This window comes from Streptomyces megasporus (genome assembly GCF_000718985.1).
Lineage (GTDB): Bacteria > Actinomycetota > Actinomycetes > Streptomycetales > Streptomycetaceae > Streptomyces > Streptomyces megasporus.
In genome coordinates this window covers 1-56,635 of the sequence record NZ_JODL01000004.1, presented here as the reverse complement: position 1 = coordinate 56,635, position 56,635 = coordinate 1, and the positions used below count along the sequence as shown (strand labels likewise).

General features: G+C 73.3%; 52 protein-coding genes and 2 pseudogenes (1 of these 54 cut by a window edge). 27 read left to right on the top strand and 27 right to left on the bottom strand.

The genetic code is table 11. From position 1 onward, the window contains the following. From IF47_RS0105020 to IF47_RS0105005, 4 genes are all read left to right on the top strand, one after another. Positions 1-1,369, top strand: the 3' portion of a protein-coding gene (locus IF47_RS0105020) for a catalase (protein ID WP_031506947.1). It extends 287 nt beyond the left edge of the window; only the last 1,369 of its 1,656 coding nucleotides appear in the window; its start codon lies beyond the left edge, outside the window; the stop codon is at positions 1,367-1,369. 130 nt (positions 1,370-1,499) lie between these two features. Continuing rightward, positions 1,500-1,769: a DUF4235 domain-containing protein gene (locus tag IF47_RS0105015; RefSeq protein ID WP_031506945.1), complete on the top strand. Its 270-nt coding sequence runs from the start codon at positions 1,500-1,502 to the stop codon at positions 1,767-1,769. A 194-nt stretch (positions 1,770-1,963) separates the two neighbouring features. Further along, positions 1,964-3,055 carry a MalY/PatB family protein gene (locus IF47_RS0105010; RefSeq protein WP_078591598.1) on the top strand — a complete coding sequence of 364 codons (1,092 nt, stop codon included), beginning with the start codon at positions 1,964-1,966 and terminating at the stop codon, positions 3,053-3,055. Between the two features lie 240 nt (positions 3,056-3,295). Continuing rightward, positions 3,296-6,496: a glycosyl hydrolase 115 family protein gene (locus IF47_RS0105005; RefSeq protein ID WP_031506943.1), complete on the top strand. Its 3,201-nt coding sequence runs from the start codon at positions 3,296-3,298 to the stop codon at positions 6,494-6,496. A gap of 90 nt (positions 6,497-6,586) precedes the next feature. Here IF47_RS0105005 and IF47_RS30085 read toward each other — a convergent pair whose 3' ends face one another. Next, positions 6,587-7,531, bottom strand: a complete 945-nt coding sequence (locus IF47_RS30085; protein WP_051717021.1) for a DUF2637 domain-containing protein — start codon at positions 7,529-7,531, stop codon at positions 6,587-6,589. 504 nt (positions 7,532-8,035) lie between these two features. Between IF47_RS30085 and IF47_RS0104995 the strand changes: the two genes are divergently transcribed. The 5 genes from IF47_RS0104995 to IF47_RS0104975 all read left to right on the top strand — a co-directional run bounded on the left by IF47_RS0104995 (position 8,036) and on the right by IF47_RS0104975 (position 11,139). Continuing rightward, entirely contained in the window at positions 8,036-8,893 is an 858-nt protein-coding gene (locus tag IF47_RS0104995; protein WP_425423552.1) for a glycoside hydrolase family 19 protein, read from the top strand. A gap of 162 nt (positions 8,894-9,055) precedes the next feature. Beyond that, a complete protein-coding gene (locus IF47_RS0104990; RefSeq protein ID WP_031506939.1) occupies positions 9,056-9,484 on the top strand; it encodes a site-specific integrase in 429 nt (142 codons plus the stop codon). A 156-nt stretch (positions 9,485-9,640) separates the two neighbouring features. Further along, entirely contained in the window at positions 9,641-9,946 is a 306-nt protein-coding gene (locus tag IF47_RS31025) for a hypothetical protein (protein ID WP_037731980.1), read from the top strand. Between the two features lie 145 nt (positions 9,947-10,091). After that, positions 10,092-10,622: a DUF1360 domain-containing protein gene (locus IF47_RS0104980; protein ID WP_245641002.1), complete on the top strand. Its 531-nt coding sequence runs from the start codon at positions 10,092-10,094 to the stop codon at positions 10,620-10,622. Between the two features lie 10 nt (positions 10,623-10,632). Beyond that, complete coding sequence (locus IF47_RS0104975) at positions 10,633-11,139, top strand: ATP-binding protein (protein ID WP_051717019.1); 507 nt, start codon at positions 10,633-10,635, stop codon at positions 11,137-11,139. A 34-nt stretch (positions 11,140-11,173) separates the two neighbouring features. Here IF47_RS0104975 and IF47_RS0104970 read toward each other — a convergent pair whose 3' ends face one another. Further along, positions 11,174-12,430: a cytochrome P450 gene (locus tag IF47_RS0104970; RefSeq protein WP_031506933.1), complete on the bottom strand. Its 1,257-nt coding sequence runs from the start codon at positions 12,428-12,430 to the stop codon at positions 11,174-11,176. Positions 12,431-12,559: 129 nt separating this feature from the next. Further along, positions 12,560-12,952, bottom strand: a complete 393-nt coding sequence (locus IF47_RS27485; protein ID WP_037731978.1) for a hypothetical protein — start codon at positions 12,950-12,952, stop codon at positions 12,560-12,562. A gap of 146 nt (positions 12,953-13,098) precedes the next feature. On the opposite strand from IF47_RS27485, the gene IF47_RS0104960 reads away from it, so the two are divergent. Together IF47_RS0104960 and IF47_RS0104955 are read left to right on the top strand one after the other, a co-directional pair. Further along, positions 13,099-13,878, top strand: coding sequence for an alpha/beta hydrolase (locus IF47_RS0104960; RefSeq protein ID WP_106982486.1), 780 nt, complete (start codon positions 13,099-13,101; stop codon positions 13,876-13,878). A gap of 93 nt (positions 13,879-13,971) precedes the next feature. Further along, positions 13,972-14,454, top strand: a complete 483-nt coding sequence (locus tag IF47_RS0104955; protein ID WP_031506927.1) for a phosphatase domain-containing protein — start codon at positions 13,972-13,974, stop codon at positions 14,452-14,454. A 103-nt stretch (positions 14,455-14,557) separates the two neighbouring features. Here IF47_RS0104955 and IF47_RS0104950 read toward each other — a convergent pair whose 3' ends face one another. Then, positions 14,558-15,241: a DedA family protein gene (locus tag IF47_RS0104950; RefSeq protein ID WP_078591596.1), complete on the bottom strand. Its 684-nt coding sequence runs from the start codon at positions 15,239-15,241 to the stop codon at positions 14,558-14,560. 391 nt (positions 15,242-15,632) lie between these two features. On the opposite strand from IF47_RS0104950, the pseudogene IF47_RS27480 reads away from it, so the two are divergent. Together IF47_RS27480 and IF47_RS0104940 are read left to right on the top strand one after the other, a co-directional pair. Then, positions 15,633-16,011 (top strand): annotated as a pseudogene (locus IF47_RS27480) (LuxR C-terminal-related transcriptional regulator); the annotation flags it as partial. Positions 16,012-16,195: 184 nt separating this feature from the next. Beyond that, complete coding sequence (locus IF47_RS0104940; RefSeq protein WP_031506925.1) at positions 16,196-17,857, top strand: glycoside hydrolase family 13 protein; 1,662 nt, start codon at positions 16,196-16,198, stop codon at positions 17,855-17,857. Positions 17,858-17,902: 45 nt separating this feature from the next. On the opposite strand, the gene IF47_RS0104935 is transcribed toward IF47_RS0104940, so the two are convergent. Then, positions 17,903-18,667 (bottom strand): TetR/AcrR family transcriptional regulator, encoded by a 765-nt coding sequence (locus IF47_RS0104935; protein ID WP_031506924.1) that lies wholly within the window; start codon positions 18,665-18,667, stop codon positions 17,903-17,905. A gap of 130 nt (positions 18,668-18,797) precedes the next feature. Between IF47_RS0104935 and IF47_RS0104930 the strand changes: the two genes are divergently transcribed. Together IF47_RS0104930 and IF47_RS0104925 are read left to right on the top strand one after the other, a co-directional pair. Further along, complete coding sequence (locus IF47_RS0104930) at positions 18,798-19,817, top strand: ATP-binding cassette domain-containing protein (RefSeq protein ID WP_078591594.1); 1,020 nt, start codon at positions 18,798-18,800, stop codon at positions 19,815-19,817. Between the two features lie 46 nt (positions 19,818-19,863). Beyond that, positions 19,864-20,607: an ABC transporter permease gene (locus IF47_RS0104925; RefSeq protein WP_031506921.1), complete on the top strand. Its 744-nt coding sequence runs from the start codon at positions 19,864-19,866 to the stop codon at positions 20,605-20,607. Between the two features lie 321 nt (positions 20,608-20,928). Here IF47_RS0104925 and IF47_RS0104920 read toward each other — a convergent pair whose 3' ends face one another. Beyond that, positions 20,929-22,290 (bottom strand): hypothetical protein, encoded by a 1,362-nt coding sequence (locus IF47_RS0104920; RefSeq protein WP_051717015.1) that lies wholly within the window; start codon positions 22,288-22,290, stop codon positions 20,929-20,931. A 504-nt stretch (positions 22,291-22,794) separates the two neighbouring features. On the opposite strand from IF47_RS0104920, the gene IF47_RS0104915 reads away from it, so the two are divergent. Beyond that, on the top strand, positions 22,795-23,154 hold the full coding sequence (locus IF47_RS0104915) for a hypothetical protein (RefSeq protein WP_031506919.1): 360 nt from the start codon (positions 22,795-22,797) through the stop codon (positions 23,152-23,154). A gap of 33 nt (positions 23,155-23,187) precedes the next feature. On the opposite strand, the gene IF47_RS31020 is transcribed toward IF47_RS0104915, so the two are convergent. Next, the gene (locus IF47_RS31020) at positions 23,188-23,358 is read right to left on the bottom strand and encodes a hypothetical protein (protein ID WP_169745198.1); all 171 of its coding nucleotides are present in this window, start codon (positions 23,356-23,358) and stop codon (positions 23,188-23,190) included. Between the two features lie 335 nt (positions 23,359-23,693). On the opposite strand from IF47_RS31020, the gene IF47_RS0104905 reads away from it, so the two are divergent. Then, the gene (locus IF47_RS0104905) at positions 23,694-24,293 is read left to right on the top strand and encodes a TIGR03086 family metal-binding protein (protein ID WP_031506918.1); all 600 of its coding nucleotides are present in this window, start codon (positions 23,694-23,696) and stop codon (positions 24,291-24,293) included. 59 nt (positions 24,294-24,352) lie between these two features. On the opposite strand, the gene IF47_RS0104900 is transcribed toward IF47_RS0104905, so the two are convergent. The 10 genes from IF47_RS0104900 to IF47_RS0104855 form a co-directional block, all read right to left on the bottom strand. Continuing rightward, complete coding sequence (locus tag IF47_RS0104900) at positions 24,353-24,844, bottom strand: YflT domain-containing protein (RefSeq protein WP_031506916.1); 492 nt, start codon at positions 24,842-24,844, stop codon at positions 24,353-24,355. A 127-nt stretch (positions 24,845-24,971) separates the two neighbouring features. Beyond that, positions 24,972-26,048, bottom strand: coding sequence for a YeiH family protein (locus tag IF47_RS0104895; protein ID WP_031506914.1), 1,077 nt, complete (start codon positions 26,046-26,048; stop codon positions 24,972-24,974). Then, complete coding sequence (locus tag IF47_RS0104890; protein ID WP_037731976.1) at positions 26,048-26,623, bottom strand: cysteine dioxygenase family protein; 576 nt, start codon at positions 26,621-26,623, stop codon at positions 26,048-26,050. Before IF47_RS0104890 ends, IF47_RS0104895 begins: the two co-directional genes overlap by 1 nt. Positions 26,624-26,733: 110 nt before the next feature. After that, on the bottom strand, positions 26,734-27,639 hold the full coding sequence (locus IF47_RS0104885; protein WP_031506911.1) for a LysR family transcriptional regulator: 906 nt from the start codon (positions 27,637-27,639) through the stop codon (positions 26,734-26,736). Positions 27,640-27,717: 78 nt separating this feature from the next. Beyond that, entirely contained in the window at positions 27,718-28,845 is a 1,128-nt protein-coding gene (locus IF47_RS0104880) for an FAD-dependent oxidoreductase (RefSeq protein WP_031506909.1), read from the bottom strand. Positions 28,846-28,988: 143 nt separating this feature from the next. Next, complete coding sequence (locus tag IF47_RS0104875) at positions 28,989-29,585, bottom strand: GTP-binding protein (protein ID WP_031506908.1); 597 nt, start codon at positions 29,583-29,585, stop codon at positions 28,989-28,991. Further along, positions 29,566-29,934 carry a DUF742 domain-containing protein gene (locus IF47_RS0104870; RefSeq protein WP_037732017.1) on the bottom strand — a complete coding sequence of 123 codons (369 nt, stop codon included), beginning with the start codon at positions 29,932-29,934 and terminating at the stop codon, positions 29,566-29,568. Before IF47_RS0104870 ends, IF47_RS0104875 begins: the two co-directional genes overlap by 20 nt. A gap of 17 nt (positions 29,935-29,951) precedes the next feature. Then, positions 29,952-30,386 carry a roadblock/LC7 domain-containing protein gene (locus tag IF47_RS0104865; RefSeq protein WP_031506906.1) on the bottom strand — a complete coding sequence of 145 codons (435 nt, stop codon included), beginning with the start codon at positions 30,384-30,386 and terminating at the stop codon, positions 29,952-29,954. Continuing rightward, positions 30,383-32,890 carry a sensor histidine kinase gene (locus IF47_RS27475; protein WP_051717009.1) on the bottom strand — a complete coding sequence of 836 codons (2,508 nt, stop codon included), beginning with the start codon at positions 32,888-32,890 and terminating at the stop codon, positions 30,383-30,385. The genes IF47_RS0104865 and IF47_RS27475 overlap by 4 nt, the downstream gene beginning before the upstream one ends. A 514-nt stretch (positions 32,891-33,404) precedes the next feature. Continuing rightward, the gene (locus tag IF47_RS0104855) at positions 33,405-33,779 is read right to left on the bottom strand and encodes an RNA-binding S4 domain-containing protein (RefSeq protein ID WP_031506903.1); all 375 of its coding nucleotides are present in this window, start codon (positions 33,777-33,779) and stop codon (positions 33,405-33,407) included. Positions 33,780-34,406: 627 nt separating this feature from the next. Between IF47_RS0104855 and IF47_RS0104850 the strand changes: the two genes are divergently transcribed. Beyond that, on the top strand, positions 34,407-34,817 hold the full coding sequence (locus IF47_RS0104850; RefSeq protein ID WP_031506902.1) for a DUF2267 domain-containing protein: 411 nt from the start codon (positions 34,407-34,409) through the stop codon (positions 34,815-34,817). 245 nt (positions 34,818-35,062) lie between these two features. Here IF47_RS0104850 and IF47_RS0104840 read toward each other — a convergent pair whose 3' ends face one another. After that, complete coding sequence (locus IF47_RS0104840; protein ID WP_031506900.1) at positions 35,063-35,605, bottom strand: hypothetical protein; 543 nt, start codon at positions 35,603-35,605, stop codon at positions 35,063-35,065. Positions 35,606-35,705: 100 nt separating this feature from the next. Between IF47_RS0104840 and IF47_RS0104835 the strand changes: the two genes are divergently transcribed. Further along, positions 35,706-36,680, top strand: coding sequence for an RluA family pseudouridine synthase (locus IF47_RS0104835; RefSeq protein ID WP_031506899.1), 975 nt, complete (start codon positions 35,706-35,708; stop codon positions 36,678-36,680). 251 nt (positions 36,681-36,931) lie between these two features. Beyond that, the gene (locus IF47_RS0104825) at positions 36,932-37,618 is read left to right on the top strand and encodes an HAD family hydrolase (protein ID WP_031506897.1); all 687 of its coding nucleotides are present in this window, start codon (positions 36,932-36,934) and stop codon (positions 37,616-37,618) included. Between the two features lie 65 nt (positions 37,619-37,683). On the opposite strand, the gene IF47_RS0104820 is transcribed toward IF47_RS0104825, so the two are convergent. Beyond that, positions 37,684-38,073 (bottom strand): cupin domain-containing protein, encoded by a 390-nt coding sequence (locus IF47_RS0104820; RefSeq protein WP_031506896.1) that lies wholly within the window; start codon positions 38,071-38,073, stop codon positions 37,684-37,686. Positions 38,074-38,165: 92 nt separating this feature from the next. Next, positions 38,166-39,353 (bottom strand): Gfo/Idh/MocA family protein, encoded by a 1,188-nt coding sequence (locus tag IF47_RS0104815; RefSeq protein WP_031506895.1) that lies wholly within the window; start codon positions 39,351-39,353, stop codon positions 38,166-38,168. A gap of 138 nt (positions 39,354-39,491) precedes the next feature. On the opposite strand from IF47_RS0104815, the gene IF47_RS0104810 reads away from it, so the two are divergent. The 5 genes from IF47_RS0104810 (at position 39,492) to IF47_RS0104790 (ending at position 45,743) form a co-directional block, all read left to right on the top strand. Next, positions 39,492-40,523: a LacI family DNA-binding transcriptional regulator gene (locus IF47_RS0104810; protein WP_051717008.1), complete on the top strand. Its 1,032-nt coding sequence runs from the start codon at positions 39,492-39,494 to the stop codon at positions 40,521-40,523. 318 nt (positions 40,524-40,841) lie between these two features. Next, positions 40,842-42,071 (top strand): polyprenyl synthetase family protein, encoded by a 1,230-nt coding sequence (locus tag IF47_RS0104805; RefSeq protein ID WP_245641000.1) that lies wholly within the window; start codon positions 40,842-40,844, stop codon positions 42,069-42,071. Beyond that, a complete protein-coding gene (locus IF47_RS0104800) occupies positions 42,068-43,618 on the top strand; it encodes a phytoene desaturase (RefSeq protein ID WP_051717007.1) in 1,551 nt (516 codons plus the stop codon). Before IF47_RS0104805 ends, IF47_RS0104800 begins: the two co-directional genes overlap by 4 nt. Further along, positions 43,615-44,634 carry a phytoene/squalene synthase family protein gene (locus IF47_RS0104795; RefSeq protein WP_031506889.1) on the top strand — a complete coding sequence of 340 codons (1,020 nt, stop codon included), beginning with the start codon at positions 43,615-43,617 and terminating at the stop codon, positions 44,632-44,634. The genes IF47_RS0104800 and IF47_RS0104795 overlap by 4 nt, the downstream gene beginning before the upstream one ends. Positions 44,635-44,777: 143 nt before the next feature. Further along, positions 44,778-45,743 (top strand): Rieske (2Fe-2S) protein, encoded by a 966-nt coding sequence (locus IF47_RS0104790; protein ID WP_245640999.1) that lies wholly within the window; start codon positions 44,778-44,780, stop codon positions 45,741-45,743. 22 nt (positions 45,744-45,765) lie between these two features. Here IF47_RS0104790 and IF47_RS0104785 read toward each other — a convergent pair whose 3' ends face one another. From IF47_RS0104785 to IF47_RS0104760, 6 genes are all read right to left on the bottom strand, one after another. Then, positions 45,766-47,361, bottom strand: coding sequence for an FAD-dependent oxidoreductase (locus tag IF47_RS0104785; protein ID WP_031506887.1), 1,596 nt, complete (start codon positions 47,359-47,361; stop codon positions 45,766-45,768). 107 nt (positions 47,362-47,468) lie between these two features. Next, entirely contained in the window at positions 47,469-48,680 is a 1,212-nt protein-coding gene (locus IF47_RS0104780; protein ID WP_031506886.1) for a lycopene cyclase family protein, read from the bottom strand. Between the two features lie 112 nt (positions 48,681-48,792). Further along, positions 48,793-49,410: an acetoacetate decarboxylase family protein gene (locus IF47_RS28550; RefSeq protein ID WP_051717005.1), complete on the bottom strand. Its 618-nt coding sequence runs from the start codon at positions 49,408-49,410 to the stop codon at positions 48,793-48,795. 249 nt (positions 49,411-49,659) lie between these two features. Then, entirely contained in the window at positions 49,660-49,878 is a 219-nt protein-coding gene (locus IF47_RS27465; RefSeq protein WP_157839916.1) for a hypothetical protein, read from the bottom strand. A gap of 465 nt (positions 49,879-50,343) precedes the next feature. Further along, positions 50,344-51,237, bottom strand: a complete 894-nt coding sequence (locus IF47_RS0104765) for a cytochrome c oxidase assembly protein (protein ID WP_078591572.1) — start codon at positions 51,235-51,237, stop codon at positions 50,344-50,346. Further along, positions 51,234-51,740 carry a DUF2243 domain-containing protein gene (locus IF47_RS0104760; protein WP_031506881.1) on the bottom strand — a complete coding sequence of 169 codons (507 nt, stop codon included), beginning with the start codon at positions 51,738-51,740 and terminating at the stop codon, positions 51,234-51,236. Before IF47_RS0104760 ends, IF47_RS0104765 begins: the two co-directional genes overlap by 4 nt. A gap of 487 nt (positions 51,741-52,227) precedes the next feature. On the opposite strand from IF47_RS0104760, the gene IF47_RS0104755 reads away from it, so the two are divergent. Together IF47_RS0104755 and IF47_RS27460 are read left to right on the top strand one after the other, a co-directional pair. Continuing rightward, positions 52,228-53,670 (top strand): glycoside hydrolase family 10 protein, encoded by a 1,443-nt coding sequence (locus tag IF47_RS0104755; protein WP_031506880.1) that lies wholly within the window; start codon positions 52,228-52,230, stop codon positions 53,668-53,670. 435 nt (positions 53,671-54,105) lie between these two features. Continuing rightward, complete coding sequence (locus IF47_RS27460; protein WP_051717003.1) at positions 54,106-55,194, top strand: PP2C family protein-serine/threonine phosphatase; 1,089 nt, start codon at positions 54,106-54,108, stop codon at positions 55,192-55,194. A gap of 79 nt (positions 55,195-55,273) precedes the next feature. Here the strand turns inward: IF47_RS27460 and IF47_RS27455 are convergent. Further along, positions 55,274-56,502: pseudogene (locus IF47_RS27455) on the bottom strand (PP2C family protein-serine/threonine phosphatase). Positions 56,503-56,635: the final 133 nt, after the last annotated feature.

Sequence of the window (56,635 nt, the reverse complement as noted above, 5' to 3'; positions counted from 1 at the left end):
CCAGGAGCGGGGCAAGCGCACCGACGTGGCCGTCCGGTTCTCCACGGTCATCGGCGGACGGGACTCCTCCGAGGCCGCCCGCGACCCCCGCGGCTTCGCGGTGAAGTTCTACACCGAGGAGGGCAACTGGGACCTCGTCGGCAACAACCTGGGCATCTTCTTCATCCGTGACGCGATCAAGTTCCCCGACGTCATCCACGCCCTCAAGCCCGACCCGGTGACGTTCGAGCAGCGACCCGAGCGGATCTTCGACTTCATGAGTCAGAGCCCCGAGTCGATGCACATGATCGTCAACCTCTTCAGCCCGCGCGGCATCCCCGCCGACTACCGGCACATGCAGGGCTTCGGCGTCAACACCTACAAGTGGGAGAACTCCGACGGCCACACCATGCTGGTCAAGTACCACTGGATGCCCAAGCAGGGCGTGCGGTCCATGACCGAGGAGGACGCCGCCAACGTCCAGGCGGAGAACCTCGGCCACGCCACCAAGGACCTGTACGAGGCGATCGAGCGGGGCGACTACCCCGAGTGGGAGCTCCTGGTTCAGATGATGGACGACCACGAGCACCCGGAGCTGGACTTCGACCCGCTGGACGACACCAAGACCTGGCCGGAGCAGGAGTTCCCGCCCAAGCCGGTGGGCCGCATGGTCCTCAACCGGATGCCGGACGACTTCTTCACCCAGAGCGAGCAGATCGCCTTCGGCACCGGCGTGCTCGTCGACGGCCTCGACTTCTCCGACGACAAGATGCTGGTCGGTCGCACCTTCTCCTACAGCGACACCCAGCGCTACCGCGTCGGCCCCAACTACCTCCAGCTCCCGGTGAACCAGGCCAAGGCGCCGGTGCACACCAACCAGCGCGGCGGCCCGATGTCGTACCAGGTCGATCCCGGTGGCGAGAACCCGCACGTCAACTACGAGCCCTCGTCCCTGGGCGGGCTCCAGGAGGCCGAGGGGCCGGGCTACGGCGAACAGGGCCCGGAGATCCGCGGCCGGCTGACCCGCAGCCGCATCCCCAGGACCAACGACTACATGCAGGCGGGGCAGCGCTACCTGCTGATGGAGGACTGGGAGCGCGACGACCTGGTCAAGAACTTCATCAACCAGCTCGAACAGTGCCCCCGTCACATCCAGGAGCGGATGGTGTGGCACTTCCTCCTCGTCGAGAACGACCTCGGGCTGCGCGTCGGCGAAGGGCTCGGCATCTCCCCGCAGGACGTGGCGCACCTGGAGCCGCTGCCCAACCAACGGTTGACCGACGAGGACCGTGAGCGGCTGGCGAACCTGGGCAAGAACCCGCCGCGGGACGTGTCCGGCCTGACCATGACGCACTGCGTCCCCGACGAGCGGCACGTGGTGACCCGCTGACCCGTCACCGCGTCACCGGCCCGCCGCCCGGCGAACACGCCGTGTGGCGGGCCGCGTGCGGGGAATCCGTGGACCGGGAGACGGCCCCGAGCGGCCGTTCCGGGAGAACCCGGCAGGAAGAGGTCCGGTCATGAAGAGGAAGAAGAAACTGCTGTACCGGCCGGTGGGCATCGCGCTCGGCGCCCTCAGCGGCGCCGTCGCGAGCGCGGCCTTCAAGCAGGCGTGGAAGCTCGTCAGCGACGAGGACGACGCCCCCGACCCCGGTGACGAGAACCGGAAGCTGGGCGAGATCCTGTTGGCCGCCGCCATCCAGGGAGTGATCTTCTCCGTGGTCAGGGCGGCGGTGGACCGCGGCGGCGCCGTGGCGATCCGCAAGATGACGGGTAGCTGGCCGGCCTGATCCGGCAGGCAGGAAAGACAAGGAAACGGGTGGCGCGGGGCCGTACGGTGGGCCCGCACGGTCCCGTCCACCCGACCGGAGGCATTCCGTTGACCCTTCAGAGCCACGACACCCCCGCCCGGACCGACATCCGGACCGATACGGTCAACCCCCTGCGCCGCCTGACCCTCGACGATCTCAGGCGGCGCACCAGCATGAAGTGGCGGGCCCACCCCGACGACGTCCTGCCGCTGTGGGTGGCCGAGATGGACGCCCCGCTCGCCGAACCCGTCGCGCGGGCGCTGACCCGGGCCGTCGCGGAGGGGGACACCGGCTACCCGGTGGACGGCGCGGAGTACGCCGACGCGCTGGCCGCCTTCGCCGAGCGGCGCTGGAACTGGCGCGTCGAGACGGAGCACACCGCGCTCGTGCCCGATGTGATGCTGGGAGTCGTGGAGATGCTGGGGCTCGTCACCGACCCCGGTGACGCGGTGATCGTCAACCCGCCCGTCTACCCGCCCTTCTACGCCTTCGTCGAGCACGCGGGCCGTCGGATCGTGGAGGCGCCCCTGGGAGCGGAGCACCGTCTGGACTTCTCCGCGCTGGAGGACGCCTACGCCCGGGCCGTCGCGGAGGGGCGGCCGGCCGTCCACCTGCTGTGCAACCCCCACAATCCGACGGGCACCGTCCACACCCGCGCCGAGCTGGAACGGGTGGCCGAACTGGCGCGGGAGCACGGGATACGCGTCGTCTCCGACGAGATCCACGCGCCCCTGGTGCTGCCCGGCGCGGTGCACGTCCCCTATCTGAGCGTGCGGGGGAGCGACGACGCCTTCGCCCTGCTGTCGGCCTCCAAGGCGTGGAACCTGGCCGGGTGCAAGGCCGCGCTCGCGGTGGCGGGGCCCGAGTCCGCCGCGGACCTGGCCCGGATGCCCGAGGAGGTCGGGCACGGGGCGAGCCACCTGGGCGTCATCGCCCACGTCGCGGCCCTGCGGTACGGCGACGACTGGCTCGACGCCCTGCTGGCCGGGGTGGACGAGAACCGGCGGCTGCTGGTGGAGCTGCTGGACCGGCACCTGCCGGACGTGCACCACCGCACGCCCCAGGGCACTTATCTCGCCTGGCTCGACTGCCGGGCCCTCGGTCTGGGCGACGACCCGGCCGCGGTGTTCCTGGAGCGCGGCCGGGTCGCCCTCAACTCCGGCCTCGATTTCGGCACGGGCGGCGCCGGGTACGTCCGGTTGAACCTCGCCACCTCGCCCGAGATCCTCACCGAGGCCGTGCGGAGGATGGCCACCGTCCTCTGACACGCACGTCCGCTGTTTCCGGACGTTCCACACCATCGGCGAAAACTTTCAGCTCGCGGTTCGCAGAGCAGTTGGGCCGTCTCTCGCGGAGAGGCGGCCCAACTGCTTTGGCGTGCCCGCAAGTTACCCGATCCAGACCCTTGACCTGAGCATGCCTCGATGATTTGGTTTCCGGAACCATTCCGGAAATGATCGGCGCGCGTTCCCCCCTCTCCCGTCCCTTCCTCGCGGAGATTGAGCATGAGAAGGCACCACACCGGCTCGCAGGTCCCCGAGAACACCAGCCGGCGGACGTTCCTGGGTCTGATCCCGCTGACCGCCGCCGCCACCGCCGTGCCCGCCATCGCGTCCCCCGCCGCTCAGGCGGCGGACAGGGGACGCGGCAGGAACACCGGCTCCGACACCTACGTCGTGTACTCCCGCAGGCCCGGCGCCTTCCCGCTGGTGGCGGGCGGCAGGGCGGCGCCGATCGTGGTCGACGCCGACGACCACCCCGGTGTGATCCGGGCGGTGGGCGACCTCGGAGGCGACATCAAGCGGGTCACCGGCGTCGAACCCGCCGTCGAACGCGGCGAGGTGCCGTCGAACCGCTCCGAGGTCGTGATCGTCGGGACGATGGGGAGGAGCCGGCTCGTCGACCGGCTGATCACCAGCGGCAAGCTGGACGTGTCCGGGATCGCGGGGAAGTGGGAGACCACCCTCGAACAGGTGGTGGAGAACCCGCTGCCGGGTGTCCGCCGCGCCTTCGTGATCGCCGGCAGCGACCAGCGCGGCACCATCTTCGGCATCTACGAGACCACCCGGCAGATGGGCGTGTCCCCCTGGCACTTCTGGGACGACGTGCCGCCGCGCCGCCACGACGAGCTGTACGTGCTGCCCGGACGCCACACCCAGGGCACCCCCGCGGTCAAGTACCGGGGCTTCTTCATCAACGACGAGAACCCGGCGCTGGGCACCTGGGCCCCCGAGTACTTCGGCCCCGGCCACGCCCCCGGCTTCCCCAACGGGTTCAACAAGGAGTTCCACGCCAAGGTCTTCGAGACCATGCTCCGGCTCAAGGCCAACTACCTGTGGCCGGCGGTGTGGGGACGGGCCTTCGCCGAGGACGACCCGGAGAACCACGCCACCGCCAAGGAGTACGGCATCGTCATGGGCACCTCGCACGAGGCGCCCATGATGCGCGGCATCGAGGAGTGGAACCGCCACGCCGTCCCCGCCAAACGCGACGCCGAGGGCAACATCGTCGAACCGGGCAGCGACCCGTACGGCGGCACCGGCGAGTGGAGCTTCCGCCGCAACCGGAAGGCCATCGAGGCGTACTGGGCCGACGGCATCCGCCGCATGGTCGAGGAGGACTTCGAGGGCGTCGTCACCCTGGGCATGCGCGGCAACGGCGACGTCAGCCTGCCCGACGGCGACGGCATCGACCTGATGGAGTCCATCCTCGACAGCCAGCGCCGCATCCTGGCCGAGGTCACCGGGAAGTCCGACATCACCGACATCCCGCAGGTCCAGACCCTCTACAAGGAGGTCCAGCGGTACTGGGACAAGGGACTGCGACCGCCCGAGGACGTCACCGTCGTCTTCTGCGACGACAACTGGGGCAACATGCGCAAGCTGCCCGACCAGTCGCTCCCGAAGCGGGCCGGCGGCTACGGCATGTACTACCACTTCGACTACGTGGGCGTCGGCCGCAACTACAAGTGGGTCGACACCGTCAACCTCGTCAGCACCTGGGAACAGCTCCACCTCACCCACACCTACGGCGTGGACCGCCTGTGGGTGGTCAACGTGGGCGACCTCAAGGCCGAGGAGATGCCCACGCAGTTCTTCCTCGACTACGCCTGGGATCCCGAGCGCTGGCCGCTGGAACGCCTCCACGAGTGGGAGCGACGGTACGCCGAACAGAACTTCGGCCCCGAGCACGCCGACGAGATCGCCGAGGTCCTGCACACCTACGGAGTGCTCCAGGCCCGCCGCAAGCCCGAACTCCTCAACCGCCGCATCACCCTCGACCCCGACAAGGACCTCTCCCGGGACGACGCGGCGGTCGTCTACGACGACCAGGCCAGTCCGTTCCACCTCAACCACTACGGGGAGACGGCGCGGGTCACCGAGGAGTGGCGGAAGCTGGCGAAGAGGGCCGAGGCCATCGGACGCAAGCTGCCGCGCGCCGACCAGGACGCCTACTACCAACTCGTCCTCTACCAGGTGAAGGCGACCGCCAACCTCTACGAGCTGCGCGAGGCGCAGTTCACCAACATCCTCTACGCGGAGCAGGGCCGGGCCGCCACCAACGACCACGCCGACATCACCGACGCGCGCTTCGCCGACGACCAGGCGATGTCGGACTACTACAACAACACCCTCGCCGGCGGTAAGTGGAAGGGCTTCCAGACCCAACCGAAGATCGGCTACGGCGACGTGGAGCGCTACGGCCCGGACGCCCCCTGGCAGCAGCCCCAGACCCCGGACCACGTCGCCCTGCCCGACGAGGTCTTCCCGGCGGTGAGGCGGATCGAACTCCCCGACCGGGCCGAGATGGGCGTGGCCGTCGACGGCTCCGACCTGTGGTGGCCGAAGGCGGACGGCAAGGCCGTGCTCCCCGCGTTCAGCCCCTACCAGACCCGCCCCGACCAGTACATCGACGTCTTCAACCGCGGCAGCCGCCCGTTCGACTACCGCATCACCGCGGCCGAACCCTGGGTGCGGATCGACCGTGCCCGGGGCCGGGTGAAGAAGGAGGTGCGCGTCACGGTGCGCATCGACTGGAACCGGGCGCCCAAGGGCGTCACCCGGGTGCCCATCACGGTCCACGGGCCGGACGGCACGACCGTGGAGGTGACGGCCGTCGTGGAGAACCCGAGGCTCCCGCGCCGCAGGCTGCGGGGGTTCGTCGAGGCGAGCGGCTACGTCTCCATGGAGGCCGCGCACCACACCCGGGCCGTCGGCGGCGCCGGAATCCGGTGGAAGCGGCTGCCCGACATCGGGCGGGCGGAGGACGGGATGGAGCCCTACCCGGTCACCGCGCCCAGCCGCACGCCGGGCGGTCACGGCCCGCGCCTGGAGTACGAGATGACCCTCACCACGGCGGGGGAGGTCGAGGTCTGGGTGTATCTGTCGCCCCGCAACAACGTCCTGCCGACGGAGGGCCTGCGGTACGCCGTCTCGATCGACGACGCGCCGCCGACGACGGTCAACGTCACCACCGCCACGGGCGCGGACGACACCTACATGAACGTCCGGTGGGCGAGGAACACCTCCGACAACGTCAACCGGACCTCCACCCGGCACACGATCGACAGGCCGGGCACCCACACCCTGAAACTGTGGATGGTCGACCCGACCGTCATCGTGCAGAGGATCGTCGTGGACACCGGAGGACTGGAGCCGAGCTACCTGGGACCGCCGGAGAGCCTGCGGATCGATCGGGGCCGCTGACGGACGGCCCCCGAATGCGACGGGCCCGGCCCGGGCGACCCACGTGGGTCGCCCGGGCCGGGCCCGCCGCGTCGAGCGCGGTGCGCCGCGTCAGCCGCGTCCGCCTCCGACTCCGTTCCCGTGACGCGTGGTGCGCCGGCGGGGCAGGACACCGCCCTGCCGCGCCGGCGGGACGGACTGTCCGGGCCGACGGGGGAGGGCGTGCCGGGGCTGGGTGAGGGTGATCTGCCCCACGAGCTGGTGGAAGCAGGCCAGGGCGGTGATCGGGGGGAGCCCGGCGACCGCCAGACCGGGCAGGGTCCGGGGCGCATGGGCGACGCACAGGACCACCGCGACGGTCGAGAAGAGGACCACCACGGCCCAGGAGTGCCGCACGCGCCGCCGCAGGACGGTGGCGCGCAGGATCGACAGCGAGGCGGCCAGCCAGGGCCCGTAGACCAACAGGGGCCACCACCGCGCGAGGTCGGCGGGCACGCTCAGACCGGCCAGGTGGCGCAGGGGGTCGTAGGAGACCATTCCCCCGAGCACGCTGACCATCGCCACGAGGCAGGCCGTCAGCGCCGCCACGGAGAAGCTGAACACGTGCAGCCACGACACCTCGGGGCGGGGGCTCCGACGGCGGCGACGCCGCCGACGGTCGGCCTGCGCGCGCGAGGCGGAGCGTGTCGGCGCCGATTCGAGGTCCTCGTCCGACGGCACCGGTTCCCCGTTCCCGTCGAGGCGGCGCAGCACCCGGGTGGCCTCGTCGACGGCGCCGTCCGGGGCGGCGGGCGCCGCGGACCGGGACGCCTGGTGCTGCGCCTGGGGCTGGGAGTGGGGCTGGGACTGGAACTGGTCGGACTCCCGGAGCAGTTGCGCCAGTTCGGCCTCGAAGTCCCAGGAGGGGTCGAGGAGATCGACCTCCGGCGAGGCCGGGGCCCGCTGATCAGGGGCGGGCCCCTGGTCGAACTCGGGATGGGCGGCGCTCCGGTACCCGCCGGGGTCCGTGCCGACCGGCATGCCGTACGGGTCGAAGTACTGGCCTTGGTCATTCACGGCAGCCCCACCGGGAGCGACGGGGCGCGGATGTGGAGAGCGGATCTGGTGAAGTCACGTCCACAACAACGAAGGCGGGACCCGACCGGACTACCGGCATTCGGGTGAAGTCGTAATCCATACGATATCGGTGAATGACGTTCACCTCATCCCGTCATTCGCTCTTCCCGGCCCTTGTTCCTGGTGCGGGGGAGTCGTCAGGGACGCCAGTGACCTGCGTATCGGAGGACGTCAACGGAAGTGGGGGAGAGGGGCGCCGCGAGAGAGCCTTGACGGCGAGAATCCTCGTATTGTCCTCCCTTCGGTCCTTTCAGGGAGAAAGGGAGCGCGTGTCACGTCGCTTGTCCGTGCCCCCGCGAGTGGCCGCTCGTCGAATGAGGCTTTCGGGCCGGAACTTGACTGGTTCATACCAAGGCGCTTGAGTGGTCTCGACCAACCCCCCACATCTGAAGGGATGTTCAGGTGCGAAGACTACGCGTCACAGCGGGTGTCGCCGCGGCCACGATCGCGGGCGCCCTGGCCGTCGTCATACCCGCGAACACCGCTTCCGCGGCCGAGTGCGCGACCCCCTGGAACTCCTCGGCGGTCTACTGGGGCGGCGACACCGTCTCCCACAACGGCCGCAACTGGACCGCCCAGTGGTGGACCCAGAACGAGACCCCTCCCGGGAACTCCGGCGTCTGGAAGGACCAGGGCGCCTGTGGCGGCGGCACGAACCCGCCGCCCACGAACCCGGACCCCTCGGGCTTCGTGGTCAGCGAGGCGCAGTTCAACCGGATGTTCCCGAACCGGAACTCCTTCTACACCTACCAGGGTCTGAAGGCCGCGCTGAGCGCCTACCCCGCCTTCGCCAACACCGGCAACGACACCGTGAAGAAGCGGGAGGCCGCCGCCTTCCTCGCCAACGTCAGCCACGAGACCGGCGGCCTGGTCCACATCGTGGAGCAGAACACCGCCAACTACCCCCACTACTGCGACGGCAGCCAGCCGTACGGTTGCCCCGCGGGCCAGGCCGCCTACTACGGCCGCGGCCCGATCCAGTTGAGCTGGAACTTCAACTACAAGGCGGCGGGCGACGCCCTGGGCATCGACCTGCTGCGCGACCCGTACCTGGTGGAGCGGGACGCCTCGGTCGCCTGGAAGACGGCCCTGTGGTACTGGAACACCCAGAGCGGTCCGGGCACCATGACCCCGCACAACGCGATGGTGAACGGGCACGGCTTCGGCGAGACCATCCGCAGCATCAACGGCTCCCTCGAGTGCGGCGGGCGGAACCCCGCCCAGGTGCAGAGCCGGGTCAACACCTACCAGCGGTTCGTCCAGGTCCTGGGCACCACGCCGGGTGACAACCTGAGCTGCTGACACGGCAGTTGACGTCTCGGGCCCCGCGCCGCCGTCCCCTGCCCCCGACGGGGTGGACGGCGGCACGGGGTTTTCCGTGTACGAAGGAACACACAAAGGAACATACGAAGGAACGTTCCTACCCCTACCCTCCGCCGCGTTCGAACGGAATACTGCCGGGCCATGACGCTCACGGACGAACGCATCACCGCCGAACGACTCGAAGAACTCCTCGCCGACGACTCCGTCGACATGGCACACCGGGTGCTGTGGCTGCTGCTGTGGGAGGGCGAGATGCGGGTTCTGGACCTCCTCTCGCTGGAGATCGGGGATGTCGACCTGGCGGCGGGACGAGTGACCGGCGTCTGCGGCAAGGCGGTCCCGGAGGGCGAGGGCGTCCTCGGCGAGCGGGCGGTGGAGATGCTGACCCGGTTGGTGGGGGACCGGGAGACCGGACCGTTGTTCGCCAGGGGGAGCCGGGCGCTGACCTGGGAGCAGGTGATGCAGACCGCCGGCGAGAAGGGCCTCGCCATCCACGAGTTCCGCGCGAGCGGCAAGCTCCACCGGCGGGAGGAACCGGGGCGGGACGCCGAGACGGACGGCGGCCGATGACTCGGTGACCGACGCCCCTCGCACCGGGGGCGGCATCCCCCACCCGGGAGGGGCGCATCCGGGGGGGCGCGGGCGTGCCGAACGACCGCCCGTCCCGACCCGTGAAACGGGGCGGGACGGGGTGTGGACGCCGGCACAGCGGGAACCTCATCATCCGTGCCAGTACAGAAGCGCTACTCGGTGGCGGCGTCCGGCCAGTGGACCGACGAGGAGGACAACGTCCGGCTGCCCGCGGGCGAGGTGCACGCGTGGGAGCAGGGCATGAACCAGACCGTGTGCGGGCTGTCCCTCAGCCGCTCCCGGCTCGGCCGCTTCCCCCACGTGACGTGGCCCGACATCCTGCCGGAGTCGGGTGGCGCGGCCGACCGCGTCCAACGTGTCTGTCCGCGGTGCGCCTCGGTGGCCGAACGGCGCGGGCCCGATGCGCGGCCCCGGTGGCGGCGCACGAATCCCAGGCCCTGACGCCGAGCCCTCGACGTCGGGGCCCCGACATCGAGGGCCCCGAGCCCGCGGTCGGCCCCCGTGCCGTCCGACCACCGAGGCCACCGGCGCCCGATGTACCGGCTCCACAGTGCCCATGACGACCCCCACGACGAGGAGAACACCGATGAGCGGTGCGATGGACCAGGCCGCCGAGACCGTCGGCCGGGCCACCGGCGCGAACGAGTACTCCGAGGGCGAGGAGATCCCGCTGCGCGGCCTGGTCACGCTGGCCGGCGTCTACACGGGCGGCGTCGGACTGTTCGCCTGGTGGATGAAGGCGTCGGGACGGCGCCTGCCCGAGCGCATCCCCCCGCTGGACCTGCTCCTGATGGGAGTGGCCACCTACCGCGGCTCACGACTGATCACCAAGGACAAGGTCACCGGCTTCCTGCGCGCCCCCTTCACCCGGCGCGCCGGGTCCATCGGCGGCGCCGAGGTCATGGACGAACCCCGTGGCCACGGACTGCACAGGTCGGTGGGCGAGCTGCTGGCCTGCCCCTTCTGCATCGCGATGTGGATCGCGAGCGGACTCACCGCGGGCTACGCCACGGCCCCGCGCGCCACCCGCCTGGTCACCTCGTGTCTGGGAGCGGTGGCCCTCTCCGACTGGCTGCAGTATGCCTGGAGCCTGACGCAGCAGAAGGCCGAGGGCTGAGGGGCCCACGATGAGGCCGCCGACCGACGCCGGGCCACCGCCGACGGACGCGCGACCGGAACTCGCCGTGCTGGTGGGCCTCCAGGCGTCGGGGAAGTCCACCTTCCGCTCCCGCCGGTTCGCCGGCACGCACACCGTGGTCGGCAAGGACCTCTTCCCCCGCTCCGCCCGGAACAAGCAGCGCCGGCAGATGCGTCTGATCGAGGAGGCGCTGGAGCGGGGGCGGTCGGTGGTCGTGGACAACACCAACCCCTCGCCGCTGGAGTGGGCGCCGCTGATCGCGGTGGGACGCGCGCACGGGGCGCGGGTGGTGGCGTACTGGTTCCCGCCGGACGTGCCCAACGCCTTGGCGCGCAACGCCGCCCGACAAGGCCGGGAACGGGTCCCGGACGTCGGTTTCTTCGACACGCTGCGGCGACTGCGCAGGCCCCGCCGCGCGGACGGCTTCGACGAGGTTCGGCAGGTACGCCTCGACGGCCGCGGCGGCTTCGACGTCCGACCGGACGACGACCCCTGAGAACCCCTTTGGAGACGGACGCCGAGCGGGGCGCTCAGTCCGCGGACGGGTGCCGCACCCCGGTGACGACGACACCGCTGCGGGGCCGGGCCGGGACGCGGCGCAGCGGGATCGACAGGTCCTGCTCGGGCACCTCGTACTCCAGCCGTGCCAGGCGCGTGGAGAGGGACTTCAACAGCGACACGGTGACGTCCTCGCCCGGACACCGGTGGTTGAGGGCGCGATCGCCGCCGCCCTGCGGCACCAGTTCGTCCCGGCCCACCGTCCGGCCGAGGAAGCGCTCGGGAGCGAAGGAGTACGGCTCCTTCCACAGTTCGGCGTCGTGGTTCTGCCCGTACAGGTCGAGGAGGACGAGCGCGCCGGAGGGGATCGGCTCGCCCTGCCGGACCAGGTCGGTGACCGCCCGTCCTCCGATGAACGGCGCGAACGGGTAGAAGCGGCGGACCTCGTGGACGAACGCCTCCGCGTACGCGCCGTCCCCGTCCTCCCGCAGCCGCGTCCGGTGCGCGGGCCACCGGTGGAGCGCGTGCGCGGCGAAGGCGACGAACCAGCAGACGGCGGTGGTGGGGCGGAGGATGTTGAGGAGCTCGACCGCGGCCGTGCGCGGGTCCAACACCTCGCCGTCGACGTCCCGGTGGGACGCCACCACCGCCACCGCCGAGCCGGCCGGCACGTCCACCGAACCGTCGCGCACTCCCTCCACCAGGCGGGCCAGCCACGCCTCCCGGCGCCGGCGCGCCGCCCGGGCGCGCCAGTGGCGCGGCCCCAGGACGGCGAAACCGTCGACCATGGCCACCAGGTCACGGGCCACCGGCCCCACCTCGACGTCCTCGAGCGGCACCCCGGCCCACCGGCAGACGCCTCGGGCGAGCACCCGGCCGGCCTCGTCGAACAGCACCACGCGTGGTTGCCCCGTCCACCGCTCCACCGCCTCGTCCCACGCCTCGACGGTGCGATCGGTCAACTCGGCGACACGGTCGGGATCGGTGAGCAGGGACAGGAACATCGCCTTGCGCACCCGGTGCGCCTGTCCGTCGAGGGTGTGCACCGCGCCGTGCCCGAACAGGGTGCTCTTCACCGGCTCGGGGAGAGCACCGTGCCGGCGCACGTGGCGCTCGTCGTAGACGAACCGCACCGCGTCCGGGCCGCGCAGGGCCAGCGCGTGCCGGCCCAGCAGCCGGGCGCGGACGAAGGGGCGCGCGGCACGCCGCATGCGGTCGGGCAGCCAGGCGTACCCCTGCGCGAGCAGGGAGGGGGTGTGGTCGATCACGGGGCGGCGAGGGGAGTCCATGCCGCGCTCGTGCCCGGGCAATCCTGGGCGAAACGCGCGGAACGTCACCGCTCCCGGCGCGGCACGCCGGCTTGTGGGGGCGGCCGTCCGGCCGGGCCGCCGTCCCGTCCGGGGTCCGCCCCTTCCCGGCTAACGGTCGGTGTCCCGGCCCCGCCGCTCGGAGGAAGCGCCCTTCTCGCCCGGCGCGCTCCCCGTGTCGTTCCGGTCGTCCTCGTCGACGGTGCCCGCCGGGTCCTCGCCCACGACCGACCTGCCCGGCCGGGTGCGGGCCGGTCCCGCGGGCTGCCCGCCGCCGGTGGTGCCGTAGCTGCCCGAGAGGCCGGGCGGCATGTCGGCGTCCGCCTCCGCACGGCTGATGTGGCGCCTGGCCCGTACGTTGGCGCGGCGTTCCGCGTAGGGGTAGTCGAACGGGCGGGCCTGCTCGCGCCGCCGTTCGGCCTCGCGGAACTCCCGGGCCTTCTCGTTCTCGGGCTCGTGCTCGGGGTTTCCTTCGGATGTTTTGTCCCTGTTCGTCTCGGCCATGCGGGGTGCGTACCCCCGAGTGGCGGGGGCATGCGCGGCCCCGACCCGGGTACTCCGCCGCCGGACGGCGGCGGAGTACCCGGCGCCCGTGCCCACGGTGCGGAAGGAGCCGAGAAGGAGCCGAAGAGCCCGGAAGGAGGAGAGCGATGACCGGGACGGAAGGGAATCCGGCGCCCGAGACCGCCCACCCCCACCCGGTGGTCGAGGAGAACGAGCGGCACGGCCGGCTCTCCGCCCGCCCGTCCTCCGCCGTCACCGCGGCGGGAGAGGCGGGCACCTACCGGCTGGACGGGCAGGCGCTGCTGCGTGCGCCGCCGGGCGCGGAGGAGGCCGGGACCGGTGGTCCGTACTGGCTGATGGTGGCGCTGCACGGCGCCGGGGGGTCGGCGGAGGGGGCGCTGGAGTGGCTCCTCCCACAGGCCGGCTCCGACGCGCTGCTGCTGCTCGCCCCCCAGGCCTCCGACTCGACCTGGGACGTGATCCGCGGCGGATACGGACCGGACGTGGCCCGGCTGGACGCCGCCCTGCGGGACGTCTTCCGGCGCTTCCCGGTCCACCCGGCCGGAGTGGCTGTGGCGGGCTTCTCCGACGGCGCCTCCTACGCGCTCTCGCTGGGGCTGGCCAACGGCGACCTGTTCGGCACGGTGCTCGCCTTCTCACCCGGGTTCATGGCGCCGATGGTCCACCACGGGCGTCCCCGGATCTTCGTCTGTCACGGCAGGGACGACCGTGTCCTGCCGATCACCACGTGCAGTCGGCGCATCGTCCCCGAACTGGAGCGGGCCGGGTACGCCGTCACCTACCGGGAGTTCGGCGGCGGCCACGAGGTGCCGCCCGAACTGGCCACGCGAGCGCTGCGCTGGTGGGTGCACGGCTCCCCGGAGAGGCGGGCCGGAGGAGCGGGGACGCGCGGGCGCGTGTGGTGAGCGGGGTGCGACCACGGGGCGGAGGCCGTGCCCGACCGACGTCCCACCGACGCCCGACCGATGCCCGACCGACGCCTCACCGGGAGGTGGCCGATGGACCCCCGCCCCATGGCGGTGTTCGACCTGGACGGGACGCTCGCCGACGTCCGTCACCGTCTGCACCACATCGAGGGACGCCGCCGGGACTGGGACGCCTTCTTCTCCGCCGCGCCCCGGGACCCGCCGCTGCCCGAGGGCGTGGCCCTGGCGCTGGAGAGCGCGGAGAAGTACGAGGTGGCCTATGTGACCGGGCGGCCGGAGCGCTGCCGCCACGACACCCTCCGGTGGCTCGCCCGACACGGTCTGCCGACGGGACGGCTGCTGATGCGCGGCGGAGGCGACCGCCGCCCCGCCCGCGTCACCAAGCCGGAACTGCTGCGGCGCCTGGCCCGGGACGGCGCCGTCGCCCTGGTGGTCGACGACGACCACCAGGTCTGCGACGCCTACGAGAGCGCCGGGTTCTCGGTGGTGCGGGCCGACTGGATGGAGACCCGGCCCGCCCTCGAACAGGCCCAGGAGCGGGAGGGGCGCACCTGAGAGGGGCGGTCACGGAGGGACGGCCCCCGGAAGACCGTGACCGCCGGCGCGCACGCCACCCGCCGCTTCCGTCCTCCGCACCCCCGGCGCGCCGTGAGCCCCGTCATCTCCTCCGGTCGCGGCGAGAGGCCCGTCGCGTGCCGTTGCCGGGTTTCAGCAGGCGGGTGAGGACGAAGCCCACGACTCCCAGGGCGACGACGCCCAGCACGCCCTTGGAGTACATCGAGACGTAGTCCGAGACGGTGTGCCAGTTCTCCCCGAGCAGGTAGCCGGCGAGCACGAAGATGGTGTTCCACAGCAGACTGCCGAGCGTGGTGAGGGCCAGGAAGGTCGGCACCGGCATGCGCTCGACGCCGGCGGGCACCGAGATCAGGCTGCGGAAGACCGGGATCATCCGTCCGAAGAAGACCGCCTTGGTGCCGTGCCGGACGAACCACGCCTCCGTCTTCTCGATGTCCGCGACCTTCACCAGCGGCAGCTTCGCCGCGATCGCCAGAGTCCGGTCCCGGCCCAGGAGCGCGCCCACCCAGTACAGGGCGAGCGCTCCGACGACCGAACCGATGGTGGTCCACACCAGGGCGGCGTACAGGTTCATGTCGCCCCGGCTCGCGGTGAAGCCGGCCAGCGGCAGGATCACTTCGCTGGGCAGGGGCGGGAAGAGGTTCTCGAGGGCGATGGCGAGGCCCGCGCCGGGAGCCCCCAGGGACTCCATCAGACCGGTGGCCCAACCGGTTATGCCATCGGCGGGCTGCTGTGCGGCGGCTTCGAATCGAAACATACGGACCATGCTGGGGAAGGAGTGCCCGGCGGCGCCCTGAGGCACTCCAGCCGGTCTGGTGGAAGGGGATCACAAGAATAACCTGCGGAAAACCGCGGTCCGCACGGCCCCGTCCGTCGACCGGCGTGACGCCCTGTGCGGACATCGACACGGAGCTGGTCCCGGGCGGCGGTCGGGGCGCTGGCGGGCACCGTCACCGCCGTGGCCGGCCTGCTCTTCGCGCTCTGCGCGGGAGCGGTCCTCCTGGTGACCCTCGCCCGGCCCGGAAGGCGGCCCGTTCCCGCCGTGGTCCTCTCCCACGTGGGTGGGCTTTTCCTGCTGTTCCTGCCCGTCCAGGGGGTGCTCGGGGTGGCCGCGCACGACGGCCGCCTCCGTGTTGACAGCCCGCCCGGCGGCCCGAAAGCGGTGCGCCGCCGAACTGCCGACGGGGGAGAGCGAGGCCGTCGGCCACCTGCTCAAGGACCGGGTGGCGGAGGTGGACGAGTTCCTGGACGCCCTGGAGCGTGTCGGGGCGGGTCGCCCTCGACCCGGAAGTGGTCAGGCGGCTGCTCGCCCGCAGCACCCGCACGGATCCGCTGTCCCGGCTCACCGCCCGGGAACGGGAGGTGTTGGACGAGATGGCGCAGGGGCACACCAACGCCTCCCTCTCCGCACGGCTCCACGTCTCGCGCGGCGCGGTGGAGAAGCACATCGACGCGATCTTCGACGAGCTCGGCCTGAGCGGGACCACCGGGTACAGCCGCGGGGTGCCGGCCGTCCTGCGGTATCTGGACGGCTGAGGGTCGGGAGGGGAGCCGGCCGACAGCGTCGGCATGGGCGTCCGGCATGGGGGGTCGGCATGGGCATCCGGCATGTCGGACATGGCATATGTCGCGCGCTCGTATCCCGGGCATTTCTTGACCGTGGACGGCGGGACGAACCAATAATGCGGCTTGTCGTATCCCCGGCCCCCGAGAGGCAGCCGTGACCCACAACACGTCCCGAGGCAGCGCCGACTGGTGGCGGGAATCGGTCGTCTACCAGATATACGTGCCCAGCTTCGCCGACGCCGACGGGGACGGAATGGGAGACCTGCGGGGCATCACCGACCGCCTCGGCCACGTCGCCGAGCTGGGCGCGGACGCCGTGTGGCTGACCCCCTTCTACCGCTCGCCCTGGGCCGACGGCGGATACGACGTGAGCGACTACCGCGACGTCGACCCGCGCCACGGCACCCTGGACGACTTCCGCGAACTCCTCGACCGCGCCCACGCCCTCGGGCTCAAGGTCATCGTCGACATCGTCCCCAACCACTGCTCCAGCGCGCACCCCTGGTTCGTCGAGGCGCTGGCCTCCCCGCCCGGCTCGCCCGCCCGCGACCGGTTCGTCTTCCGGGACGGCAGGGGCCCGGACGGCGGCGAGCCGCCCTCGGACTGGCAGTCCAAGTTCGGTGGCCCGGCCTGGACCCGGGTGCCGGACGGCCAGTGGTACATGCACATCTTCGCCGCCGAGCAGCCCGACCTGAACTGGGAGAACCCCGAGGTCCTGGCCGAGTTCGAGAGCATCCTGCGGTTCTGGCTGGAGTTGGGCGTCGACGGCTTCCGCGTCGACGTGGCACACGGGATGCGCAAGGACCTCGCCCCTCCGCTGCGCGACACCCACGGCAGCGACTCCGCCCCGCTCAACGCGCCGCCCGAGGGACACGACCACCCCTTCTGGGACCGCGACGAGGTGCACGAGATCCACCGTGCCTGGCGCACGGTCCTGAACGAGTACGACCCGCCCCGCATCGCCGTCGCCGAGGCGGGCGTCAGCGCGGCCAGGCTGCCGCTGTACACCCGGCCCGACGAGCTCCACCAGGCGTTCAACTTCCCCTATCTGCGGTGCCCTTGGGACGCCGGCGCCTTCCGCCGGATCATCGACGCCTCCCTGGACGGCGCCCGCTCGGTCGGCGCGCTGCCCACCTGGGTGCTGTCCAACCACGACGTGGTGCGCCACCCGAGCCGCTACGCCCTGCCGGAGGGCGCCGACACGGTCGCCTGGCTGATGGCCGACGGCCGCGAGCCCGTCGCCGACGGGGAACTCGGCCGCCGCCGCGCCCGCGCCGCCGCACTGCTGACCCTGGCGCTGCCCGGCACCACGTACCTCTACCAGGGCGAGGAGTTGGGCCTGCCGGAGGTGGCCGACCTGCCGCGCGAGGCCCTGCGCGACCCGATGTGGGAGCGGACGGGACGCACCCGCAAGGGCCGGGACGGCTGTCGCGTCCCGCTGCCCTGGGAGCGGTCCGGCCCGTCGTACGGATTCGGTCCGGGCGGGAGTTGGCTGCCGCAGCCGGAGGACTGGGGCGAGTACTCCGTCGAGGCCCAGACCGGCCGGCCGGGCTCCTTCCTGGAGCTGTACCGGGCGGCGCTGAAGGTCCGCCGCTCCTTCACCGGCGACGAGAGTTTCACCTGGCTGCCCTCGCGGGACGGCGAACTGGCCTTCCGCAAGGGCGCCCTGGAGTGCCGGGTGAACCTCTCCGACGTCCCGCTGCCCCTGCCGCCGTCCGCCGAGCCCCTGCTGTTCAGCGGGGAGTGCGACGCCGGCGCGGCCGGGGGCACGCTGCCGCCGGACACCGCCGTCTGGCTGGAGGGCCGACCGCACTGACGCCGCCGGTCGTCGCACGGTCGGGACCGCCGGCGCCGCCGCGCGTCAGCGGTCCCGACCGTTCCGCGCCTCCACCAGTACCTCGATGCCGTCCAGGAGCCGTTCGAGGCCGAAGACGAACTCCTCGTCCGGGGCGCCCTCCTCGCTCATGACCCCCGATCTCAGGACCGCGTCGATCTCCGGGAAGCGCTCCGGGTCGGCCACCCTGGTCAACAGTCGGGTGTAGGCGGCCATGGCCTCCTGGACGGTGCCGCCCGAGGCGCGGGCCGCCGAGGCGAGGTCCGCCGCCAGGGTGGCCTCGTTCCTGACGAAGCCGTTGACCAGCAGGATCGTCTCGATCTTCTCGCCCGCGTCCAGGCCGGTGCTCCGCAGACAGGCCAGGCCGCGCTCCATCCAGGCGAGGGCGTGCGGCGTGGTGGGCGGGGAGGTGATGGGCAGGCGCAGCATCCACAGGTTGCGGTACAGCACCTCCCGCATCGAGCGGGCCCAGTGCGCGAGCGCGACCCGCCAACCCTCCTCCTCGGGGGCGGGACCCTCCGGAGGCAGCCCATAGGCGGCCTCCTGCATCAGGACCAGCAACTCCTCCTTGGAGGCCACGTACCGGTACAGGGACATGGTCGAGGCCCCGAGGGCGGCGGCGATCCGGCTCATGGAGACGGCCTGAAGCCCCTCGGCGTTGGCGAGTTCGACGGCGGCGCCGACGATCCGGTCCACGCTCAGCCCCGGCCGCGGCCCCTTTCCGGGGCGTTCGCGCAGGCCCCAGGCGGTTTCGACCCCTGGGGGCAGACCGGTGCCGCTGTCCTTCGCCATCGTCTTCGCCGCTCCTGATCTCCGGTTCGGGTTGACCGCCATCCTAGGTATGCGTATAGCCTACGCAGTAGCGTGTACGGCATACGCATAAGCGTGTATCCGATACGCAAAAGAAGAGGGGGTGGTCCGCGTGGCGGACGAACCGGCGGTCGAGGCGATCGGCCTGGAGAAGTCCTACGGACAGGTGAGGGTCCTGGCCGGAATCGACCTGAGCGTGCCGCGTGGCAGCGTGTTCTCCCTGCTCGGTCCCAACGGCGCGGGCAAGACCACGACCGTGCGCATCCTGTCCACCCTGGTGCGGGCCGACGCCGGACGCGTCCGCGTGGCGGGCTTCGACGTGGTGCGCGACCGGCGCGCCGTCCGCCGTCGCATCAGCCTCACCGGCCAGTACGCGGCGCTCGACGGGGAGCAGACCGGCGAGGAGAACCTGAGAATGACGGCCCGGCTGAGCGGGCTGTCCCGGCGCGAGGCCCGCGAGCGCGCCGCGGAGTTGCTGGAACGGTTCGACCTCACCGGCGCCGCCCGCCGCAGGGTCGACACCTACTCCGGCGGGATGCGCCGCCGCCTGGACATCGCGGCGAGCCTCGTCGGCCGACCCGAGGTGGTCTTCCTCGACGAGCCCACCACCGGACTCGACCCGCGCAGCCGTCAGGCCATGTGGGACCTCGTCGCCTCGCTCGCCGGGTCCGGGACGACGGTCTTCCTCACCACGCAGTACCTGGAGGAGGCCGACCGGCTCGCCGACCGCGTCACCCTCCTCGACGCCGGTCGGGTGGTCGCCGAGGGCGCCCCCGCCGACCTCAAGCGGAGGGTCGCCGACCGGCGCCTGGACCTCACGCTCGTCGACCCCGCCGCGTACGCGCGGACCGCGGAGCGGCTCGGGGACACCGCGGTGCTCCGCGACCCGGACCGCCTGCTGCTGGGAGTGCCCACCGACGGGAGCGCGGCGCACGTGCGGGCGCTGCTGGACGGGGTGGACCCGGACCGCGACACGGTGGACCGGTTCGCCGTGTACGAGGCCACCCTCGACGACGTCTTCCTGGCGCTCACCGGCCGCACCGCCGCCCGGCGCACCGACGGCGCACCCGCCGAGAACGCCGCGACCACCGCCCCCGCCGCGACCGCCCGTGAGGAGACCACCCGTGTCTGACACCACCGCGCCCCGCGCCGCCGCGCCCGGAGCCCTGACCCGGGGCCTGGCCAACGCCCTGACCATGGCCGCCCGCTGCACGAGGCTCTCCGCGCGCAACCTCGACGCGCTGCTGACCTCGCTGATCCTCCCCGTGCTGCTGATGTTGGTGTTCGTCTACCTCTTCGGGGGAGCGATCGACACCGGCACCGCGTACGTCACCTACGTCGTCCCCGGGGTGCTGGTGCTGTGCGCCGGATACGGGGCCGCCACGACGGCCGTCGGCGTCAGCGGCGACATGGCCGAGGGCGTCGTCGACCGCTTCCGCTCCCTGGACGTCGGCGGCACCTCCGTCCTCGCCGGCCACGTGGTCGCCAGTGTCGCGCGCAACGCCGTCGCCACCGCCGCGGTGTTCGCCGTCGCCTTCCTCATCGGCTTCCGGCCGGACGCGTCGCCGGCGGGCTGGGCGGCGGCGGTGGGCGTCCTGGCCGCCTACGTCGTGGCCTTCTCCTGGCTGTCCGCGGCGATCGGCCTGCTCGCCGAGTCGCCCGAGGCCGCGAGCGGCTTCACCTTCTTCGTGCTGTTCCTGCCCTATCCGAGCAGCGCCTTCGTCCCCGTGGACACCATGCCGGGCTGGATGCACGGGTTCGCGGAGAACCAGCCGGTCACCCACGTCATCGAGGCGCTGCGCGGCCTGTTGCTGGACGAACCCGTGGGGAGCGCCCCCTGGCTCGCCCTGATCTGGTGCGGAGGTCTGCTGGTGGTCTCGGTCGCGGCGTCCGCGGTGCTCTTCCGGCGCCGCACGGCCTGAGCGGGAGGCCGGGACGGGAAACCGGGGCGGGCCCGGGAACGGACCAGGAGCACCAGGTGCGACGCCGTTCGGGACGGCCGGTGGCGCCGCACGCGCGAGGTCGTCCTGCCGGACGCGCCGAGCGAACTCGCCGCCGGGGAGCCCGCGCTCGGATGGACCCGGACGGGGCGACGGCCCGTGGACGCGCGGTGACCGGGGAGTTCCGGGGCCTCGCCTCGGAGGAAGCTCGTATGAAAGGAGGAGGTGGGGGAGCCCGGCACCGGGGGTGCCGGGCTCCCCCACCTCCCGAGCCTCCTTGCTCCTTCCGGTGCGCCGGGCGGCTCAGAAGTCGCCGCCGCCCCCGAAGTCGCCACCGCCGAAACCGCCGCCGAAGTCGCCGCCTCCGAAGCCACCGCCGAAGTCGCCGCCGGAGTAGCCGTCGCCGTAGCCCCAGCCGGGGCCGTAGCCATAGCCCCAACCGCCCAGGCTGCTGCCCAGCACCGTGCCGAACAGCAGCCCCGGCAGCAGCATCGAGCCGTAGCCGCCGAAGTAGCCGCCCATCCAGGGGCCGTAGGCCGGGCCCGCGTCCCAGTACGGCACCCGCTCGCCGGTCGCCGTGGGCACGGTCCGCACGGCCGGGTCCAGACCGTCCTCGATCCGGGTGGCGTCGGCCGCGCAGACCGGCACCTCACGGGGGGAGCCGCCCGGGGGAGCCCACTCCACGTCCCGCACCGAGGGTCCGTGCCGGGGATCGAAGAAGCACGGCGGACGCCGCTCGGGCAGCTCCCGCCCCTCACGTCGGGCGTCCAGCACGGCCAGGGCGAACCTGCCCTCCTCCAACGCCTCGGTCACCGCCCGGACGTCCTGGGGGCGCCGGGCCGCCGCGGAGGCGTCCTTGGCCTTCTCGTAGGCGTCCAGGGCCCTGCGGTAGTCGTCGAGCATCTCCGGGGTGACACCGGGGGCGGAGGGGGAGAAGTCGAGCCGGTCCAGGGCCTCGCCGTAGGCGGTGATGTCCTCCTGGACCGCCGACCGCACCTGCTCCAGTTCGGCCCGCTCCTCCTCCTGCTGGCGCTTGCGCGAGCGCCGCACCAGGAACAGACCGCCGAACGCGAAGAGGGCCAGGACGACCAGGAAGCCCACCATCACGCCGACTCCCGATCCGCTGCCCTGGCCTTGGTCGTAGCCGCCACGGCCGTCGCCGCCGCGTGCGGTCGACTGCACGTCCGTGATGAAGCCGCTGAGGATGGCGTCGGGCTGGTCGGAGTGCTCGCGGAGGTTCTGCTCGGCGAGCGCGGAGGCCGTCGAGCCGCTCAGGACCGAGGAGTCGGAGGCCGCGCCGAAGCGTGAACCCAGCGCGACGGCGTACACGCCGGGGCGGCCCACCTCGGAGCGCAGCCGGTCGAAGACGGCGTCACCGCCGTAGGCGGGGTCGTCGGGCAGGACGGCGATGTAGATCGGCACATCGCCGTCGCGGATCTGCTCGGTGAGGCGAGAGGCCTCGGCGTCGGAGAGCTTGTCCGACGCGGCGGGATCGACGTAGACGGGGTCGTCCCGCAGGGCGGCGGCGACCTTGTCGAGGTCGGTGGCCGCCCGGGCGTTGCCCGCCGGGCCGACGAACACGGCGGCGACGGCGAGCAGGACAGCCCACAGCAGGCCCGCCCGCCGTCCTCGGAGTACGGGATGTATGGGGCGGTTTGTCCTCATGGTGCTCGGCTACCCAGCAGCCGTTCCGCCACCCCGGAAAGTTCTGGAGGGCGGAACGACCCGCCGGGTGGGACGACCCGCCGGGTGATGGACGATCACGGGGTGGTTTAATGTTGAAGAAGCGGCGGGTGCCCTGGTCGGGCCCATGCCCCGGGCTCTTCCCCCGGCCCGCGGAGCGCGATCGCGGCGCCGACCCTCCGCGGTGTTCCCCGACACCGCGTTGCCGCACCCTCTGCCCGGCCCCGGTCGAGTTCTCCCCCGTCTCGGCCGGGGCCCTTCCCTCTCTCCGGGTCTCCCCGGGTCTCCCCGGGCCGATCGCGGCCCCTCCCGCGGCCGGCGGATCGTCCCCAGTGGACTGTCAGTGCCCTCGGATAGCCTGGTATCAGTCCAGGTCGCGGGCCCACGGTGCCGCGGAGGGGCGGGATCGCACGCTTCCGTGTCCCCGCCGTCCTCCGTCCCGAGGCACCCGCTGCCGCTCCCGCACGGATCCCCATGGAGGCGCTGTTGACCTCGATAGGAACCGCCCGCCACTTCCAGCCCAAGGGAACACCCGGAGACGTCTGCCGCGACCACAACCGCGCCGCGCTGGCCACCGTGGTGGCCGCCGAGGCACGCCGGAAGGGGTACGGGCCCGAGTTGAGCGACGCGCAGATCGACGAGTGCGCCGCGCTCGCCGGCCGGGGCGTCCCCTCCGAGACGTCCCGTGAGGCGATCCGCGCCGCCCTGCGTCCGCCGCTCACCGCCGACGACGCCCCGGAGGCCGTGGCGGCGGCCGTCTTCGACTCGCTGCCGTCGCACCCGGTACGGGTGGTCGGGCGGGACGGCCGGGAGTTCTTCCTGGTTCCGCTCCCGGCCACCGCCTGACCCGCCCGGCCGCGGTCCGCCGCGGCCCGGAGATCACTCCGGCTGGAACTGCGAGGTGCCCAGCCCTCTCCAGTCCAGCGCCTCCCTGGTCTCGCGCTGTATCCGCTCGGCCACCTCGCGCGTCTCCGCGAGGACGTCGCCGCGTTCCTCGATCAGACTGCCGTAGATCGGCGGGTGGTCGGAGCGAGTGGCGGTGGTCGTCACGGTGAAGTTCCTTCCTCTCGTGCCCGTTCTCTCACGGACCGTGTCCTCGACGGCGCGGTGCGCCGCGCCGTGATCGTTTCATGTGCCGTTCATCCAACCGTTCCTCCCCCCGGGGCGCCCCGGGGGGAGGAACGGTACGGCGCGCGGCTCCTCGGTACAGGCGGGCTGTCCCGATTGCCATGAACACGGTCACGTTGACATGGCGGTGGCGATGACTTTCGGACGTCTGCCCGGTCTCCACGGGTGTATGTCCGGCGTGTCACCGGCCGCGGGCACGACGGACGCGCACCGCGACGAGGCGGTGAGGCGGCGAGGCGACGACAGGGAGCCACGAGATGACCACCACACCCGATCTCGCACCACCGGCCCGTCGAATGGCCCTGGTGGCGGGGAACATCACCGACGAGCAACTTCCGGACCCGACCCCGTGCGAGGGTGTCTCCGTGGGCGATCTGCTCCACCACGTCCTGGGCCTGAGCGTCGCTTTTCGGGACGCCGCCAGGAAGGACCTGGGGCCGACGACGCGGATCGATCCCGGCTCCTCCCGGCCCTCCGCGGCGCTGCTGCCCGCCGACTGGCGCACACGCCTTCCGCGCCTGTTGGACGAACTCGCGGCGGCCTGGCGCGATCCGGCGGCCTGGGAGGGTGCCACCCAGGCCGGTGGCGTCACCCTGCCGGCCGTGGTGGCGGGCCGGGTGGCCCTGAACGAACTGGTCCTCCACGGCTGGGACCTGGCCCGCGCCACGGGCCAGGAGTACACCTGCGACGAGGCCACGCTGAGGACGTCGATCGATTTCCTGTCGCAGGCGACCGACGAGGCCGACCGGGCGGGGGCGTTCGGCCCCGTCGTGGAGGTCCCGCCCGACGCGCCGCTCCTGGACCGCGCCGTCGGCCTCGGCGGCAGGAGCCCCTCTTGGGCCCCCGACCGGCGGTGACCGGCCCGAACCCGGTTCGGAGGTCGGCGGGAAGTGGCGGTGGGGTGTGACCTCCTGTGCTACGCGGTTCCGGTCAGGCCCTCGCGCTGGAGAATGGCCCGGGCCTGATCGGCGAGTCCGCCGCGCACGATGACGTCGTAGCGGGCGGCGGCCAGACTCTGGGTGGAGGAGAAGTCGCGGCGTCCTCCGGTCGCCGCGTGACCGACGAAACCGAAGATCGCCCCCCACAGCGCACCGATGAGGACACCGCCGAGGATCAGCCCGAGCCAGGCGGGGCCGGTGGTGAACAGTCCCACCAGCAGGCCGATGAACAGACCGAACCAGGCGCCGCTGGCCGCGCCGAGACCGGCGGCACGGCCCTTGGTCATCCGCCCGGTGACACGCTCGACCAGACGCAGGTCGGAGCCGACGATGTCGATGTGCTCGACGGGGAACTTCTCGTCGGAGAGCCGGTCGACCGCGGCCTGGGCCTCCGGGTAGGCGGAGTAGCTGGCCACGGTGTTCCAGGCGTCGCTGATCGGATTCGGGGGGTTCGGATCGATATGGGCCATATCGAGTGCTCCTTCCATATACGCCCGCTACTGCCCGCCTGCCCGACGAACGCGGCTTTATGAGCGGGAGGAGACGGAGACGGCCCCGTGGGGCCGGTGTGCCGGGACGGCCCCGAAGGGCCGTCCTTCAGGAGGTCAGGAGCACCCCGACGTAGGACACCCCGGCGACGACCACCCACGCACCCGCCCCGAGCAGGGCCAGCCGGGCGCCCGACCGGGCGAGGGAAGGGAGGTGGACGGCGCTGCCCAAGCCGACGAGGGCGGCGGCCAGGACGATCTCCCGGACCGTCGAGGCGGCACCGAGCGCGCCCGGCGGGAGCAGGTCCGCGGTGCGCACGGCGACCGCCAGCAGGAACCCGGCCACGAACAGCGGGACCAGCGGCGGGCGCCGCCCGGCGGACCCCGCCCCCGCGCGGTCGGTCCGCCGCCCCCGCCGTACCGCCGCCACGGCCACCGCGGCGACCAGAGGCGCCAGCAACAGCACCCGCATCAGCTTCACCACGATCGCCTCGCGCAGCGCCACCGGCCCCGCGGTCTGCGCGGTCGCCACCACCTGACCCACGTCGTGCACCCCGGCTCCGACCCAGCGTCCGAACCCGGAGGCGTCCAGGCCGAGCGGATGGTGCAGCAGCGGCAGGACGGCGATGGCCAAGGTGCCGCACAGGGTCACCAGTGCGACGGAGGCGGCGGTGTCCCGCTCGTGGCTTCCGCGTGCCTCCCCGACCGCGCCGATCGCGGAGGCCCCGCAGATCGAGTAGCCCGCGGCGACCAGCAACGGCTGGTCGCCGGGAAGCCCGAGTCGGCGTCCCAGCCACAGCGTGCCGCAGAAGGTCGCCGCCACCACCACCAGGACCAGGCCGACGGTCGCCCAGCCCAGCCCCAACACGTCGCCCAGTCCCAACTCCAGGCCGAGCAGGACCACCCCGAGCCGCATCAGCCGCTTCCCGGCCAGGCTCAGGCCCGGACGTCCCGCGCCCGCCACGAAGCGTCCCAGCCGGGGCAGGTGCGCGGCGACGACGCCCGACACGACAGCCGCCGTCAGCATCGGAACGCCCGGCGACAGCCGGTGCACCGCCCAGGCCACGGCGGTGCCGCAGGCGGCGAGGGCGAGACCGGGCAGCGCGGCGGGAGCCGTCCGTCGCGCGGAGGCGGCGGGGGCCCGGTGCCCGGTGCGGCGCTTCGGGCGTTCTCCGAGCAGCGCCATCAGCGATCGGCCGGCAGGTCGTAGACGCGGCGGACGCTGGTGCCCAGCCGGGAGACGTCGGCCCCGTAGACGTGGAGGGAGACGGCCTTGCCCGAACCGCCGTTCCACACGCGGTGGATGTCCCCGGGGGGTGCGAAGCCGGACACCGAACCGCACGGGTTCACCACGTCCTCGCCGGCGACCAACCGGGCCCGTCCGTCCGGTCCCGAGGCGGGCAGCAGCCGGTAGCGGCGCTCGTGTTCCTCGCCCTGGTGGACGCCGGTGACGCACCAGGAGACGTGGTCGTGCACGGAGGTGCTCTGCCCCGGCAGCCAGACCAGGGCGACGATCGAGAAGCCGCCGTCGGCCTCGGCGTGCAGCAGGTGCTGTCGGTAGCGTCGCGGGTCTCCCTCGCGGTGTTCGTCGAGGAGCAGGTCCGCGGCGCCCAGATGGGGGGCCAGCCGCTCACCGACCAGGAACGCGGTGAGATCCGGGGGCAGGCCCCGTCCCACGACTTCCCGGACGTCCTCGACGAGGCGGACGAGACGGTCGGTCGTCCGGGGCCGGGCAGTGGGGAAAGGAGTCGTGGCAACCATGGTCGCAGCCTGACGCGACCGGCCCATCACGTCCAACGAGGGTTTCTTCGCAGGACCCCAAATCCTGCTTATGGAACGGTGTGGGGAGAGCGGCCGTACGGTGAACCGCCTCAGCACCCGACCCGGTTGGCGGCCACCGCCTTCAGCTCCTCCAACACCAGCGCGGTGGCCGGTATCCGCAGGTGCTCGCGGAGCGCGTACGCGGACACCTGCCGCCGCGCCGCCGGCTCCAGGGCCCGCCCGACCACCTTCCGATGCACCAGGAAGGACAGCACCAGCCCCGGCATCATGGCGATGCCGAGACCTTCGGCGACCAGGCTCTGCACCACGAGGTTGTCGTCGGTGGTGAAGACGATGTCCGGGGCGAAGCCCAGCTCCGCGCACTCATGGAGGAAGTTGGTGCGGCAGCGCAGACAGCCGGCGATCCAGCGCTCGTCCGCCAGATCCGCGAGGCGGACCGCCCGCCGCCGCGCCATGGGGTGGCCGGCCGGCATCAGGACGGTGAGCTGGTCCTCCAGCAACGGAATCTCCACCAGTTCCTCGGGCACCTGCTCGCGCAGGCCGGGATAGGTGAAGGCGAGCGCGATGTCGCACTCGCCGCGCGCCACGCGGTCCAGCGACTCGGGGGGCTCGCTCTCCTGCAGCTCGACCCGTACCCCGGGGTGGTCGGCGGCCAGGCGCGCCAGTGCCTCCGGCACCAGAGTGGCCCCGGCGCTGGGGAACGCGCACACCCGCACCCGCCCCGCGCGCAGCCCGGTGAGGGCCGTCATCTGCAGACGGGCGGCGGCCATGCTGTCCAGGATCACGGTGGTGTGCCGGGACAGCGCCTCGCCCGCCTCGGTGAGCCGCATCCGCCGCCCGACCCGCAGGAACAGCGGCGTTCCCACCGACCGTTCCAGCGCCTTCATCTGCTGGGTGATCGCCGGTTGCGTGTAGCCCAGGTTCCGTGCCGCCGCCGAGTACGAACCGGTACGGACCACCTCGTGGAAGGTCCGTATGTGCCGCGAATCGAACATGGCGGAACGATAAACGGAAATTGGAGGATGCCAAGACGTCGTTCCCGGCCCTTGGCACCCACCGGGAGCGAACGGTTCTCAGGGACGCTCGGCGAGCGCGGCCATGGTGCGGCCGATCAGCCCCGGCGCGTCCGCGTCGCGGGCCCCCTCCATCAGCCAGGCGCCGAGTTGCACGGAGTTCTCCACGACCATGCGCACGCGCGGCATGCGACGCTCCCGGTAGCCGGTCAGCAGCGCGTCGTCCCAGGTGTCGTGGGTGGTGAGCAGCTCGGCGAGGACGAGCGCGTCCTCCAGGGACATCGCCGCGCCCTGGGCGAGGGTGGGCGGGCAGGCGTGGGCGGCGTCGCCGACGAGGACGACTCGGCCGCGGTGCCAGGGTCCCTCGACCAGGAGCCGGTGGAACCAGGTGTAGTTGACCTGGGAGGAGTCCGTGATGGAGTCGTGGATCTCCTTCCAGTGACCGCCGTACCCCGCCGCCAGGCGGCGCATCTCCTCGGCGTGGGACTCCGGGGAGAGGTCGGCCCGGTCACGGGCCGGTTCGACGAGGTAGGCGTAGAGGGTGTCCTGGCCGGTGGGGCAGTACCCGGCGATGTAGGCCGGGCCGCCGTAGGCCAGGTCGGTGCGCTCCACACCCGCCGGACGCGGGGCGGCCACGCGCCAGATCCCCATGCCGGTGGGCTCGGGACGGTCGGTGACGCCGATCGCCGCGCGGGTGGCGGAGTTCAGGCCGTCGGCGGCCACCACCAGGGCGTAGCGGCCCGAGGTGCCGTCGTCGAAGCGGACGTCGACCCCGTCCCCGTCCTGCTCCAACGACTCGACGGCGCACCCCAGCCGGACGCGGGCGCCGGAGGCGCGCACCGCGTCGACGAGGACGCGCTGGAGTTCGGAGCGCCGCATGCCCAGGGTGGCGGGCAGGTCGTCGCCACCGGTGCGGAGGTCCTCGCTGACGTGCAGCACCGTGCCGTCCGGAGCGATGATCCCCAGGGAGTCGAAGCCGAAGCCCTTCTCCCGTATCCGCTCCCACACGCCCACCTCGCGCAGCACCCGCAGGGCGTTGCCCTGGAGGGTGATCCCGGAGCCGTGGACGTTCCAGTCGGAGGAGACCTCGACGAGGTCGACGTCGAGGCCGGCGCGGCGCAGCAGGACGGCGAGCGAGTTTCCGGAGGTGCCGCCTCCGACGATGAGGACGGTACGGGCCGAGGACATGACTTCCTTTCCGGGGCTTTCTGGGGCTTTCCGGGGCTTTCAGGGGTTTTGCGAGGGTTTTCCGAGAACGTCCCGAGGGCTTCCCGAGGACGTGTCCGAAGGGGCCGGGGAGAGCGGGGAGCGGAGCGCGACGGCGCGTGGCGTCAGGTCGAGGAGGAGGCCCCGACCGGCGCGGTCCGCGCCATCAGGAGGTCGATCAGGGCGAGCAGCAGGTTCCGGCCGACCTCCTGCTTCCGGACGTCCCCCATCAGCAGGGGGACCTCCGGGTCCAGGTCGAGGGCGTCGCGGACCTCCTCCGTGGTCCGCTCGCAACGGCCGTGGAAGCAGTTGACACCCACCACGAAGGGGATGCCCCGGCTCTCGAAGAAGTCGATGGAGGCGAAGCTGACCTCCAACCGCCGGGTGTCCACCAGGACGACCGCCCCCAGGGCCCCGTTGACCAGGTCGTTCCACATGAACCAGAAGCGTTCCTGGCCCGGTGTGCCGAAGAGGTACACCACCAGCTCGGGGTTGATGGTGATGCGGCCGAAGTCGAGGGCCACGGTGGTGGTGGCCTTCGACGCGAGTCCACCGGTGTCGTCGACCCCCACGCTGGCCTCGGTCAGGTACTCCTCGGTGCGCAGCGGGTCCACCTCGCTGACCGCGCCCACCATGGTGGTCTTTCCCACGCCGAAGCCACCGGCGATCAGGATCTTGACGGCCGCCGGGCCCGTCGTGCCGTCAGAGTCTCTGGAGCCCATCCCTCACCGCCTGCAGAATGTCCATGTTCAGTCCCCCACTTCGTTCGGCCGCCAGCGGCGGACGGATCGTCACCTTGCCCAGCGACGCCAGGTCGCCGATCAGGATCTTCGTCACCGACACGGGCAGGTCCAGCTCCGCGGCGATCTCCGCCACGGCGACCGGCTCGCGACACTGTTCCAGAATGGCCCGGTGCTCCGGCTCCAGCCGCCGTGCGGCGGCCCGACCGTCCCCGGACTCGACCGCCGTCACCACCGTGATCAGGGTGAGGTCGTCGCGCTGGGGAGCGGTACGGCCGCGGGTGATGGTGTACGGCCGGACCAGCGAGTCCTCGGCGTCATCGGACTCCAGACGGTCCGTCCAGTGGCTCACCCACGTCCACCCCCGCTCGCGGCGGAGACGCCGGTCCTGGGCTCGGTGCCCAACTTCTGGCCGACCTGCTGGACGAGGGTGTGCATGGCGACGGCCATCACCTCGGCGTCCACGTCCTGGGACGCCACGACGGCCAGGTGGGTGCCCTTGCCCGCGGCCGTGACGAACAGCCACAGATCGGCCAGCTCCACGATGACCTGCTGCACCGGACCGCCGTCGAACAGCTCGTCGATCCCTCGGGCGAGGCTCTGCTGGCCGGTGGCGATGGCCGCCAGCCGCTCGGCGTCGGTGCGCTCGATGTTCCCGGACTTGCTGACGACCAGTCCGTCGTCGGACAGGACGATGGCGTGCCGGGTGCCCGGCACCTGTTCGACCAGACCGTCCAGCAGCCAGTCCAGGTCCTGATTGGTGGCGGTGGTTCGCTGTGTCATGTGCGGTCTTCCGTAGAGGGTCGGCTGTGGTCCGGCGTGCTGCCGCCGGTGGTGGAGGTGGGGTCGGAGGCGGTCTGCCGCTGCCGGGCGAGACGGGACTGCCGCTGGAAGGCGCCGATGGTGGCGCCGGACCGCCGGGGCTCGGGGCGGAGTGTGAGCGTGTCCTCGTCGGAGGCCCCGGCTCCGGACCGCCGGGCGGGCTTCCTCAGCTCGGGGGCGAGACTGGCCTGGCGAACCCGTCTGGGCAGCGGTGTGGACGTGTCCGCGCCGTCGGGGTGGCGGCGTGCCGTCTCCTCGGCGCCGCCGGGGCCGTCGGGTGAACCCGTGCCGCCGTGCTCGGCGGGGGCCGATCCGGCGGACGGGCCGACGGGCGCCGGAACGATCGAGGACATGGCCCGGCCGCGGGACCGGGTGGGCAGCGCCGAGGGGATCCCGTCGCTTCCGCCGTCGCCCCCGCCGTCGTTCCCGTCGGCCCGGTGGCTCTCGCGCCGTCGGGGCCCGCCGCCGCGGCGCTCGCCGGCCTCCTTCCGGGACGGGGCGGGGTCGGGGGCGTCCGCGACCAGCTCCGCGGGGATGTGCACGATCACCCGGGTGCCGCCGAGCACGGACGGCCGGAACTCCACGCCCAGGCCCAGTCCGGAGGCGAGCCGCGCGACCACGTACATGCCCAGGCGGGCGTCGTCGGCGCGGGAGAGCATGTCCATCCGGGGCGGTTCGGCGACGAACCGGTTGAGGTGCTCGTACATCTCGGGCTCCATGCCCAGACCGCGGTCCTCGACCTCCACGACCAGGCTCTGCCCGACCATCCCGGCCCGCACCTCGACGGGGGTGGGCGGCTTGGAGAACGCGGCGGCGTTCTCCATCAGCTCGGCCAGCACGTGCACCACCGGGCCCACGGCGCGGCCGGTCAGCCAGGGTTGCCCCTGGACCTCGATCTGGATGCGGCGGTAGTCCTGCACCTCGCCCAGCGCGGCGCGCAGCACGTCCAGCATCTTGACGGGCTTGCGCCAGCGGCGCTGCGGCTGACCGCCGGCGAGGATGACGAGGTTCTCCTCGTAGCGGCGCAGACGGGCCGTCAGGTGGTCGAGGTCGAACAGGCCCTCCAGCACCTCCGGGTCCTCGTGGCGGCGCTCCATCTCGTCGAGCTTCTTCATCTGGAGGCCGATGAGGAGCTGGGTGCGGCGGGCGATGCGCTGGAGCAGGCGCTCGAAGCCCCGGTGCTGCTCCACCTCCCGCACGGCGGTCTCGACGGCGCTGCGGCGCGCGAGGTTGAGGGCCTGTCCGAGCCGGCCCAGCTCGTCCCTGCCGTGGGCGGCCTCGCGCACCTCGACGTCGGGGTCGACGCTCTCGCCGCGGCGCAGCCGTTCGACGACCTCGGGCAGCTTGGTCTCCAACTCCCGCGCGTCCTGGCGCAGGGCGGAGATCCGTCGCCGCAGGACGGTGGTGATCCACACGTTGAGCGCGACGACCAGCAGGACCGCGCCGAGACCGATGGCGCCGAGGGCGATCAGACGGACCAGCATGGCGTCGATCGTGGCCTGGCCGACCCGGTTGACGTCGATGGTGCGGTTGGTGATGAGCTGCTGGAGCCGCGGGTTGAGGTCGTCGACGGACTGCCGCCACTCCCTTTCCACCCGGGGGAGGGGGACGTCGGTGCCGCCGTCGTGGGAGTGGGCGCCCAGCAGGGCCCGCTCCACGTCCTCCTTGGTCTCCCAGGCGCCGCTGGTGATCATTTGGCGGTAGAGCGCCAGGTCCTCGGGCGGGAGGTGGGGCTCGATCCTGCTCTCCAGCATGACGTGCTGGGCGCCGATCCACTTGGCGAGGGCGTTGTGCTCGCCCTCGGTGAGCCGGTGCGTGGTCCAGCCGCGGGCGAGTACGGCGTCCTCGCGGGAGAGCATCTCCTTGGCCCAGAACAGGTCGATCAGGACCCTGGCCCGGGCCGTCACCTCGCTGTTCTCCGAGCGGCTCAGCGTCTCGAAGAGCCGCAGGTCGACGGCGATCAGTTCGGTGAAGTAGCGGAAGGCCTGGGTCTGGGTGGCGGTTCCGCCGTCCACGGCCCGGCGGATGTCGTCGATCCTGCGCATGTCGCCGCGCGCGAGGGCGACGGCCCCCCGCAGATCCTCGGGCGCGTCGGCGGCATCGATGTCGGAGAGCGACAGGAAGGAGTCCAGGGCCTCGTCGGTGCGGGAACGCTGCTCCCGCAGGGCGGCGCGGGAGGCGGCGTCGGGGGAGGCCAACACCTTCGCGCTGAGCCGCCGCTCCTCCTGAAGGTTGAAGTAGAGCATGTTCGCCGGGATGCCGGCCTGGGCCGCCAGCGCCTTCTCGTCCCGCTGGGCCTGCCAATCGCGTCCGAGTTCCAGAGTGCTGACCGCCCAGAGGGTGACCAGGGCGAGGCTGGGAATGACGGCCAGGACGAGCAGAGCCGCTCGGAACGAGCCGATTCTGGACGGACGACCCGCGTCCCGCTCCTGTCGTCGTCCGGGCACACGTATGCGCAGTGCCATCTCTCCCCAGCAGTGGATCACGGTGGTGGGTCGCCGCTGGTGAGGGCGGCGTGAAGGATGGTGGCGATATTAGTCATATGGTTTGTTGAAAGAAAACACGAGGGAGATGCGCCGCGCACCCCTGATGCCCTGTCAGAGAGCGTGTTCCGAGGGTCATCACGGGGTGGGTAAATGTGATGGTCCGGCACATGCCCGGGAGTCGGACAACGTGCGACAGTCGTGATCGGACGGCGGAAACCCGTCGGACGTGATCACTCCGGGCGGCCGTTCTCGGTCGTCTCCCGGTGATCGGAACAGCGAAGCTTCCGGAGTGCCCCGGAGGCGGCGCGGTGGAATCGGCGGGACGGGTTCCGGTGGCGCTCGGCTCTTCCCGACCGTGAATCCATGTCGCCCGGAGGCTCGTTTGACGGGGGCGGGGCGCGTGGGCGGTCGGGCGCGCGAGGCGGCCGGCGCGGGCCGCCGGGAAACGGGTCCGCGGCACACGGCCGGCCGTGCGCCGGCCGCCTCGCACGTGTCAGCGCCCGCGCAGGCGCTCGATCTCGCGGCGCTCCCGCTTGGTCGGTCGGCCCGCGCCGCGCTCACGCCGGGCGACCGGGGCCACGTACTCGCGCGGCGGCGGGGGTGGGCTGTTGTCGACGAAGCACTCGGCCGCGACCGCCGCGCCGACCCGCTTGCGCACCAGGCGCTTGACGACGACGATCCTCTCCCGGCCGAGATGGCGCAGGCGGACCTCGTCGCCGGGGCGCACCGGCTGGGCCGGCTTCGCGCGCTCTCCGTTGATGCGGACATGGCCGCCGCGACAGGCGGCAGCGGCGATCGAACGTGTCTTGGTGAGTCGGACGGACCAGATCCAACTGTCGATCCGCACGCTCCCCTCGTCTCCAGCCATACCCCCGACTCTAGAGGAGGGACGCCGTGGGGCGGGTGAGCGTGGAGGCCCGGCGGTCTCCGGCGAGGAGGTTCCCGCCCTTCGCCCCCGCAACGAGAGGACGGAAGCAGGCGGGGCGGTGAGGGCGGGCGCACGGAAAACCGGATCGAGGGGGCTTGACGCGCGGCATCAACCGGGGGAAGGTCGGGAAGTGAACCTGGGAGCGCTCCCAATCGGCTGTCGGGCCGGCCTTGGGAGCGCCCCCGCCAGGTCGCTCACGTCAGGAGCCGGTACACGTGCGCGGACGCGGAAGAGGAGGCCCGGGCAGGACCGCCGCCGACTCCGCCGGCACCCCGGTCGGCCCGCCGGCCGGTCCCTGACCCGACGACTGCCCGACCGGGGACTCACCGCGCCTGGAGTCCCGGTCGGGAGCACCCGGTTCGGCGGCGTGATGAGGGCACGCCGTCGAACCGGTTCCCCGTCCGGCCCCGGTGTCTCCTCCGCCGGGGCCGGACGGTCGCCCCCGGAGCCGATCGGCCCGCCGGCCGTCGCCCGTGTCCGGCGGGTTTCCGCCCCCCGGCCCCGGGTACCGGGCCCTGGTCAGCGAAGGGGGGATCGGAGGGGGGACCGCAGAAGGGACGAGGAGCCATGCGGTACGACACCTTCCTCGGACAGGTCCAGGCCCGCGCCCGGTTGAGCGACCCCGGCGCCGCCGAGACGGCCACCCGCGCCAGTCTGGAGACCCTCGCGGAACGCGTCCCGGCGACGGTGGCGGAGAAACTGGCCGCCCAGCTCCCACGGGAGGTGGGCGAGCATCTGCGCAGGGTGGCGCACGCGCCGGACGAACCGGACTCCGGTACGCGGATGAGCACCCGGGAGTTCTTCGACCGCGTCGCGCGCCGCGCCTCCGCCGACCGCCCCAAGGCCATTCACGAGGCCAGGTGCGTGATCGAGGTCGTCGACGAGGCCACCGGCGGGACGTGCTCGGCGAAGATCCGCCCCGCCCTGGACGACGACCTCGCCCGGATGCTTTTCTCCGGCAGTTCGGGGCACGCGTGAGTCGGGGCGGTGAGGGACACCGTCCCGGCGCGCCGGCGCGGGCCGGAGCGTCCGCACGACGATCCACGAGACGGTGACCGTGTTCGTCTTCTTCTCCAACCGGGCCGGATGCCTCGGCTCGCTGCTGTTCAGCCTGATCGGCACGGCCGTCCTGGTGCTGCTCCTCTATGGCTGCGGACGCGGCTGACGGCGACCGGAGTCGACCCCGCGCGGCCGGACGGCGGGACGGTCGGATCCCCGGGCCGTCAGACGCCCGAGTCGGCCGGCAGCGGTTCGCCGCACCGCTCGCAGCGGACGGCGCCCGCCCGCTCGTTCAACCGGCCGCACCCCGGGCAGACCCGATCCAGCAGGCACGGCGCCTCGCCGCCCTCGGGCTCCGCCCCGCCCCCACCGCCCCCGCCGGGCTCCTCGCGCCCGGCGGACGCGAGACCGCGGATGGTCATGCCCGGCCGTCGCCGGTGGACGGTCAGGTAGACCAGCCCCTCCGGGCCCGCCCGCAGCGACCGCCGCGAGGTGCGCGGCAGCCACAGCACCGCCTTGGGCGCGAGCGTCCGCCGGCCACCCGCCCCGTCCTCGATCTCACCGCCGCCGTCGACCACGAGCAGCAGGACGTCCAGGTCGTTCTCGACGTGCTCGCCGACCGACGCCCCCGGTGGAAGACGCACCAGGTTGGCGTCGAGCTGCCGACCCGACTCGGCCAACCGCCACAGGGCGCCGCCCTGCTCCGGAGACGCCCCGGCGATCAGGTCGTCGAGATCGGTCAGGACACGAGGGGTCTCGGAAGACACCGGCACCTCCAAGGCGTGTGCGAGCAGCTCCGATCCTAGGCCGTCCGGAACGGGGAGCCGTCCGGAAGCGAGGCGCGGGCCTCTAGGCTTGGGCCCCGCGATGAGGAACAGACGCGCGGTGCCGCCCTCCCCCCTGCCCCAGCGACACGGGATAGACCCGGTCCGTCTCAGGCTGCCCGTCGACGGCGCCTGGAGGACCGTCCGGGACCACCTGGTCGACCGGCTGTCGTCCGCGGTGGAGCCCGGACAGGTCGACGCCATGCTGAGCGAGGGCCGGGTCTGGGGCGCGGACGGACCCATCGCCCCCGAGGCCCCGTACGCGCCGGGCGCGTACCTGTGGTTCCACCGGGAACTGCTCCCGGAGGTGCCGGTGCCGTACGCGGTGGAGATCCTGTACCGCGACGACACCTTGGTCGTCGCGGACAAACCGCACTTCCTGGCGACCACGCCGCGCGGCCGGCACGTCACCGAGACCGCGCTGGCGCGGCTCCGCCGGGACCTGGGGCTGCCCACGCTCAGCCCGGCCCACCGGCTGGACCGGCTCACCGCGGGCGTGGTGATGTTCACCGTCCGCCCCGAGCACCGCGCGGCCTACCAGAACCTCTTCCGGGACCGCCGGGTGCGCAAGGAGTACGAGGCCGTGGCGCCGTACGCCCCGGAACTGGAAGCGCCCCGCACGGTGCGCAACCGCATCGTCAAGGAACGCGGGATCATCGCCGCGCGGGAGGTGCCCGGGGAACCCAACAGCGAGAGCCGGATCGAACTGCTCGAACACCGCGACGGCCTCGGCCGCTACCGGCTGGTTCCGCTCACCGGCCGCACCCACCAACTGCGCCTGCACATGAGCGGCCTGGGCATCCCCATCCTGGGCGACCCGGTCTACCCGGACCTCGTCGAGCGTGCCCCGGACGACTTCCGCCGTCCCCTGCAACTGCTCGCCAAAGTCCTGGAGTTCACCGACCCGCTCACCGGCCGCGTCCGCCGGTTCGAGAGCCGCCGCACCCTGGCGGCCTGGACCTCCCACCGGGAGTGGGCCGAGGAGGAGAGCGCACGGGACCTCCCGCCGCGCCGGTGAGCCCGCCGAGCAGGCGGAGGCGGTCGGTTCCGGGAGGGAACGCGGGCGGAACGCGCGTGGCCGGCCGTCACGCTCGTCGTGGTCGGAGTGCCCTACACCGTCGAGGGCCCGCCCGAGCCGGCCGAGTGCTCCCGTGAACTCGCCCGGCGCATCGCCCGTGCGGCGGACGGGTGATCCGGGTGTCCGGAGCGGCGGAAGCACCGGGGCGACCGGGAAGGGCCGACGGGAGCACACCGGCGGAAGGACTGCGGATGAGCCGTGACGGGACGCGAGGGGCCGCGATCTTCGACGTGGACGGCACCCTGGTGGACACCACCTACCTCCACACCGTGGCCTGGTGGGAGGCGCTGCGGCAGTCCGGACGCCGGGTGCCGATGTCCCTGATCCACCGGACCATCGGCATGGGCAGCGACCAGCTCCTGAAGCGGTTCCTCGGCGAGGACCACGACCCGGAGGAGGCCGCTTCCGTCAGCGCCGCCCACCGCACCCTCTACGCCGAGTACTGGCCGCGCCTGGCCCCCTTGGACGGCGCCGCCGACCTGCTGCGGGCCTGCGCCGAGCGCGGCTGGACGGTCGTGCTGGCCAGTTCCGCGCACGGCGACGAACTGGGGGCGATGCGGAGGGCGGTGGGCGCGGACGAGGCGGTGACCGCCGCGACCAGCTCCGACGACGTGGAGGCGAGCAAACCGGCGCCCGACCTCGTGACCTCCGCGCTCGCCCGTGCGGAGGTCGCCCCGGACCGGGCCGTCTTCGTGGGCGACACCGTCTGGGACGTGGTCGCCTGCGAGCGGGCGGGCGTGCCCTGCCTGGGGGTGCTCTCCGGCGGCCTCACCCGGCAGGAGTTGCTGGAGGCGGGCGCGGTGGAGGTCTACGAGAACCCCGCGGACCTGCTCGCCCGCCTCGACGGCAGCCCACTCGGCCGGCCGCCCGGCGCCTGACCGGCGCGCCCCTCGGCGACGGGCGGCGGCCCCGCCGTCAGGACTCCGCCGTCAGGATCTTGCCGTCAGGACGACCGCGGTTCCTCGCCCCCGAGCGGCACCGCGTAGCCGGGGACGGACGGCCACCGGACCGTCAGGACCACCGACTCCTCCTCCGCGTACCAGGAGTGGTCGACGCCGCGTCCCCACACCACGTAGTCGCCCTGACGCTCCAGGACGATGTCACGGCCGGGGAACTCCATGCGGAAACGGCCGCTGATCAGGACCAACAGGGCCGTCCGTCGCTCGCCCCGCACCCACCGCGCGCGCCGGTCGCCGCGCGGGTGGACGCCCCACTTGATCTCCACGTCCTCGCTGTGGCGCGGGTCACCGGGCTCTTTGAAGTGGCCGAGGAGCCAGCCCCGGTCCAGTGCCGCGTCCTTGCCCGCGTTGCCCACGTACACGTCGCCGTCCATGTTCGCGGACGCTAGCAGCCGCGTGGCCGGGAGGCGCGGCCGGCTCCCTCGCCCCGTGTCGGCCGGGGCCGGCGCCCCGGCCGACCGCGCGTTCAGCGACCGGTGTCGGGGGAGACCCAGGCGCCGGTCTCGGCCGAGCGGGCCATGGCGTCCAGCGCGGCGGCGCTGCGGACGGCGTCGGTCAGGGTGGCGCCGTGCGGGGTGCCCTCGGCGACGGACCGCAGGAAGTGGTACGCCTCGATGACCTTCAGGTCGTCGTAGCCCATGGCGACGGCCGAGCCGGGCTGGAAGGCCGCGTAGAGGCCGTGGCCGGGACCGACGTAGACGGTGCTGACGGACTGGTCCTGGTAGGCGGTGCCGGTGCTGACGCCCAGTTCGTTCATGCGGCGGAAGTCCCAGAACACCGCGCCCTTGGTGCCGTGGATCTCGAAGCCGTAGTTGTTCTGCTCGCCGACGGACACCCGACTGGCCTCCAGCACGCCCCGCGCGCCGGTGGGGGCGCCCTCGGCGGGGGAGAAGCGCAGCAGGCAGGAGACGTAGTCCTCGTTCTCCACCGGCCCCATCTCCCCGCCGGTGGCGCGGGCGTGGCCGGCGGTGGCGCCGGTGGGGCGGGCCCGTTGGGGGAGGAAGATCGCGGTGTCGGCGGTGAGGGACTCGATCTCGCCCACCAGGTGACGGGCCAGGTCCACGCCGTGCGAGGCCAGGTCGCCCAGGACGCCGCTGCCGCCGCGCTCGCGCTCGTACCGCCAGGTCAGCGCGGACTCCGGGTGTGCGGCGTAGTCGCTGAACAGTCGGATGCGCACGTGGGTGACGGTGCCCAGCTCGCCGGAGGCGATCATCTCGCGGGCGGTGGAGACGGCGGGCGCGTGGCGGTAGTTGAAGCCGACCGCGCTCTGGAGGCCGGCCTCGGCGACGGCGTCGGCGACCGCCCGGGCGTCGTCGGTGGTCAGTCCGACGGGCTTCTCGATCCAGATGTGCTTGCCGGCCCGTGCCATGGCGACGCCGATCTCGCGGTGCAGGAAGTTCGGGGCGGTGATGCTCACCGCGCTCACCCGCGGGTCCGCGGCCACCTCCCGCCAGTCGCGGACGGCCTCGGCGAACCCGTACCGTTCGGCGGCCTCCTCGGCCCGGCCGGGTACCTCGTCCGCGACCGCGACCAGCTCCGGGCGCACGCCGAGTTCCGGGAAGTGATGTCCCAGCCGGGCGTAGGCCTGGGTGTGGGCGCGTCCCATCCAGCCGAACCCGATCACCGCGACGCCGGTCACCGCTCTGCTGCCCATGGTGTTTCCGTTCCTCTTCGGGGACTTTTTGGACCGGTCCAAACAACGTCCACAACTGTCATCCCCGCACTTGACGTGTGTCAATACCGTTGTGGCAGGCTGATTCCATGGTGAGCAGTCCGTGGAACGGTCCAGAACATGGCTGAGACGGTCGATCGCCCGGAGGAGCCGTCCAGACCGCCGACCATCCGCAGCGTCGCCGAACGCGCGGGGGTGTCGAAGTCCCTGGTCTCCCTGGTGCTCCGCGGCTCCCCCCAGGTGCGGCCCGAGAAGCGGCGGGCCGTGCTGCGCGCCATGCGGGAGCTGGGCTACCGCCCCAACGCCGCCGCGCGCAGCCTCAGCGAACGGCGCACCCGCACGGTCGGGGTGCTCCTCAACGACCTGCGCAATCCCTGGTTCGTGGAACTCCTCGACGGCCTGACCACCATGCTGCGCGCCAACGGCCTCCACGTCCTGCTGGGCGACGGCTACCTCAGCCGACGCATCGGCGAGGACCTCACCCGCACCTTCGCCGACCTGCGGGTGGACGGCATCGTCGCCGTCGGCACCCTCCCGGACCCCGCCGCCCTGACGGAGGCGGCCGGACGGATTCCCACCGTCGTCGCGGGCGCCCGCGAGCCGGCCCTCCCCACGGTGGACATCGCCGCGGGCGACGACGGACTCGGTGCTCGGGCGGCCACCGAACACCTCATCGGCCTCGGCCACCGCTCCATCGCGCACATCGCCGGCTACGGGCTCGCCGGGGAGCTGCGCCGCCGTGGTTACGAGGAGGCGATGCGCGAGCACGGCCTCGCGGACGCCGTGGTGGTGGAGCCGAGCGACGCCACCGAGGAGGGCGGGTACCGGGCCACCGTGCGGCTGTTGAACGGGCCGGCGCGTCCCACCGCGATCTTCGCGTACAACGACATCGCGTGCGTGGGCGCGCTGACCGCCGCCGAGGAACTCGGTTTCGAGGTCCCCCGCGACCTCTCCCTCGTCGGTCACGACAACACCTACCTCGCGCGCCTGCGCCACCTGTGGCTCACCACCGTCGACAACGCCGGGTACGACGTCGGCCACCAGGCCGCGCGCTGTCTGCTGGAACGCATCGCCGATCCCGGGCGTCCCGCCGAGGTCCACCTGTCGGCCCCGGTGCTGGAGGTCCGGGGCACCACGGCACCGCCGAGGTAGCCGGCGAACGCCGCGAACGCTGCGGCGATCGGGTGGAGACGGCGACGCGAACCCGGGTGGCGCACCGTGGCCTGCCCGACGATCGAACGACCGATATGCACAATTTCATAAGATCCGTCACGGGTTCGGGAGGTTTCCGGCCGCCGGCGAGGGGCACTCGCCGGCGGCCGTCACCGCTCCCCGAACCCCGATGGCGATCCCGATGGCGAACCCCGATGGTGACGAGGGAAGGGCCACGATGCTCGTCAGCCGTACTCCGTCCACGGCCCCGCCCGCGCGGCCCCCCGCCGGCCCGCCGCACACGAGGTGGAACGCCGCGTGAGGCACCCGATGGCCACGATCGAGCCGGGCATCCCCCGCGGCGCCCACAACCCGGAGGAGACCCGCGGCGGCGACCGCGACGACCGGGAGGTCCGCCTTCGGGTGGAGGAGACCCTGCGGCACCACGTGGCCGAACGGTGCGAGGAGGCCGAGGGCGTCGACGACGTCTTCCGTGCCCAACTGGCCGCCGCCGTCTCGACGTTCGCGCTGCGCGGAGGCAAGCGGATGCGCGCCGCCTTCCTGTGGTGGGGCTGGCGGGCGGCCGGGGGCGACCCCGACGGCCGGGACGCGCCCGCCGTGCTGCGGATCGCCGCGGCCCTGGAACTGCTCCAGACCTGCGCCCTGATCCACGACGACGTGATGGACGACTCCGCGCTGCGCCGGGGACGCCCCGCCCTCCACGTCGACTTCGCCCACCGTCACCGGCAGGACGGCATGCTCGGCGATCCCGGAACGTACGGGAGGTCGGTGGCCACCCTCGCCGGCGATCTCGCCCTGGCCTGGGCCGACGACCTGTTCGCCGAGTCCCTCCCGGACGGTCCGGCGCGCCGCGGGGCCCAGGGGGTGTGGCGGGCGATGCGCACCGAGATGGTGGCCGGCCAGTTCCTCGACCTGCACACCCAGGCCACGGGCAGGCCCTCGGCGGCCACGGCGCTGCGCGTCGCCTACCTCAAGAGCGCCCTCTACACCGTCGAACGCCCCCTCCACCTGGGAGCGGTCCTCGGCGGGGCCGACGACGAACTCGTGGGCGGGCTGCGCTTCGTGGGCCACAACGCCGGACTGGCCTTCCAACTGCGCGACGACCTCCTCGGCGTCTTCGGCGACCCGCGACGGACGGGCAAGCCCGCGGGCGACGACGTGCGCCAGGGCAAGACGACCTACCTGGTGGCCCTCGCCCTGGCCCGCGCCGAGGCACTCGGCGACGAGGAGGCCCGCGCGGTGCTGCGCCGGAGCCTGGGCGATCGGACGCTCACACCCGAACGGCTCGCGCGCTTCCGGGACGTCCTGATCGACCTGGGGGTGCGCGCCGCCGTGGAGGAGAGGATCGAACGGCTCGGCGAGATCGCCGTGCGCCGCCTGCGCCGCGTCTGCGACGACCCGCTCGTCGCCCGCCGACTGGCCGCGATGGTCCGGGCGGCGACGGGCACGGACGGCGGAACGGGTACGGACGACGGGCCGGGCCCGGACAGCGGGACGGGCCCGGCATCGGGGACGGGGACGCGGTGAGGGCCGTCGGCGGGCGCACCGACCACGTCGTGGTCGTCGGCGCCGGACTGTCCGGACTCTCCGCCGCCCTCCACCTGCTCGGCGCCGGACGCCGCGTGACGGTCGTCGAGAAGGAGACCACGCCCGGCGGCCGGGCCGGACGCCTCGACATCGGCGGCTACCGCGTCGACACCGGGCCGACCGTCCTGACCATGCCCCACCTGATCGACGAGGCACTGGCCGCCGTGGGCGAATCCGCGGACAAGCGGCTGGAACTGATCCCCCTGCACCCCGCCTACCGCGCCCACTTCGCCGACGGCTCCCACCTGGAGGTGCACACCGACGCCGAGGCGATGGAGGAGGAGGTGCGCCGCTTCGCCGGACCGGCCGAGGCGGCGGGCTACCTGCGGCTGCGGCACTGGCTGGAACGCCTGTACCGCGCGCAGATGCGGCGCTTCATCGACAGCAACATCGACCACCCCCTCCAACTGCTCCACCCCGACCTCGCCCGCCTGGCGGCCCTGGGCGGCTTCGGCCGGCTGGACGGGCAGGTGAGACGCTTCCTGACCGACGAACGCCTGCGCCGGGTCTTCACCTTCCAGGCCCTCTACGCCGGAGTGCCGCCGGCCCGGGCCCTGGCCGCCTACGCCGTCATCGCCTACATGGACACGGTCGCCGGCGTCTGGTTCCCCCGCGGCGGCATGCACGCCCTGCCCGCCGCCCTGGCCGACGCCGCCCGCGACGCGGGCGGCGACCTGCGGTACGGGTGCGAGGTGACGCGCCTGGAGCGGCGGACCGGCCGGGTGGTCGCCGTCCACACCGACGACGGCAGCCGCATCCCCTGCGACGCGGTCGTCCTCACCCCCGACCTCCCCGTCGCCTACCGCCTGCTGGGCCGCACCCCTCACCGCCCGGTGCCGCTGCGGCACTCGCCCTCGGCGGTGGTGCTCCACGCCGGCACCCGACGCACCTGGCCCCAACTGGCCCACCACACGCTCTTCTTCGGAGCCGCCTGGCGGACCACCTTCACCGAACTGACCCGCACCGGACGGCTGATGAGCGACCCTTCCCTGCTGGTCTCCCGCCCCACGACCACGGACCCCGCCCTGGCCCCGCCCGGACGCCACCTCCACTACGTCCTGGCCCCCTGCCCCAACACCACCACCGGCCCGCTGCCGTGGCGTGACCTGGCCCCCCGCTACCGGGACCACATCGTGGCCGAACTGGAGCGCCGGGGCCTGACCGGATTGGGGGAGGACATCGAGGTGGAGCACCTGGTGACCCCCCGGGACTGGGCCGCCCAAGGACACGCCGCCGGCACCCCCTTCTCCGTCGCCCACACCTTCCGGCAGACCGGGCCCTTCCGGCCGAGGAACCTGGTGCGGGGCGTGGACAACGCCGTTCTGGCCGGCTGCGGCACCACGCCGGGCGTCGGCGTGCCCACCGTGCTCATCTCCGGGAAGCTGGCCGCCTGGCGCATCACCGGTCCGCCCCGGACCGCCCGCGGCGGCGGACGTCCCTCGCCCGCCCCGCCCGCCGTCCCCGCCGAGGGACGGAGGCGACCGTGACCGCCCGCGAACTGGACGCCGCGGGCGTCACCGACCCGCGGCTGCGCCGGGCGTACGCCGTCTGCCGCGAACTCAACGCCCGCCACGGCAGGACCTACTTCCTGGCCACCCGCCTCCTGCCGCCCGCCCGCCGCCCCGCCGTGCACGCCCTGTACGGCTTCGCCCGGTGGGCGGACGAGATCGTCGACGACCTGGACGGGACGCGGACCGTCGGGGAGCGCGCCCGCGCCCTGGCCGAGCTGGAGGAGGAACTGGGGGAGGCTCTGCGGGCCGGACTGCGGGCCGGACCGCGCGCCGACGGCTCCGTCCCCGTGCTCCGCGCCCTGGCGCACACCGCCTCCGTCCACCGCATCGACCACCGGCTGTTCCACGACTTCATGGCGTCCATGCGGATGGACCTGGACGTCACGGACTACCCCACCTACGACGACCTGTACGCCTACATGCACGGCTCGGCCGCCGTCATCGGACTGCAGATGCTGCCCGTGCTGGGCACCGTGGTCCCGCGCGAGGAGGCCGAGCCCCACGCCGCGGCGCTGGGCATCGCCTTCCAACTCACCAACTTCCTGCGCGACGTCGGCGAGGACCTGGACCGCGGTCGCGTCTACCTCCCGGCCGAGGTCCTCGCCGAACACCGCGTCGACCGCGACCTGTTGCGCTGGTGCCGCGACACGCGCCGCGGCCATCCCCGGGTGCGCGCCGTCCTGCGCGAGGTCGCCGCGCACACCCGGTCCGTCTACCGGGACGCCCACCCCGGCATCGCCCTGCTCGACCCCGTCGCGCGGCCCTGCATCCGCACGGCGTTCACCCTCTACGGCGGCATCCTGGAGCGGATCGAGGCCGCGGACCACGCCGTGCTGCACCGTCGGGTCGCCGTACCCGGCCGGCGCCGCGCCGCCGTCGCCCTGGACGGTCTGGCACGTCTGACCGCCGTCCGACTGCGCCGCCGCCTCGCCCCCGCGCGGTACACGTCCGCCCCGGCCCGCCCGGCTCCTGGGAGGAGCGCCCTGCCATGACACCCGACACTCCCCGGAGCGTGAGCCCCGGAAACCCTCCTGCCCGACCCCGCCGATCCGTCCGGTCCGTCCCACCCATCCGATCCCTTCGGTCCCTCCGCCGCCTTCCGCGCCGCGGGCTGCCCCTGCGCCTGGCGGCCCCGGTGGACTGGGCGCGGCAGCGCCCGACCTGGCGCGAGGCGTCCCCCGCCGTCATCGCCGCCGCGCTGAAACGGTCCGCCGCCCGTCCCTCGGGGAACTGGTACGTCCTGGGGCCGTCAAAGGAGATCCGCCCCGGCCGCCCCCACGGGCGCACCATCGCCGGCACGGAGGTGGTCGCCTGGCGCGACACGGCCGGGCGTCTGCTCGCCGGCCCCGGGGCCTGCCCCCACCTGGGGGCGCCCCTGCGCGAGAGCCCCGTGCACTGCGGGCGTCTGGTCTGCCACTGGCACGGCCTGGCCCTGGACGGCCGGGGCGCCGCCGGCTGGGAGCCGTACCCCGCCCACGACGACGGTGTCCTGGCCTGGGTCCGGCTGGACGCGGTCGGCGGCGAGGAGCCGCTGGACCGGCCGGTGCTCCCGGCCCGCCCGCCGCGGGCCGCCTCCCTCACGGCGGTCACCGAGGCCGAGGGCGTCTGCGAACCGGAGGACGTCGTCGCCAACCGCCTCGACCCCTGGCACGGGGCCTGGTTCCACCCGTACTCCTTCTCCGATCTGACGGTGGTCCGGGCGCCGGGCGTCGAGGCGGACCCGGCCGACGCGGAGGAGGACGGCTTCGTGGTCGAGGTCTCCTTCAAGGTCGGCTCGCGCGGCACGGTCCCGGTGCGGGCCGCCTTCACCGCCCCCGAACCGCGCACCGTGGTGATGCGGATCGTCGAGGGGGAGGGCGCGACCTCGGTGGTGGAGACCCACGCCACTCCGCTGGGCGCGGACGACCGCGGACGGCCCCGCACCATGGTGACCGAGGCGGTGCTCGCCACCTCCGACCGGCCCGGTTTCGCCCTGGCCCGGGCGGCGGCCCCGCTGCTGCGCCCCCTGGTGCGCCGCGCGTCCGCACGCCTGTGGCGCGACGACCTCGCCTACGCCGAACGGCGTTGGCACCTGCGCGGCACGGGCCGCTTCCCCGGCTGAGCGCCCCGCGCCCCGGACCGGTTCACCCGGCCGACGCCGCCAACGCCCGCAGCACCGCCGACCGGCCCGCCCGGGGCACCGTCCACAGCGTCTGGCCTCGCACGCCCCAGCGCGCCAGGAGCGCGTTCGCCGCCAGGAAACCGGTGGTGACGGCCCGTTCCATCAGCGCCACCGGGAGGTCCACCCGGACGCAGTCCCCGGCGAGCACCACACCCGGATCGGGAGTGCGCACGGGGGGACGGCTCTCGAAGGAACCCACCGCGAACAGCGGGCAGTCCGCGCGCCACTCGTGCACCGCGTCCACCACGCGGGCCCGGCGCGTCTCCGGCCACAGCCGGCGCAGCTCGGCGAGCAACCGCCGCCGCACGGCGTCCCGATCGGCGCCGTGCGGGACTGCGTACGCGTGCAGCTCCACCACCGAGCCGCCGGTGCGCCGCGCCCAGCGGGCCGCCTCGCCCTCCCACCGCTCCAACACACTGACGTTGTCCAGCGGACCGTATCCGCTCGTGCCCAGGAAGCCGGGACGGTCCGGGCGGACCGGGCGGTCCAGCCACAGCCGCGACACCAGGAACGGCGGGGCGGTGCGCAGCCGGGCGATCCGCTCCCGCCAGCCGGTGTCGCCCAGGTCCGGGGAGCCGGCCGCCACGCGGCGCAGGCCGGCGGTGTCCAGGGCCAGCACCACCGCGTCGAACCGCTCGACCCCGCCGTCCGCCGACCGCACCTCGTACGCCCCCGAGGCGGTGGGGGAGACGGACTCCACGGCGACTCCGGTGCGGAACTCGGCGCCGTGACCGCGCAGGTACTTCTCCAGCGGCTCCCACAGGGCCGTCGGGAACGGCTCGTTCACCACGTCGAAGAGCAGCCCCTCGGAGGAGCCGAGGAAGTAGATGTGGAACATCAGTGCCAGCTCGGCCGCCGACAGCTCCTCGGGATCGGCGAAGAAGCTCCGGGAGAAGACCCGGAACGCCAGGTGCCGGGCGGCCTCGGGGAAACGGACGCGGTCGAGGAAGTCGGCGGCGCTGACGCCGTCGAGACGTGCGAACACCTCCGGCACCCGCACGTCCAGCAGCGGAAGGGCCGCCGACGGGGCCATGCGCAGCAGCCCCGACCAGGAGAACGTGGGGCTGAGGAGGGTGAAGCCGAGCGCGTTCCACGGCGGGGTGCGGGGCACCCGTGCGAAGCCGTCCCGTGCGCCGCCGCCGTGTTCCAGCGGATAGTCGGGCAGCTTTGAGAGCATCCCCAGCGAGCCGTCCACCCGGCGCAGCAACCCGCGCAGGTTGTAGTACTGACGGAAGAAGGCGTGGAAGCCCCGGCTCATCGTCACCGCGGACCCGTCGGCCAGCGTCACCGGCCAGCCGGCCAGCCGGCCGCCCAGGTGCGGCTCCCGCTCGTGGACGGTGACCCGAACCCCCCGCTCGGCCAGGGCCGTGGTCGCCGCCAGTCCCGCCAGACCCCCACCGACGACGGCGACCCGGGGAGCGCCGTCCCCCGCGATCGACGGCCGCCCCGGCGGCGCCTGGAGGACGACGGCGCGACGGTCGCGTCCGCGCCGCGCGGCCGGGCGGTCGGTCGCTCGACGGAGGGGGACGGTCGTTCGGCCGCGGTACGGCGATGGCATGGCGGGCACTCCCGGAGGCGGTGGACGGAACGGGGAGATCGGATACGGCGGGCGTATCGGACGCATCGGGTGAATTAGGTGCATCGGTCATGGTGACCATAGGACGGTCAGCGCCGTCGGACGGCGGCGTCACGCCGTCGCAGCACCGGCAGTTCCACCGCCGAGCGCAGCATGGGCGGCACGGGGGTGCTCAGCCCGATGGCCAACTCCTCCCACCACCGGGAGCGGCCGTCGAGGAACCGCAGCAGACGGTCGGCGGGGTTGCGCAGGAACAGCTCGCCGAAGAACCGCGCGCCCGACACCCGCCCGGTGGCCAGGGCCCGGAGCACGACCGCGTCCATCGCCCGGTGGCGGGCCGCGTGCGCCGGGGGTGGCACCGGGACGCGCCCACGCCGCCAGGCGTCGGCGATGGCGTCGCTCTGCCGCTGGACGGCGGCGAAGGTGTAGCCGGTGGCGGGCCGGGTGGCCCCGCCGGCCGTGCCGATGCGGAAGACACGCTGCCCGGCGCGGCGCGGGAAGACCGCGTCCGTCATGGGGATGACGCCCTCCTCGACGTCCACCACCGTCGTTCCGTCGAGCCCCAGCACCTTCCCGGTGTAGTGCCGCAGCGCCTGCTCGTACTCCTCCCGGCGCAGGGGCGCGGGGGAGAACTCGGTGTACTCCACCAGCGCCTCCCGCCGCCCCAGCGGCAGGACGTACCCGAAGGACAGGCCGTGCGCCGGCTGTGGGGTGCGGAAGTCCATCAACTCCACGGTCGACGGGTCGAAGGCGTCGGAGGCGCACCGCACGAACCAGCCGCGGAAGTGCTGGAACAGGGTGCTGCGCGCGGCGGGGAGCCGGCGTGGCGGACGGGAGTCGAAGGCCCAGCGGGCCCGGACCCGCACCGGGGCTCCGGAGGCGTCCGTGCCGTGGACGACGGCACCGCCCGCCGGGTCGTCCGACACCCGGTCGACCGTCGCGGTCAGGCGGTGGAGCCCGGGCAGGCGCGCCAGTCGGCGCTCCACCAGCGCGACGAAGTCCGGGGAGCGGATCATCTTGTAGCGGGTGGCGCCCAGTTCGGCCTCGGCGACGCGCCCGTCCGGGCAGCGGACGCGCAGCCGGCTCCAGGAGGCCCGCACCACCGACTCGTACGGTCCGTCGCCGGTCTCCCAGAAGCACCAGGTGCGCGGCGGGGTGCGCGTTCGCCCGTCGGGCGCCTCGACGACGGCCACGGTGGGCGCGGCGCCGTGCGGGCCGGTGGTGCCGGCCAGCCGGTACGCCAGAGAGAGTCCCGCGGCGCCCGCCCCCACCACCGCGATGTCCACGTCCACATCGGTCACGGGGAGGGTGTTCCACACCGCCCCCGTCCGCACACCGCCGGATCGGCCTTCCGGGCCTCCCGACGAGCGACGCCGAGAGGTGACGCGGCGTCCGACCGGCGGCCCGACCCGTTCAGCAGCGCACCGGCCCGGGGACGGTCACGCGGAAGGGACGCACGGCCACCGAGAGCCGGGGAACGGTGGCCGCCAGGGGCGGAAGCCGGTCCGACCACGAGACGACCGCCAGGGTCTCCCGGCGGAGGGTGCCCACCAGACGGCCGGGCACGAACAGCCGCCGCCCGACGGCGCCGGAGAAGCCAGGCAGGGGCATCGGCACCGCGGGGAGCCCCGACCGGCTCGGCCGGAAGACGAGTTCGGCCAGCGGACCGTCACGGTCGCTCACCCGCACCGAGCGGTCCGTCCAGTCGAACTCGGCGAGCTCTTTGGGCAGGCCCCAGATGTCCCGCCCGCCCCGCACCGAGGTGGGGTCGTCGACCCAGATGCGGTCGATCAGCAGCCCGACCCGGTGACCGCGGCGCACCAGGGGCCCGACGGCCAGTTCGTCGTAGCGCAGGGTGCCCTCCCGATACCGGACCAGTCCGACCACCAGGTGCCGGCCGCCCAGCGAACGCAGGTCCGAAGGGACGGGCGGCCGGTGGGGCACGGGGAAGATCCCGGCCCACAGCTCCCCCCGGAACCTCCAGGGTGCGGGCGGGTGGGACGCCTCGTCGTCCGGGACGGCACCGGGCATGCTCCACGGGCTCCTTCCTGACACGGACCGGCCCCGACACGGACCGGCCCTGACACGGACCGGCGCGGCGACACCGACCGCGGCGGGGTTCGTCCGGTGGAAGCCGTACCCCGCGCCCGGCGGGCCATGCGTCGGGACGCCCTCGCCCCGACGGACCTCGACGACCGCGCGGAGGCCGCCGCCCGGCACGACGACGGGCGGGTGCCCGGCGAACCGCCCGCCGGACACCCGCCCGTGAACCGCGTTACGTCACATCGTCGTTCCGGCGATGGTGGTGGTGCTGGACATGCAGCCCTTGGTCTGGTTGCCCGCGGTCGGGAACAGACCGCCGAGCAGACCGGGGCTGACGTGCTCGGAGCACATCTGGACGCCCGATTCGGGGGCGTCCATGGCGATGGCCGGGGAGCCGACGAACAGGGCGGTGGTCAGGCCGATGCCGACCGCGGACACGCGGACAAGACGACGCATGGGTCCATCTCCTTTGGGACAGTGGGACGTTGGGGACCTGACTCCACCCTGGCCCCGCCGCCCGGACCCCGCGCGGTGGCGTGCTGCATTCGGCCCTTCCTGTCACTCGCGGGAGCGCCGCCCGCCGCCGGGACGCGTCCAACAGGGGGGCGACGGCCCCCCATACGGGGTCGATGCGCGCGTCGTGGGCGTGTCCACCGCGGGCGCCGCGGGGCCCGTGCCGGCGACGGCGAAGCCCCGGTCGCCGGTGGCCCGTGCCCGTGGCCCGCGCTCGGGGCGGCCGCTTTGAGGCGGCCGACTCCCGCGCGGAACCCACGGGGCCGCGCCGTCCTCCTCCCGGAGCCCGGCCTCCTCGTCCAAGGAGAGCCGGAGTCGGTGGTGTCACGGCTCTCTTGGGGGCCGGTCGGGGCGGGAGGAGCCGGCGGCCGACGGACGTGGGGACGGACACGCCGGCCGCCGGCGGCGTCAGCGCCCGGCCTCCGCCGGCCGCTGTGCGACTCCCTCGCGGGTTGTGCCCTGCGCGTACCCGCCCGTCACGCGCGCACTCCTCCGGACGGGGGAGGACGGGCGGGGCCGCCGGTCGCGGGCGAGGGCGCGCCCGCCGGCGGCGTACCACTGGACGGCCAGGACGACGGCCAGGGCGATCTCCACCAGATCACCGCCGTAGTACATCAGCAGGGCGCCGGTGCGCAGGTCCGCCGTGGCGACGTCGGTACCGAGCGGGGGAGCGGCCCAGAAGGACTTGGCGAGCACGGCGTGGGCGGCCCCGGCGCCCAACAGGGCCGTGCCGCGGGAGAACAGGCCCCAGCGGCGGCGCACCGGGTCGAGCCGGCAGACGGCGAAGGAGAACAGCAGGCCCGCGGCGAAGACGTGGACGTGCACCGCGGCGTCGAGCAGGGGGCGCTCGTGGACGGCCGCCCACAGCGGTGTGCGGTACAGCAGCCACAGGCCGCCCACGTCCAGCAGGGCCGCGAGCGGCGGGCAGACCAGCCATCCGGCGGGCCGGGAGTGCGCCACGCGGAGCAGGGCGCGCCGGGCCGGGCGGGGGAGCGGCACGCGCAGCACGAGGGTGAGCGGACGGGCCAGGACCAGCAGCAGCGGGGCGACCATGCCGACGACCAGGTGCCGGACCATGTGGGCGGTGAACGGACCGCCGGGCGGGGTGACGAGGGCGGCGGCCAGGGCGACGCCCCCGGCGACGAAACAGGCGTCGCGCCGTCGCGGCCACACGTCACCGCGACGACGCAGCCGCGCGGCGGCGAGCAGGTACCCGACGGCCGCCGACAGCGCGGCCGTGGCGGCGAGCACCGCCGCCGGGCCGGGGCCCGTGCCGGTGGAGTGGAGGTGCTCGACCGTCACCGGGCGGGCTCCGCGCTCAGGGGGGCGCGCCCCGCCCGGACGGCCAGGACGGCGCCGATGCCCAGCAGCACCAGACCCGCGACGTTCCAGGCCAGGTCGTACGGGAGCAGATCGACGCCGTAGCGGATCTGGTGCAGGCGCAGCACCTTGTGGTCGACGATGCCGTCGAAGAGTTGGAAGCCGCCCAGCCCGAGGAACAGCCCGGCCCGGGCGTGGGCGGGGGAGAGGGTCCCGCGCCGGCGCAGGTCGGCGTAGAGGACGAACCCGACGACCAGCCCCAGCAGTTCGGCGGTGTGCAGCAGACCGTCGGCGAGCAGTCCGACGGCGGGGGTGGAGCGGTCGTAGAAGTGGTGCCAGTTCAGGATCTGGTGGAAGACGATCTCGTCGACGGCGGCCATGAGCGCCGCGCCGATCAGCGCACAGACCGCCATCGAGCGTCGGGGCAGGGGCCGCGCGTCGGAGTGGGACGGCGGGGAGGCGGGCCGCCGGGCCGAACCGGTCATGGTGGGGTCGCCCTTCCGGGAGGTGGTGCGTCGCGTCGGGTACGCGTACCCGCCTCCCACCGGGACACGAGCGGCACTCCCGGACGTCACCGGTCGGGCGGAGCGGTTCGGGTCGCGGCCTCCGCGGTCGGTCGTGGTGACCGCCGCGCACGGGAGGCGAGACCGGGCACTTCTTACCGGAAGGGACCTGGAATTTTCGCTGCCTACCTCCTTGCTCACATGGGTCAACGTTCAATCATCGGAGTCAACTTCCCAGCTCACAAAGGGATCTTGGGGAAGGCGCCGGAGAAATGTCTCCGGAATCTTTTCGAAAGAAAGCGTTGACGGTCTCTCAGGGCGGACCCATACTCCTTACCGATCGTTGCCGATTGCCATGGACCTGACCTTCGGTGCCCCACGCCGGACGAACGGGTCGCAGAGTCGCGCACGGCATGCCCCACCCCGCCGGACACCCCTGTTCGAGCGGGCCACGGACGAAGGGACCGCAATGATCGACACCCCCCACACGGCCGAGGAGACCAGACCGGCGCGGAAGCGCGCGCGGTCCGCGCTGCGCAACGCGCTGGTGCTGGGCGCCACGGCGGCCCTGGCCGCGGCCGGCACCCTCACCGCGCTGACCGGCACCGCCTCCGCCGCGTCCACCCTCGCCACGGCGGCGGCCGAGAAGGGTCGCTACTTCGGCACCGCGGTGGCGGCCAACCGGCTGGGCGAGTCGGACTACGTCGCCACGCTCAACCGGGAGTTCGACTCCATCACCGCCGAGAACGAGATGAAGTGGGACGCCCTGGAGCCCTCCCGCAACTCGTTCAACTTCGCCACCGCGGACCGGATCGTCAACCACGCCCAGAGCCGTGGAATGAAGGTCCGCGGACACACGCTGGTGTGGCACTCCCAGCTCCCGAGCTGGGTGAGCGGCCTGGGGAGCGCCGCCGAGGTCCGCTCGGCGATGAACAACCACATCAACCGGGTCATGGGCCAGTACAAGGGCAAGATCCACTCCTGGGACGTGGTGAACGAGGCGTTCGAGGACGGTTCCAGCGGCGCCCGACGCAACTCCGTCTTCCAGCAGCGCCTGGGCAACGGCTACATCGAGGAGGCGTTCCGCACCGCTCGGGCCGCCGACCCGAACGCCAAGCTCTGCTACAACGACTACAACACCGACAACTGGAACCACGCCAAGACCCAGGCCGTGTACAACATGGTCAGGGACTTCAAGGCCCGGGGCGTGCCCATCGACTGCGTCGGCTTCCAGGCCCACTTCAACAGCGGCAACCCGGTCCCGAGCAACTACCACACCACCCTGCAGAACTTCGCCGATCTCGGGGTGGACGTCCAGCTCACCGAGCTGGACATCGCCGGCTCCGGCTCCTCCCAGGCCGAGCAGTACCGCGGCGTGGTCCAGGCGTGCCTGGCGGTCTCCCGCTGCACCGGCATCACCGTCTGGGGCGTGACCGACAAGTACTCCTGGCGCTCCTCCGACACCCCGCTGCTCTTCGACGGCAACTACAACAAGAAGCCCGCCTATGACGCGGTCCTCGCCGCCCTGGGCGGCACCGGCGGGGGCACCGGCGGAGGCACCGGTGGGACCGGAGGCACCGACGGCGGCACCGGTGGCGGCGGCGACGCGTCGTGCACCGTCACCTACGAGCAGACCGACCGCTGGGGCGACCGCTTCAACGGGAGGGTCACCGTCAAGGCCGGCAGCCGCTCCATCAGCACCTGGTCGGTGACCGTCACCGTCGCCCCGCCGCAGAAGATCTCCGCCACCTGGAACGGCACGCCCTCCTGGGACTCCAGCGGCAACGTGATGACGATGAGGCCCAACGGCAACGGCACGCTGTCCGCCGGCTCCTCCACCAGCTTCGGCTTCACGGTGATGGCCAACGGCAACTGGACGGCCCCCCGCCTGGGCAACTGCACCGCCTCCTAGCGGCTCCCGCCCCGCGGCACCCCCGAACCAACCTCCCCACCCCCCACACCCGGCGGCGTGGCGGCATCCGGCCGCCACGCCGCCGGCCTGTTCGCGTCACGGCATGCGCGTGCTTTGCATCGGTGTCGAACACCGCCGGTGTGGAGTCGATGTGGAGTCGGTGTGAAACGTCACCGCCGCGGCGCGCGGGGAACCATCGGGGAAGGGCGCCCGTTCGCCCGAGTGACGCCGCGCGTGAATGCTCCGGGACCGCTCGGGGATACGAGAGGGGTGGGTCACCGGCCCGCCGGTGACCGGGCCGGGGGCGAGGCGTCCCGGCGGGACCGACCACGGAGAGCGGAAACCAAGGTGCGCACCCCTGACGACCTCGATGGACCGGAAACGACGGCGAGGCGGAGGGGCGCCGCTCGCCGCAGGCTCGACTCCCGGACGTTGGTGTTCTGGCTCGTCCTCCTCACGGTGGTGCTGGGCGGTTCGGGCTACTTCGGGGAGCGCGACACACGGCTGGTCCCCTTCCTCATCTTCGTCCCCGCCCTCGTCGCGGGGCGGGGCACGGTGCGGCAGACCGCCTTCGCCGCCGGGTGGGTCGCCCTCGTCCTCTTCGGCTCGCTGTTCGTCGACCCCCTCGAGTCGCCCGCCGCCGGCGCGACCATGGTCCTCTCCGCCGTGGCGCTCGGCGCGCTGAGCGTCGTCAGCGCCTGGCAGCGGACCCGCAGAGACGAGGAGATCATCCGGCTGCGCTCCGCCGCCGCGACCCTGCAACGGCAGATCCTGCGCCCGCTCCCCGTGGTCACCGACCAGCTCCTGGTCGACGGGGTGTACGAACCGGTGGAGGAGGACAGCCGGGTCGGCGGCGACCTCTACGAGATCGCCGTCTCTCCCTACGGCACCCGGGTGTGCATCGCCGACGTCCAGGGAAAAGGGCTGCCCGCCATCGGGACCGCCTTCGCCGTCCTGGGCGCCTTCCGGGAGGCGGCCCACCGCGAACCGACCCTCACCGCGGTGGTGGACGCCATGGAGAACGCCGTCATCCGGCACAACGCCTTCGCCGCCCAGACCGGGGAGCCGGAGCGCTTCGTCACCGCGCTCGTCCTCGCCGTCGACGGCGAGGACGACATCGAGGTGGTCAACTGCGGACACCTCCCGCCGTACCTGCTGAGCCGGGGGCGGAGCGGCCCGCTCCGCCTCCGGGAGACGAACGTCCCCTTGGGCTTGGGCCCCCTCGTCTCACGACCCCGCACCGTGGAACGGGTCGACTTCCCGACCGACGCCACCCTCCTGCTCTACACCGACGGCGTCACCGAGGCGCGCGCCCCCTCCGGCGCCTTCTTCTCCCTGGAGGCGCACCTGGCGGACTGGGTGGACGCCCCTCCCCACCGGGTGGCCGCGGACCTGCTCGACCGACTGATGCGCCACACCGACGGAAGCCCCTCGGACGACATCGCCGTCCTGGTGTTGCGCAGGAGGGTGTCCATCGGGCCGGAGAGAGCGACCTTCGGCGAGACGGCCGACTCGGCCCGCTGACCCCTCACCGGAACGCGGGCCCCCGGGGAGACGACCACGGCGGGGCCGGGGCGGGGCGGTGTCTCAGGAGTGCGGCGTCTCAGGAGTTCAGACCGGCCCGGACCGCGGCCGGCCCGTGCTCCTCGGAGTGGGGGCCGAGCCACTCGCACAGCAGGACGGTGGCGTCGTCCCGGAGTCGGCCGCCGTGGTGGTCGAGCACGGCATGGACCAGACCCCGCAGGGTCTCGGGGACGGGAAGGCCGTCGGCGTGGTGCCGGACGAGGAAGTCCACGAAGCGGACGAGGCCGAACTCGCGGTCGCCCGGGCCGCGGGCCTCGGTGATGCCGTCGGTGTGGAACACGACGCGGTCGCCCGGCTCCAACTGCTCCTGACTGAGCGTGCTCCTCAAGCCCAGCCCCGTGCCCATCGGATGCGCGCGGGGGGGCAGCGCAGCAGGGTGCTCCAGCGCTTGCCCCGGATGACGACCGGAGGGGGATGGCCGCGGTTGACCCAGCGGAACACGCCGGTGCGAGTGTCCGGTTCGGCCAGGATGCCGGTGGCGTAGCGGGAGTGGCCGAACTGCTCGACCAGCAGGTTCTCCACGGCCACGCCGGTCTCGACGAGACCGGCGCCCTGCCGGCGGTGGTCGCGGCAGGCGGCCACGGCCAGGTGAGCGGTGAGGCCGGCCGCGGCGTCGTGCCCCATGGCGTCGAAGACGGACAGGAACACCAGAGGACCGGCGAGCGCGTAGTCGAAGGCGTCGCCGCTGATCAGGTACGCCGGTTCCATGGCGGCGCCGATCACCACCCGGCCGTCGGCGTACGTCCGGGGCGGCATCAACCGCCACTGCATCTCGGCGGCCACGTTCATGTCCTCGGTGCGCACCAGACGGGCGTGGGAGTCGATGAGATGGCTCTTGCCGGCCACCAGCAGCGCCACCAGGGAGGCCAACGACTCCATGTCCCGCCGGACGCGGTCGGTGTCGTCCGCGGTGGTGATCCGCAGGACGCCCAGCCGTTCGGTGCCGTCCAGCAGCGGCACCCACCACTGGTACCCGCCGGGCCCGGCATCGCCGGCGGGCAGGACCCGTCCGTGCCGGTAGGCCCGGCCCGGGACGGTTCCGTCGATGCTCAACTCCGCCTCGTCGCCTTCCGCGCCCCGACCGGCGTCCGGACCGGCGCCGGTCAGCGGGCGCAGGACGTACTCCTGCAGATCAGCCAGGTAGATCCGCACGTCGGTGAGCCCGGTGACGGCCGCGTACCGGGCCACGGCGGCCGGCAGCAGTTCCAAGGGCGTCAGATGGCTGACGGCCGGCAGACCGGCGAGCATCCGCCCGCTGCGGGCGTCCCGCTCCGGCACGGTGGCCCTACCTTTCAGGTCGTGGGTCTGAACTGGTCGTTCGTAAGATCGGTGGACCCGGGGTCCCGGGTATGGCTGGCACGGTGGAGACCGCGAGATGGCT

What these genes read in the sequence shown, in the direction of transcription:
- IF47_RS0104815 (WP_031506895.1), bottom strand. Translation starts at nt 39,353, where the DNA reads ATGGGCAGCAGAGCGGTGACCGGCGTCGCGGTGATCGGGTTCGGCTGG.
- IF47_RS0104760 (WP_031506881.1), bottom strand. Translation starts at nt 51,740, where the DNA reads ATGACCGGTTCGGCCCGGCGGCCCGCCTCCCCGCCGTCCCACTCCGAC.
- IF47_RS0104900 (WP_031506916.1), bottom strand. Translation starts at nt 24,844, where the DNA reads ATGGCCCATATCGATCCGAACCCCCCGAATCCGATCAGCGACGCCTGG.
- IF47_RS0104935 (WP_031506924.1), bottom strand. Translation starts at nt 18,667, where the DNA reads ATGGCGAAGGACAGCGGCACCGGTCTGCCCCCAGGGGTCGAAACCGCC.
- IF47_RS28550 (WP_051717005.1), bottom strand. Translation starts at nt 49,410, where the DNA reads ATGCCCGGTGCCGTCCCGGACGACGAGGCGTCCCACCCGCCCGCACCC.
- IF47_RS0104755 (WP_031506880.1), top strand. Translation starts at nt 52,228, where the DNA reads ATGATCGACACCCCCCACACGGCCGAGGAGACCAGACCGGCGCGGAAG.
- IF47_RS0104890 (WP_037731976.1), bottom strand. Translation starts at nt 26,623, where the DNA reads ATGGTTGCCACGACTCCTTTCCCCACTGCCCGGCCCCGGACGACCGAC.
- IF47_RS0104885 (WP_031506911.1), bottom strand. Translation starts at nt 27,639, where the DNA reads ATGTTCGATTCGCGGCACATACGGACCTTCCACGAGGTGGTCCGTACC.
- IF47_RS0104875 (WP_031506908.1), bottom strand. Translation starts at nt 29,585, where the DNA reads ATGGGCTCCAGAGACTCTGACGGCACGACGGGCCCGGCGGCCGTCAAG.
- IF47_RS0105010 (WP_078591598.1), top strand. Translation starts at nt 1,964, where the DNA reads ATGAAGTGGCGGGCCCACCCCGACGACGTCCTGCCGCTGTGGGTGGCC.
- IF47_RS0104950 (WP_078591596.1), bottom strand. Translation starts at nt 15,241, where the DNA reads ATGGTCCGTATGTTTCGATTCGAAGCCGCCGCACAGCAGCCCGCCGAT.
- IF47_RS27485 (WP_037731978.1), bottom strand. Translation starts at nt 12,952, where the DNA reads ATGGCCGAGACGAACAGGGACAAAACATCCGAAGGAAACCCCGAGCAC.
- IF47_RS0105005 (WP_031506943.1), top strand. Translation starts at nt 3,296, where the DNA reads ATGAGAAGGCACCACACCGGCTCGCAGGTCCCCGAGAACACCAGCCGG.
- IF47_RS0104960 (WP_106982486.1), top strand. Translation starts at nt 13,099, where the DNA reads ATGACCGGGACGGAAGGGAATCCGGCGCCCGAGACCGCCCACCCCCAC.
- IF47_RS0104980 (WP_245641002.1), top strand. Translation starts at nt 10,092, where the DNA reads ATGAGCGGTGCGATGGACCAGGCCGCCGAGACCGTCGGCCGGGCCACC.
- IF47_RS0104895 (WP_031506914.1), bottom strand. Translation starts at nt 26,048, where the DNA reads ATGGCGCTGCTCGGAGAACGCCCGAAGCGCCGCACCGGGCACCGGGCC.
- IF47_RS0105015 (WP_031506945.1), top strand. Translation starts at nt 1,500, where the DNA reads ATGAAGAGGAAGAAGAAACTGCTGTACCGGCCGGTGGGCATCGCGCTC.
- IF47_RS0104820 (WP_031506896.1), bottom strand. Translation starts at nt 38,073, where the DNA reads ATGGACGGCGACGTGTACGTGGGCAACGCGGGCAAGGACGCGGCACTG.
- IF47_RS0104955 (WP_031506927.1), top strand. Translation starts at nt 13,972, where the DNA reads ATGGACCCCCGCCCCATGGCGGTGTTCGACCTGGACGGGACGCTCGCC.
- IF47_RS0104920 (WP_051717015.1), bottom strand. Translation starts at nt 22,290, where the DNA reads ATGAGGACAAACCGCCCCATACATCCCGTACTCCGAGGACGGCGGGCG.
- IF47_RS0104970 (WP_031506933.1), bottom strand. Translation starts at nt 12,430, where the DNA reads ATGGACTCCCCTCGCCGCCCCGTGATCGACCACACCCCCTCCCTGCTC.
- IF47_RS0104785 (WP_031506887.1), bottom strand. Translation starts at nt 47,361, where the DNA reads ATGCCATCGCCGTACCGCGGCCGAACGACCGTCCCCCTCCGTCGAGCG.
- IF47_RS27465 (WP_157839916.1), bottom strand. Translation starts at nt 49,878, where the DNA reads ATGCGTCGTCTTGTCCGCGTGTCCGCGGTCGGCATCGGCCTGACCACC.
- IF47_RS0104850 (WP_031506902.1), top strand. Translation starts at nt 34,407, where the DNA reads ATGCGGTACGACACCTTCCTCGGACAGGTCCAGGCCCGCGCCCGGTTG.
- IF47_RS27475 (WP_051717009.1), bottom strand. Translation starts at nt 32,890, where the DNA reads ATGGCACTGCGCATACGTGTGCCCGGACGACGACAGGAGCGGGACGCG.
- IF47_RS0104975 (WP_051717019.1), top strand. Translation starts at nt 10,633, where the DNA reads ATGAGGCCGCCGACCGACGCCGGGCCACCGCCGACGGACGCGCGACCG.
- IF47_RS0104880 (WP_031506909.1), bottom strand. Translation starts at nt 28,845, where the DNA reads ATGTCCTCGGCCCGTACCGTCCTCATCGTCGGAGGCGGCACCTCCGGA.
- IF47_RS0104855 (WP_031506903.1), bottom strand. Translation starts at nt 33,779, where the DNA reads ATGGCTGGAGACGAGGGGAGCGTGCGGATCGACAGTTGGATCTGGTCC.
- IF47_RS0104865 (WP_031506906.1), bottom strand. Translation starts at nt 30,386, where the DNA reads ATGACACAGCGAACCACCGCCACCAATCAGGACCTGGACTGGCTGCTG.
- IF47_RS0104905 (WP_031506918.1), top strand. Translation starts at nt 23,694, where the DNA reads ATGACCACCACACCCGATCTCGCACCACCGGCCCGTCGAATGGCCCTG.
- IF47_RS0104825 (WP_031506897.1), top strand. Translation starts at nt 36,932, where the DNA reads ATGAGCCGTGACGGGACGCGAGGGGCCGCGATCTTCGACGTGGACGGC.
- IF47_RS0104835 (WP_031506899.1), top strand. Translation starts at nt 35,706, where the DNA reads ATGAGGAACAGACGCGCGGTGCCGCCCTCCCCCCTGCCCCAGCGACAC.
- IF47_RS0104990 (WP_031506939.1), top strand. Translation starts at nt 9,056, where the DNA reads ATGACGCTCACGGACGAACGCATCACCGCCGAACGACTCGAAGAACTC.
- IF47_RS0104810 (WP_051717008.1), top strand. Translation starts at nt 39,492, where the DNA reads ATGGCTGAGACGGTCGATCGCCCGGAGGAGCCGTCCAGACCGCCGACC.